This is a genomic window from Pseudomonas haemolytica, from assembly GCF_009659625.1.
Taxonomy (GTDB): Bacteria; Pseudomonadota; Gammaproteobacteria; order Pseudomonadales; family Pseudomonadaceae; genus Aquipseudomonas; species Aquipseudomonas haemolytica.
This window is the reverse complement of record NZ_VOIW01000007.1, coordinates 56,244-111,739: the sequence shown is the minus strand read 5'-3', so window position 1 is coordinate 111,739 and position 55,496 is coordinate 56,244. Positions and strand designations below refer to the sequence as shown.

59 protein-coding genes, 1 tRNA gene and 1 pseudogene (2 of these 61 cut by a window edge) are annotated in these 55,496 nt (G+C 58.4%); 28 read left to right on the top strand and 33 right to left on the bottom strand.

Features of this window, described 5'->3' with window-relative positions:
- A protein-coding gene (trmJ, locus tag FRT59_RS22265) for a tRNA (cytosine(32)/uridine(32)-2'-O)-methyltransferase TrmJ (protein ID WP_153839141.1) crosses the window boundary here: on the bottom strand, positions 1-274 show its 5' end (the start). Its footprint begins 497 nt before the window's first position; 274 of the gene's 771 nt are visible here — the first part of the coding sequence; its start codon is at positions 272-274; its stop codon lies off the left edge, out of view.
- Positions 275-419: 145 nt separating this feature from the next.
- On the opposite strand from trmJ, the gene suhB reads away from it, so the two are divergent.
- On the top strand, positions 420-1,235 hold the full coding sequence (gene suhB, locus FRT59_RS22260; protein WP_005791195.1) for a type III secretion system regulator SuhB: 816 nt from the start codon (positions 420-422) through the stop codon (positions 1,233-1,235).
- Between the two features lie 145 nt (positions 1,236-1,380).
- Here suhB and FRT59_RS22255 read toward each other — a convergent pair whose 3' ends face one another.
- From FRT59_RS22255 to queA, 6 genes are all read right to left on the bottom strand, one after another.
- Positions 1,381-1,923 (bottom strand): glycine zipper 2TM domain-containing protein, encoded by a 543-nt coding sequence (locus FRT59_RS22255; protein WP_034115899.1) that lies wholly within the window; start codon positions 1,921-1,923, stop codon positions 1,381-1,383.
- Between the two features lie 123 nt (positions 1,924-2,046).
- On the bottom strand, positions 2,047-2,961 hold the full coding sequence (gene secF, locus FRT59_RS22250) for a protein translocase subunit SecF (protein WP_034115900.1): 915 nt from the start codon (positions 2,959-2,961) through the stop codon (positions 2,047-2,049).
- Between the two features lie 9 nt (positions 2,962-2,970).
- On the bottom strand, positions 2,971-4,839 hold the full coding sequence (gene secD, locus FRT59_RS22245; protein ID WP_034115901.1) for a protein translocase subunit SecD: 1,869 nt from the start codon (positions 4,837-4,839) through the stop codon (positions 2,971-2,973).
- 62 nt (positions 4,840-4,901) lie between these two features.
- Complete coding sequence (gene yajC, locus FRT59_RS22240) at positions 4,902-5,240, bottom strand: preprotein translocase subunit YajC (RefSeq protein ID WP_003175975.1); 339 nt, start codon at positions 5,238-5,240, stop codon at positions 4,902-4,904.
- Between the two features lie 43 nt (positions 5,241-5,283).
- The gene (gene tgt / locus FRT59_RS22235) at positions 5,284-6,399 is read right to left on the bottom strand and encodes a tRNA guanosine(34) transglycosylase Tgt (protein WP_003175976.1); all 1,116 of its coding nucleotides are present in this window, start codon (positions 6,397-6,399) and stop codon (positions 5,284-5,286) included.
- A 5-nt stretch (positions 6,400-6,404) separates the two neighbouring features.
- On the bottom strand, positions 6,405-7,454 hold the full coding sequence (queA, locus tag FRT59_RS22230) for a tRNA preQ1(34) S-adenosylmethionine ribosyltransferase-isomerase QueA (RefSeq protein ID WP_153839144.1): 1,050 nt from the start codon (positions 7,452-7,454) through the stop codon (positions 6,405-6,407).
- A gap of 108 nt (positions 7,455-7,562) precedes the next feature.
- On the opposite strand from queA, the gene FRT59_RS22225 reads away from it, so the two are divergent.
- Positions 7,563-7,647, top strand: a tRNA-Leu gene (locus FRT59_RS22225).
- Between the two features lie 115 nt (positions 7,648-7,762).
- Here the strand turns inward: FRT59_RS22225 and FRT59_RS22220 are convergent.
- From FRT59_RS22220 to FRT59_RS22210, 3 genes are all read right to left on the bottom strand, one after another.
- Positions 7,763-10,225 carry a TonB-dependent siderophore receptor gene (locus FRT59_RS22220; RefSeq protein ID WP_153872426.1) on the bottom strand — a complete coding sequence of 821 codons (2,463 nt, stop codon included), beginning with the start codon at positions 10,223-10,225 and terminating at the stop codon, positions 7,763-7,765.
- A 95-nt stretch (positions 10,226-10,320) separates the two neighbouring features.
- Positions 10,321-11,301, bottom strand: coding sequence for a FecR domain-containing protein (locus tag FRT59_RS22215; RefSeq protein WP_153872425.1), 981 nt, complete (start codon positions 11,299-11,301; stop codon positions 10,321-10,323).
- Entirely contained in the window at positions 11,298-11,843 is a 546-nt protein-coding gene (locus FRT59_RS22210) for a sigma-70 family RNA polymerase sigma factor (protein WP_153872424.1), read from the bottom strand. The genes FRT59_RS22215 and FRT59_RS22210 overlap by 4 nt, the downstream gene beginning before the upstream one ends.
- 203 nt (positions 11,844-12,046) lie before the next feature.
- On the opposite strand from FRT59_RS22210, the gene FRT59_RS22205 reads away from it, so the two are divergent.
- Positions 12,047-12,376 (top strand): hypothetical protein, encoded by a 330-nt coding sequence (locus FRT59_RS22205; RefSeq protein ID WP_153872423.1) that lies wholly within the window; start codon positions 12,047-12,049, stop codon positions 12,374-12,376.
- 7 nt (positions 12,377-12,383) lie between these two features.
- Here the strand turns inward: FRT59_RS22205 and FRT59_RS22200 are convergent, their stop codons facing one another.
- Positions 12,384-13,019, bottom strand: coding sequence for a LysE family translocator (locus FRT59_RS22200; protein ID WP_153872422.1), 636 nt, complete (start codon positions 13,017-13,019; stop codon positions 12,384-12,386).
- Positions 13,020-13,176: 157 nt separating this feature from the next.
- On the opposite strand from FRT59_RS22200, the gene FRT59_RS22195 reads away from it, so the two are divergent.
- On the top strand, positions 13,177-13,548 hold the full coding sequence (locus FRT59_RS22195; protein ID WP_153872421.1) for a PH domain-containing protein: 372 nt from the start codon (positions 13,177-13,179) through the stop codon (positions 13,546-13,548).
- A gap of 355 nt (positions 13,549-13,903) precedes the next feature.
- Here the strand turns inward: FRT59_RS22195 and FRT59_RS22190 are convergent, their stop codons facing one another.
- Positions 13,904-14,416, bottom strand: a complete 513-nt coding sequence (locus FRT59_RS22190; RefSeq protein WP_153872420.1) for a type VI secretion system amidase effector protein Tae4 — start codon at positions 14,414-14,416, stop codon at positions 13,904-13,906.
- A 242-nt stretch (positions 14,417-14,658) separates the two neighbouring features.
- Between FRT59_RS22190 and FRT59_RS22185 the strand changes: the two are divergent.
- The 4 genes and pseudogenes from FRT59_RS22185 (at position 14,659) to FRT59_RS22170 (ending at position 16,906) form a co-directional block, all read left to right on the top strand.
- Positions 14,659-15,822 (top strand): annotated as a pseudogene (locus FRT59_RS22185) (S-type pyocin domain-containing protein).
- 15 nt (positions 15,823-15,837) lie between these two features.
- Positions 15,838-16,125 carry a colicin E3-like toxin immunity protein gene (locus FRT59_RS22180; protein WP_034115909.1) on the top strand — a complete coding sequence of 96 codons (288 nt, stop codon included), beginning with the start codon at positions 15,838-15,840 and terminating at the stop codon, positions 16,123-16,125.
- A 4-nt stretch (positions 16,126-16,129) separates the two neighbouring features.
- Positions 16,130-16,591, top strand: a complete 462-nt coding sequence (locus tag FRT59_RS22175) for a hypothetical protein (RefSeq protein WP_153872419.1) — start codon at positions 16,130-16,132, stop codon at positions 16,589-16,591.
- Between the two features lie 30 nt (positions 16,592-16,621).
- Entirely contained in the window at positions 16,622-16,906 is a 285-nt protein-coding gene (locus tag FRT59_RS22170; RefSeq protein WP_153872418.1) for a barstar family protein, read from the top strand.
- A gap of 88 nt (positions 16,907-16,994) precedes the next feature.
- Here FRT59_RS22170 and FRT59_RS22165 read toward each other — a convergent pair whose 3' ends face one another.
- Positions 16,995-17,369 (bottom strand): c-type cytochrome, encoded by a 375-nt coding sequence (locus tag FRT59_RS22165; RefSeq protein WP_153872417.1) that lies wholly within the window; start codon positions 17,367-17,369, stop codon positions 16,995-16,997.
- Positions 17,370-17,562: 193 nt separating this feature from the next.
- Here FRT59_RS22165 and FRT59_RS22160 point away from each other — a divergent pair, with 193 nt between their 5' ends.
- The 7 genes from FRT59_RS22160 to FRT59_RS27400 all read left to right on the top strand — a co-directional run bounded on the left by FRT59_RS22160 (position 17,563) and on the right by FRT59_RS27400 (position 24,853).
- Positions 17,563-17,943, top strand: a complete 381-nt coding sequence (locus tag FRT59_RS22160) for a response regulator (RefSeq protein WP_153872416.1) — start codon at positions 17,563-17,565, stop codon at positions 17,941-17,943.
- 195 nt (positions 17,944-18,138) lie between these two features.
- Positions 18,139-18,753: a biliverdin-producing heme oxygenase gene (locus tag FRT59_RS22155; protein ID WP_153872415.1), complete on the top strand. Its 615-nt coding sequence runs from the start codon at positions 18,139-18,141 to the stop codon at positions 18,751-18,753.
- A complete protein-coding gene (locus FRT59_RS22150; RefSeq protein WP_198809860.1) occupies positions 18,750-20,993 on the top strand; it encodes an ATP-binding protein in 2,244 nt (747 codons plus the stop codon). Before FRT59_RS22155 ends, FRT59_RS22150 begins: the two co-directional genes overlap by 4 nt.
- Positions 20,994-21,270: 277 nt before the next feature.
- Entirely contained in the window at positions 21,271-21,480 is a 210-nt protein-coding gene (locus FRT59_RS22145; protein ID WP_034115915.1) for a hypothetical protein, read from the top strand.
- 164 nt (positions 21,481-21,644) lie between these two features.
- Positions 21,645-23,543, top strand: a complete 1,899-nt coding sequence (locus FRT59_RS22140; RefSeq protein ID WP_153872413.1) for an alkaline phosphatase D family protein — start codon at positions 21,645-21,647, stop codon at positions 23,541-23,543.
- A gap of 137 nt (positions 23,544-23,680) precedes the next feature.
- Entirely contained in the window at positions 23,681-24,694 is a 1,014-nt protein-coding gene (locus tag FRT59_RS22135) for a diguanylate cyclase domain-containing protein (protein ID WP_153839154.1), read from the top strand.
- A 33-nt stretch (positions 24,695-24,727) separates the two neighbouring features.
- Complete coding sequence (locus FRT59_RS27400) at positions 24,728-24,853, top strand: hypothetical protein (RefSeq protein WP_267911023.1); 126 nt, start codon at positions 24,728-24,730, stop codon at positions 24,851-24,853.
- Here the strand turns inward: FRT59_RS27400 and FRT59_RS22130 are convergent.
- Entirely contained in the window at positions 24,850-26,865 is a 2,016-nt protein-coding gene (locus tag FRT59_RS22130) for a c-type cytochrome (RefSeq protein WP_153872412.1), read from the bottom strand. The genes FRT59_RS27400 and FRT59_RS22130 overlap by 4 nt on opposite strands.
- 250 nt (positions 26,866-27,115) lie before the next feature.
- Here FRT59_RS22130 and FRT59_RS22125 point away from each other — a divergent pair, with 250 nt between their 5' ends.
- On the top strand, positions 27,116-27,832 hold the full coding sequence (locus FRT59_RS22125; RefSeq protein WP_153872411.1) for a hypothetical protein: 717 nt from the start codon (positions 27,116-27,118) through the stop codon (positions 27,830-27,832).
- A 46-nt stretch (positions 27,833-27,878) separates the two neighbouring features.
- Here the strand turns inward: FRT59_RS22125 and FRT59_RS22120 are convergent, their stop codons facing one another.
- The 3 genes from FRT59_RS22120 to ptaA all read right to left on the bottom strand — a co-directional run bounded on the left by FRT59_RS22120 (position 27,879) and on the right by ptaA (position 31,138).
- Complete coding sequence (locus FRT59_RS22120; protein WP_198809861.1) at positions 27,879-29,078, bottom strand: MFS transporter; 1,200 nt, start codon at positions 29,076-29,078, stop codon at positions 27,879-27,881.
- 175 nt (positions 29,079-29,253) lie between these two features.
- The gene (locus FRT59_RS22115) at positions 29,254-29,961 is read right to left on the bottom strand and encodes a helix-turn-helix transcriptional regulator (protein ID WP_325167997.1); all 708 of its coding nucleotides are present in this window, start codon (positions 29,959-29,961) and stop codon (positions 29,254-29,256) included.
- An 85-nt stretch (positions 29,962-30,046) separates the two neighbouring features.
- Positions 30,047-31,138, bottom strand: a complete 1,092-nt coding sequence (gene ptaA, locus FRT59_RS22110; protein WP_153872409.1) for a pyoverdine biosynthesis transaminase PtaA — start codon at positions 31,136-31,138, stop codon at positions 30,047-30,049.
- Between the two features lie 213 nt (positions 31,139-31,351).
- Here ptaA and FRT59_RS22105 point away from each other — a divergent pair, with 213 nt between their 5' ends.
- Together FRT59_RS22105 and FRT59_RS22100 are read left to right on the top strand one after the other, a co-directional pair.
- Positions 31,352-31,957, top strand: a complete 606-nt coding sequence (locus FRT59_RS22105) for a helix-turn-helix transcriptional regulator (RefSeq protein ID WP_080752845.1) — start codon at positions 31,352-31,354, stop codon at positions 31,955-31,957.
- Positions 31,944-32,813, top strand: a complete 870-nt coding sequence (locus FRT59_RS22100) for a queuosine precursor transporter (protein WP_153872408.1) — start codon at positions 31,944-31,946, stop codon at positions 32,811-32,813. Before FRT59_RS22105 ends, FRT59_RS22100 begins: the two co-directional genes overlap by 14 nt.
- Positions 32,814-32,928: 115 nt before the next feature.
- On the opposite strand, the gene queC is transcribed toward FRT59_RS22100, so the two are convergent.
- The 8 genes from queC to hmpA all read right to left on the bottom strand — a co-directional run bounded on the left by queC (position 32,929) and on the right by hmpA (position 41,213).
- Positions 32,929-33,627: a 7-cyano-7-deazaguanine synthase QueC gene (gene queC, locus FRT59_RS22095; RefSeq protein WP_153872407.1), complete on the bottom strand. Its 699-nt coding sequence runs from the start codon at positions 33,625-33,627 to the stop codon at positions 32,929-32,931.
- 104 nt (positions 33,628-33,731) lie between these two features.
- The gene (gene cyoE / locus FRT59_RS22090) at positions 33,732-34,619 is read right to left on the bottom strand and encodes a heme o synthase (protein ID WP_003176002.1); all 888 of its coding nucleotides are present in this window, start codon (positions 34,617-34,619) and stop codon (positions 33,732-33,734) included.
- An 11-nt stretch (positions 34,620-34,630) separates the two neighbouring features.
- Positions 34,631-34,972, bottom strand: coding sequence for a cytochrome o ubiquinol oxidase subunit IV (gene cyoD / locus FRT59_RS22085; RefSeq protein WP_034115926.1), 342 nt, complete (start codon positions 34,970-34,972; stop codon positions 34,631-34,633).
- Positions 34,972-35,598: a cytochrome o ubiquinol oxidase subunit III gene (locus tag FRT59_RS22080; protein WP_034115927.1), complete on the bottom strand. Its 627-nt coding sequence runs from the start codon at positions 35,596-35,598 to the stop codon at positions 34,972-34,974. Before FRT59_RS22080 ends, cyoD begins: the two co-directional genes overlap by 1 nt.
- Positions 35,599-35,601: 3 nt before the next feature.
- Complete coding sequence (cyoB, locus tag FRT59_RS22075; protein ID WP_034115928.1) at positions 35,602-37,620, bottom strand: cytochrome o ubiquinol oxidase subunit I; 2,019 nt, start codon at positions 37,618-37,620, stop codon at positions 35,602-35,604.
- A gap of 3 nt (positions 37,621-37,623) precedes the next feature.
- Positions 37,624-38,565, bottom strand: coding sequence for a ubiquinol oxidase subunit II (cyoA, locus tag FRT59_RS22070; protein WP_034115929.1), 942 nt, complete (start codon positions 38,563-38,565; stop codon positions 37,624-37,626).
- Positions 38,566-39,359: 794 nt separating this feature from the next.
- A complete protein-coding gene (locus FRT59_RS22065) occupies positions 39,360-39,866 on the bottom strand; it encodes a disulfide bond formation protein B (protein ID WP_153872406.1) in 507 nt (168 codons plus the stop codon).
- Positions 39,867-40,031: 165 nt separating this feature from the next.
- Complete coding sequence (gene hmpA / locus FRT59_RS22060; protein ID WP_034115931.1) at positions 40,032-41,213, bottom strand: NO-inducible flavohemoprotein; 1,182 nt, start codon at positions 41,211-41,213, stop codon at positions 40,032-40,034.
- A 147-nt stretch (positions 41,214-41,360) separates the two neighbouring features.
- Here hmpA and norR point away from each other — a divergent pair, with 147 nt between their 5' ends.
- On the top strand, positions 41,361-42,905 hold the full coding sequence (gene norR, locus FRT59_RS22055; protein ID WP_153872405.1) for a nitric oxide reductase transcriptional regulator NorR: 1,545 nt from the start codon (positions 41,361-41,363) through the stop codon (positions 42,903-42,905).
- Positions 42,906-43,001: 96 nt separating this feature from the next.
- Here the strand turns inward: norR and FRT59_RS22050 are convergent, their stop codons facing one another.
- On the bottom strand, positions 43,002-43,904 hold the full coding sequence (locus tag FRT59_RS22050; RefSeq protein WP_153872404.1) for a DMT family transporter: 903 nt from the start codon (positions 43,902-43,904) through the stop codon (positions 43,002-43,004).
- Between the two features lie 136 nt (positions 43,905-44,040).
- On the opposite strand from FRT59_RS22050, the gene FRT59_RS22045 reads away from it, so the two are divergent.
- A complete protein-coding gene (locus tag FRT59_RS22045) occupies positions 44,041-44,916 on the top strand; it encodes a helix-turn-helix domain-containing protein (RefSeq protein WP_153872534.1) in 876 nt (291 codons plus the stop codon).
- Between the two features lie 332 nt (positions 44,917-45,248).
- On the opposite strand, the gene FRT59_RS22040 is transcribed toward FRT59_RS22045, so the two are convergent.
- The 5 genes from FRT59_RS22040 to FRT59_RS22020 form a co-directional block, all read right to left on the bottom strand.
- The gene (locus FRT59_RS22040) at positions 45,249-46,160 is read right to left on the bottom strand and encodes an SDR family oxidoreductase (RefSeq protein WP_034115934.1); all 912 of its coding nucleotides are present in this window, start codon (positions 46,158-46,160) and stop codon (positions 45,249-45,251) included.
- A 120-nt stretch (positions 46,161-46,280) separates the two neighbouring features.
- Positions 46,281-47,183, bottom strand: coding sequence for an alpha/beta fold hydrolase (locus FRT59_RS22035; protein ID WP_153872403.1), 903 nt, complete (start codon positions 47,181-47,183; stop codon positions 46,281-46,283).
- Complete coding sequence (locus FRT59_RS22030) at positions 47,183-47,965, bottom strand: class II aldolase/adducin family protein (RefSeq protein ID WP_198809862.1); 783 nt, start codon at positions 47,963-47,965, stop codon at positions 47,183-47,185. The genes FRT59_RS22035 and FRT59_RS22030 overlap by 1 nt, the downstream gene beginning before the upstream one ends.
- Positions 47,966-48,103: 138 nt before the next feature.
- Positions 48,104-48,790 (bottom strand): LrgB family protein, encoded by a 687-nt coding sequence (locus FRT59_RS22025; RefSeq protein ID WP_034115937.1) that lies wholly within the window; start codon positions 48,788-48,790, stop codon positions 48,104-48,106.
- Positions 48,780-49,166 (bottom strand): CidA/LrgA family protein, encoded by a 387-nt coding sequence (locus FRT59_RS22020; protein ID WP_153872402.1) that lies wholly within the window; start codon positions 49,164-49,166, stop codon positions 48,780-48,782. Before FRT59_RS22020 ends, FRT59_RS22025 begins: the two co-directional genes overlap by 11 nt.
- A 99-nt stretch (positions 49,167-49,265) precedes the next feature.
- Between FRT59_RS22020 and FRT59_RS22015 the strand changes: the two genes are divergently transcribed.
- Positions 49,266-50,162 (top strand): LysR family transcriptional regulator, encoded by an 897-nt coding sequence (locus FRT59_RS22015; RefSeq protein ID WP_034115939.1) that lies wholly within the window; start codon positions 49,266-49,268, stop codon positions 50,160-50,162.
- Here FRT59_RS22015 and FRT59_RS22010 read toward each other — a convergent pair.
- A complete protein-coding gene (locus FRT59_RS22010; protein ID WP_034115940.1) occupies positions 50,143-50,598 on the bottom strand; it encodes a flavodoxin in 456 nt (151 codons plus the stop codon). The two genes, FRT59_RS22015 and FRT59_RS22010, sit on opposite strands and share 20 nt — an antisense overlap.
- 129 nt (positions 50,599-50,727) lie before the next feature.
- Between FRT59_RS22010 and FRT59_RS22005 the strand changes: the two genes are divergently transcribed.
- Together FRT59_RS22005 and FRT59_RS22000 are read left to right on the top strand one after the other, a co-directional pair.
- Entirely contained in the window at positions 50,728-51,195 is a 468-nt protein-coding gene (locus FRT59_RS22005; protein ID WP_153872533.1) for a PAS domain-containing protein, read from the top strand.
- Between the two features lie 58 nt (positions 51,196-51,253).
- Complete coding sequence (locus FRT59_RS22000; RefSeq protein WP_153839163.1) at positions 51,254-51,859, top strand: hypothetical protein; 606 nt, start codon at positions 51,254-51,256, stop codon at positions 51,857-51,859.
- Between the two features lie 2 nt (positions 51,860-51,861).
- On the opposite strand, the gene FRT59_RS21995 is transcribed toward FRT59_RS22000, so the two are convergent.
- Positions 51,862-52,818, bottom strand: a complete 957-nt coding sequence (locus FRT59_RS21995) for a MerR family transcriptional regulator (protein WP_153872401.1) — start codon at positions 52,816-52,818, stop codon at positions 51,862-51,864.
- A gap of 216 nt (positions 52,819-53,034) precedes the next feature.
- On the opposite strand from FRT59_RS21995, the gene FRT59_RS21990 reads away from it, so the two are divergent.
- The 5 genes in view from FRT59_RS21990 to FRT59_RS21970 are tightly spaced (at most 56 nt apart) and all read left to right on the top strand, a layout consistent with a single transcriptional unit that may run on beyond the window.
- Positions 53,035-53,592: a putative antibiotic biosynthesis monooxygenase gene (locus FRT59_RS21990; RefSeq protein WP_153839165.1), complete on the top strand. Its 558-nt coding sequence runs from the start codon at positions 53,035-53,037 to the stop codon at positions 53,590-53,592.
- A gap of 56 nt (positions 53,593-53,648) precedes the next feature.
- A complete protein-coding gene (gene folM / locus FRT59_RS21985; RefSeq protein WP_153872400.1) occupies positions 53,649-54,359 on the top strand; it encodes a dihydromonapterin reductase in 711 nt (236 codons plus the stop codon).
- A gap of 20 nt (positions 54,360-54,379) precedes the next feature.
- Positions 54,380-54,940: a GTP cyclohydrolase I FolE gene (gene folE, locus FRT59_RS21980; RefSeq protein WP_153839166.1), complete on the top strand. Its 561-nt coding sequence runs from the start codon at positions 54,380-54,382 to the stop codon at positions 54,938-54,940.
- A gap of 2 nt (positions 54,941-54,942) precedes the next feature.
- Positions 54,943-55,314 (top strand): dihydroneopterin triphosphate 2'-epimerase, encoded by a 372-nt coding sequence (folX, locus tag FRT59_RS21975; RefSeq protein ID WP_003194073.1) that lies wholly within the window; start codon positions 54,943-54,945, stop codon positions 55,312-55,314.
- Positions 55,315-55,337: 23 nt separating this feature from the next.
- Positions 55,338-55,496: the 5' portion of a DUF1244 domain-containing protein gene (locus FRT59_RS21970; RefSeq protein ID WP_032879544.1), read on the top strand. Its footprint extends 138 nt past the window's final position; 159 of the gene's 297 nt are visible here — the first part of the coding sequence; the start codon lies at positions 55,338-55,340; its stop codon lies beyond the right edge, outside the window.

Below are 55,496 nucleotides of genomic sequence, written 5' to 3'. Positions count from 1 at the left end.
CCAGCAGCGGCCAAGGGATGCGACGGTCACGGGCGCTGGTGCCGAGCACCAGATTGCAGCCGACCAGGGCGTCTTCCAGAGTGGCGACGACCTGAGCGCTTTCAAGCAAGTCATTGGCGCCGGACGCACGGGCATCGGCCTCGTGGTGCGGGAACACCCGCGGCTCTACCAGCACCAGGCGCGTCAGCCCCATGTTTTTCATGGCTCGCGCCACCCCGCCGATATTGCCGGGATGACTGGTATTGACCAAGACGACACGAATGTTTTGCAGCAAGGGAGGCGCTCTCGGACACGGGAAAGGGGAGCAAATCTTACAGAACAGCCTAAGGTTATGCCATGAAAGCTAACGTCATCCTTCACCTGAAGAAAGTTTCTGCTAGAATGCCCGGCTTTCTTTAACAACCTTAGGTGACACATCCATGCAGCCCATGCTGAATATCGCGCTGCGCGCCGCCCGCAGCGCCAGTGAATTGATCTTCCGCTCCATCGAGCGCCTGGATACCATCAAGGTCGACGAAAAAGACGCCAAGGATTATGTATCCGAGGTGGATCGCGCCGCCGAACAGAAGATCATCGATGCCCTGCGCAAGGCCTACCCTACCCACGGCATCCTCGGTGAAGAAACCGGCCTGCACAAAGGTAGCGGCGAAGGCGAAGACTACCTGTGGATCATCGACCCACTGGATGGCACCACCAACTTCCTGCGCGGCATCCCACACTTTGCCGTGAGCATCGCGTGCAAATACCGTGGCCGCCTGGAACACGCTGTCGTACTCGACCCGGTTCGCCAGGAAGAATTCACCGCCAGCCGTGGCCGTGGTGCCCAGCTGAACGGTCGCCGCCTGCGCGTCAGCGGCCGCACCAGCCTGGAAGGCGCCCTGCTGGGCACCGGTTTCCCGTTCCGTGACGACCAGATGGACAACCTGGAAAACTACCTGGGCATGTTCCGCGCCCTGGTTGGCCAGACCGCCGGCATCCGCCGCGCCGGCGCAGCCAGCCTGGACCTGGCGTATGTCGCCGCCGGTCGTTTTGATGCGTTCTGGGAGTCGGGCCTGTCCGAGTGGGACATGGCTGCAGGCGCACTGTTGATCCAGGAAGCAGGCGGCCTGGTGAGCGACTTCACCGGCGGTCATGACTTCCTTGAGAAAGGCCACGTGGTTGCCGGCAACACCAAATGCTTCAAGGCAGTACTGACGGCGATCCAGCCGCACCTGCCGGCTTCGCTGAAGCGTTAAGCGAGCGAGCACAAAAAAGCACCCCAAGGGGTGCTTTTTTTATGCCTGAGATTTAGGAAATACCCAATTCCCACTGACTCAATACAATCCAATGCGGGAGCTGGCTTGGCTGCCCCCACACTAGGATCGAAGCCAGACCTGGGGATTACTGCTGGTTCTGACCCAGGATCAGACGACCCTCTTTGTCGACTGGAATCTGGCCGCCTGGATCACGGTCCATGCGCACCGAACCTTCCTTACCATCCAGGTTGTACCGCACGTCATAGCCGACAACCTTGTCGCTGATGTCGTTGACGGTGTTACAACGAGTTTGTGTGGTGGTGTAGGTATCGCGGTTCTGCATGCCTTCCTGAACCTTGTTACCGGCATAACCGCCACCGACCGCACCGGCCACTGTGGCCAGCTTCTTACCGTTACCGCCACCGACCTGGTTACCCAACAGGCCACCTGCAAGGGCGCCAACCACGGTACCAGCGATTTGATGCTGGTCTTGCACTGGACGCTGCCGGGTTACGGTGACGTCCTTGCAGACCTCACGAGGGGTTTTAATCTGGGTTTTCACCGGCTGCACCGCCAGCACTTGCGCATACTCAGGGCCGCTTTTTACCAGGCTGTAGGTGGCAACAGCGCCCCCGGCAGTCACACCGACAGCACCCAATACCGCACCAACCAGCAACGACTTGTTCACATGAACCTCCTGACCATCACAAGCGGACCGAAACGTCCGCGCTATACCCAGCCTTGGAGCAAAAAAAAAGGCACGAGTTCAATACTCGTGCCTTCTTTGTAACAGCGCATCAACAAGCGCCCATCAAGGGCGGTCGTCGACCTCCTTGCCGGTAGCGGCAGGAGGGATCAAGTCTTCGCTGTTGAGGTTCAGCCAGATCAGCACCACGTTGGCGATGTAGATCGACGAGTAGGTACCCGCCAACACGCCGATGAACAGCGCCAGGGAGAAGCCCCACAGGTTGTCGCCACCGAAGATCATCAGCGCAGCAATCGCCAGCAAGGTGGAGATCGAGGTCGCCATGGTCCGCAGCAGGGTCTGGGTGGTGGAGATGTTGATGTTCTCGATCAACGACGCCTTGCGCAGTACGCGGAAGTTCTCACGAACCCGGTCGAATACCACGATGGTATCGTTGAGGGAGTAACCAATGATCGCCAGCACAGCCGCCAGCACGGTGAGGTCGAAGGTGATCTGGAAGTACGCCAGGATACCCACGGTCACGATCACGTCGTGTATCAGCGACACAATGGCGCCGACACCGAACTTCCACTGAAAGCGGAATGCGAGGTAGATCATGATCCCCGCCAGTGCCATCAGCATGCCGAGGCCGCCCTGATCGCGCAGCTCTTCACCGACTTGCGGGCCGACGAACTCGACGCGCTTGACCGATGCCGGGTTGTCGCCGCCGACCTTCTGCAAGGCCTCGGCTACCTGGTGACCCAGTTGCGGGTCTTCGCCAGGCATACGCACCAACAGGTCGGTGGTGGCACCAAAGCTCTGCACGATGGCTTCGTGATAGCCGGCCTTGACCAGCTCGCCACGCACCAGTGTAACGTCGGCCGGCTTCTCGTAGGTCAGCTCGATGAGCGTACCGCCGGTGAAGTCCAGACCGTAGTTCAGGCCCTTATGGAACCAGCTGAACAGCGCCAGAACGGTAAGGAGCACAGTGGCGCCGAACGCAATATTGCGAACGCCCATGAAGTTGATTGTACGTAACATGGCAGCCCCTTAAATCCACAACTTCTTGAAGTCACGCCCGCCATAGATCAGGTTGACCATTGCGCGGGTCACCATGATGGCCGTGAACATCGAGGTAAAGATACCGAGGGACATGGTCACCGCAAAACCCTTGACCGGGCCGGTGCCCATGGCAAAGAGAATCCCGCCGACCAGCAATGTGGTCAGGTTGGAGTCGAGAATCGCGGTAAATGCCCGGCCGAAGCCTTCGTTGATTGCACGCTGTACGGTCATGCCATTGGCGATCTCTTCACGAATCCGCGAGAAGATCAGCACGTTGGCGTCTACCGCCATACCCATAGTGAGTACGATACCGGCGATACCTGGCAGGGTCAGCGTGGCACCCAGCAGCGACATCAGCGCCAGCAGCATCACCATGTTGCCCGCCAGCGCGACGGTAGCGATGACGCCAAAGAAACGGTAGATGGCGATGATGAACAGCGACACGAACAACATACCCCACAGCGCCGCATCGACGCCCTTGGTGATGTTGTCGGCACCCAGGCTCGGGCCAATGGTACGTTCTTCAGCGAAGTACATCGGAGCCGCGAGGCCGCCGGCACGCAACAGCAGCGCCAGTTCGGAGGACTCGCCCTGGCCGTTCAGGCCAGTGATGCGGAATTGAGCACCCAGTGGCGACTGGATGGTCGCCAGGCTGATGATCTTCTTCTCTTCCTTGAAGGTCTGTACCGGCACGTCTTTCTCGACGCCATTGACCATTTGCTTGGTGTAGGTGGTTACGGGGCGCTGCTCGATGAAGATCACCGCCATGCTGCGACCGACGTTGCTACGCGTGGCGCGGCTCATCAGTTCGCCGCCGTGACCATCCAGACGGATGTTCACTTCAGGCGTGCCGTGCTCGCCGAAACCGGCTTTGGCATCGGTCACCTGGTCACCGGTGATGATCAGGCCACGCTCGATCAACGCTGGAGGACGGTTGCCTTCACGGAACTCGAACTCTTCGGAAGTCGCGCGGGTAGCACCCGGTTCAGCCGCCAGGCGGAACTCCAGGTTGGCCGTCTTGCCGAGAATACGCTTGGCTTCAGCCGTGTCCTGCACGCCCGGCAGCTCAACCACGATGCGGTTGGCGCCTTGGCGCTGCACGATCGGCTCGGCCACACCCAGCTCGTTGACGCGGTTACGTACCGTGGTCAAGTTCTGCTTGATGGAGTATTCGCGGATTTCCGCGATCTTGGCCGGGCTCATCGCCAGACGCAGCACCGCCTGACCATTAAGGTCCGCCGGCACGATATCGAAATCGTTGAAGTTCTTGCGGATCAGCGCACGGGCCTGTTCGCGGGACGCTTCGTCAGCAAAGCCCAGCTGGATGGCACCGTTGAGCTGCGGCAGGCTGCGATAACGCAACTTCTCTTTGCGCAGCAGGCTCTTCACGTCGCCTTCGTAGACTTTCAGCCGCGCGTCGAGGGCCTTGTCCATGTCCACTTCCAGCAGGAAGTGCACACCACCGGACAAGTCCAGACCCAGCTTCATCGGGTGCGCGCCAATGCTGCGCAGCCATTGTGGCGTGGTCTGTGCCAGGTTCAACGCGACAACGTAGTCGTCACCCATGGCCTTGCGCACGACGTCTTTGGCCGGCAATTGGTCTTCTTGCTTGGTCAGGCGCAACAAGCCGCCTTTGGAACCAGCCGCCAAGGTTGCCGCTTTAACCTGGATACCTGCGTCGTTGAGCGCTTTGCTCGCGCGGTCCAGATCAGCCTGATTGACTTGCAGCGAAGTGCTGGCGCCAGAGATCTGGATCGCAGGGTCATCAGGATAGAGATTGGGAGCGGAATAAATAAAACCGATCGCCAGCACCGCCAGGATCAGTACGTATTTCCACAGAGGGTATTTGTTCAGCATCACGCCGCCCGCTTATAACGCGGGGCGCCTTGCGCGCCCCGTCGATTGGTAAAGGTTGTTACTCAGATCGCTTTGAGCGTGCCTTTAGGCAGCGTGGCGGCGATGGCGCCCTTCTGGAACTTCATTTCGACGGTGTCGGAGACTTCCAGTACCACGAAAGCGTCGGAAACCTTGGTGATCTTGCCGGCGATGCCGCCAGTGGTCACGACTTCGTCGCCTTTCTGCAGGCTGCCCAGCAGGTTTTTCTGCTCTTTGGCGCGCTTGGCCTGTGGACGCCAGATCATCAGGTAGAAGATGACCAGGAAGCCGACCAGGAAAATCCACTCGAAACCACCGCCCATAGGGCCGGCAGCAGCAGGCGCAGCGGCGTCAGCCATGGCGTTAGAGATAAAAAAGCTCATTTAGCACTCCAGTTGCAAATAGTGAATCTTAGGGTCGGAAAACTCAGTCCAAGGGCGGCACAGGGAGCCCGCGCTTGGCATAGAAGGCATCGACGAAGGCGGCCAATGTACCCTGTTGAATAGCCTCGCGCAAACCAGCCATCAGGACTTGGTAGTGACGCAAATTGTGGATGGTATTCAACATGCTACCCAGCATTTCCCCACACTTGTCCAGATGGTGCAGATACGCACGGGAGAAGTTCTGGCAGGTGTAGCAGTCACAGGTGGGATCCAGCGGCGAATCATCATGGCGATGGAACGCGTTACGGATCTTCAGCACGCCTGTATCGATGAACAGATGCCCATTGCGGGCATTACGGGTTGGCATCACGCAATCGAACATGTCCACACCGCGGCGCACACCCTCTACGAGATCTTCCGGTTTGCCAACGCCCATAAGGTAACGAGGTTTGTCAGCGGGCATCAGGCCCGGCAGGTAATCCAGCACCTTGATCATCTCGTGCTTGGGCTCGCCCACCGACAAACCGCCGATAGCCAGGCCGTCGAAGCCGATCTTGTCCAAGCCTTCCAACGAGCGCTTGCGCAAGCTTTCATGCATGCCGCCCTGAACGATACCGAACAGCGCCGCCGTGTTGTCGCCATGAGCATTCTTCGAACGCTGGGCCCAACGCAGGGACAACTCCATGGAAATCCGCGCGACATCTTCGTCAGCCGGGTACGGCGTGCACTCGTCGAAAATCATCACAATGTCGGAGCCCAGGTCGCGCTGCACCTGCATCGACTCTTCCGGGCCCATGAACACCTTGGAACCGTCCACCGGCGAGGCAAAGGTCACGCCCTCTTCCTTGATCTTGCGCATGGCGCCCAGGCTGAACACCTGGAAACCACCGGAGTCGGTGAGGATCGGGCCTTGCCACTTCATGAAATCATGCAGGTCGCCATGCTTCTTGATCACTTCCGTGCCCGGGCGCAGCCACAGGTGGAAGGTGTTGCCGAGGATGATCTCGGCGCCGGTGGCGACGATGTCCCGCGGCAGCATGCCCTTGACGGTGCCGTAGGTGCCAACCGGCATGAACGCCGGGGTCTCCACGGTGCCGCGCGGAAAGGTCAGGCGACCACGACGGGCCTTGCCGTCGGTAGCCAGCAGTTCAAACGACATACGACTCATAAAGTTCCCTCTGGGCCGCGTGGCGCCGGGTTACGGGTGATAAACATCGCATCACCGTAGCTGAAAAAACGGTACTCGTTGGCGATGGCGGCTTGATAAGCGGCCATGGTTTCCGGGTAACCGGCAAATGCCGACACCAGCATCAACAGCGTGGATTCCGGCAGATGGAAGTTGGTGACCAGGCAATCGACCACATGGAATGGCCGGCCTGGGTAAATAAAGATATCCGTGTCGCCACTGAACGGCTTGAGCACGCCATCGCGCGCCGCACTCTCAAGCGACCGCACGCTGGTAGTGCCCACCGCCACGACCCGCCCGCCACGCGCCTTGCACGCAGCTACCGCGTCCACCACTTCCTGGCTGACCTCCAGCCATTCGCTGTGCATATGGTGGTCTTCAATGTTATCCACACGCACCGGCTGAAACGTGCCGGCCCCCACGTGCAGGGTCACATAGGCAGTCTCGACGCCCTTGGCAGCAATTGCATCCAGCAGAGGCTGGTCGAAATGCAGGCCGGCAGTCGGCGCTGCAACGGCACCGAGGCGCTGGGAGTACACCGTCTGATAGCGCTCGCGGTCCGAATCTTCGTCGGGGCGGTCTATATAAGGAGGCAACGGCATATGGCCGACACGCTCCAGCAGTGGCAACACTTCCTCGGCGAACTTGAGTTCGAACAAAGCATCGTGGCGCGCCACCATCTCGGCTTCGCCACCGCCATCGATCAGGATGGAAGAACCAGGTTTGGGCGACTTGCTGGAGCGCACATGAGCCAGCACGCGATGGCTGTCCAGCACCCGCTCCACCAGGATTTCCAGCTTGCCGCCGGAAGCTTTCTGGCCAAACAGCCGCGCCGGAATCACCCGGGTATTGTTGAAAACCATCAAATCGCCTGGGCGCAAATGCTCAAGCAAATCAGTGAATTGACGGTGTGCGAGGGCACCGCTCACCCCGTCCAGGGTCAGCAGTCGACTGGCGCGACGCTCGGCCAAAGGGTGGCGAGCGATCAGCGAATCAGGGAGCTCAAAAGTAAAGTCAGCAACGCGCATGATGGGGTTCGTCTAGCAGGGCCGGGAAGTCTAGCGGAAATAGTGAAAATTGACCATGAAACGTGATTGACCAACGGTAATCTCATCTCTATACTTCGCCGCCATTGAGCCCTGATGGCGGAATTGGTAGACGCGGCGGATTCAAAATCCGTTTTCGAAAGGAGTGGGAGTTCGAGTCTCCCTCGGGGCACCATCTTAAAGAAAGACCTTGAAATTCAAGGTCTTTTTTTTCGTCTGTAGAAAAGTGCGCGACCGACGAAGTCTCCTGCGGGGCAAGTGCCTGATAGCGCTAGCCCCACCCCCTCAAATCAGAACGTGTACTTCGCCGTAACCGTAAAGTTACGCGGGTCACCATACACATCGTACGGACTCCACGTAGAGTTACTGGCAACCCCTTGGTAATACTTTTTATCGAACAGGTTGTTGATGTTCAGTTGGGTGTCCAGGTGTTTACTGACCTGGTAGCCAGCCATCAGCCCCACCAGCGCATAGGCCTCCTGTTCGATATGGTAATTGCCAAACACGTTGCGGCCTTTATTGAAGGTACTGCTCTGGCTGTAGACGTTTGCACCGACACGCAGCTTGTTCAGATCACCCTGCAGGTGGTACGTGGTGCTGGCCTTGAACATGTGACGAGGCACGTCAGTGTCGAACAGGGTGCCTTCCTTGGAAGTGTCTGCATCCTTTTTGTACTTGGCCTGGGCGAAGGTGTAGCCGGCGCCGACCTGCCAGTTTGGCGTCAGTGCACCGTTGATCTCCAGTTCGATACCCTGGCTGCGAACTTTGCCGGCGGCTTCGTAACAGCCATAGGCGCCGACAGGGATAACCCGGCAGGTGCTGGCGTCCGCCACTTCCGCCGCGCGGTTCAGTTGGTCGATCTGGAACAGCGAAGCACTGGCGTTCAGCGCGCCGCCGAAGTATTCGCCCTTGATACCCACTTCGTAATTTTCGCCGGTGATGGGCTTGATCCCGGCCCCGTCGCTGTTCTTTTCGCTCTGGGGCTGGAAGATGTCGGTGTAGCTGGCATAGACAGAGTGGTTGTCGTCCAGGTCATAGATGAGGCCGGCATAGCGGGTGAGGTGACGGGTTTCCTTGGTTTTGCCCGAGGTGTAGTACTGGTCGTTGGTCTGATTATAAATCGAGGTCGAGTCGTACCAGTCCAGGCGCGCGCCGAGAATGACTTTCAGCGGGTCGGCGAGATCCCAGCGCGTGGTGACGTATAGGCCCTCTTGATCGACCTTGTCGTTGATGGAGTAGATATCTGGAACGAACGGCCTGGGCGTATTCGGGTTGAAATGGTTGATGTCGATATTATTGATGAAGGTCGTGCCACCCACGGCCTCGGTCTTGAGTTCGCGCTTGCTGGCGCCGACTACCAGCTCATGCTGACGCCCCATCAGAGCGAAGGGGCCGCTGGCGAAGAAATCATAGGTGGACTGGTCGTAGTCACGCCCTTGGTTGAACACTCTTTGCCGGTAGGTCGCGTCATTGTTACGTTCCAGAACCGCCCCCACCAACTTGAAGTCAGACCAGTTTTTCGAGGCCCCCAAATGCAGACGCCAGTCGTTGTCGAAACGCTGGTCGAGCTCGACAAAGAGCGTTTTGTTGTCGATGTCCTGGTGCGACCAGCTGTAGCCGAACGATTTGGAACGGGAGAAGCCCATGTGGCTACCGTTCGGGTTCACCGGTAAGCCGCCCCAGTTGATGTTGTTATTGTCGTTCTGATCGGATGCACCCACGGTCAGGGTGGTGCTGTCGGTCAGGTCAAACTCGGTAACGCCGTAGAACACGCCGCGCTCACGCCCTGCGTAATCCTGATAGCTGTCCTTGTCGTGGTAGGCACCCACAAAACGGCCACGCACGCTGCCGCTGTCAGTAACCGGGCCGGACACATCCAACTCACTGCGATAGTTGTCCCAACTGCCGGCACTGCCGGTGATACTGGCCTGGAACTCTTTGGTGGGACGCTTGCGCACCATGTTGATGGCTGCCGACGGGTTGCCGGCGCCTTGCATCATGCCGGTGGCGCCACGGACCACTTCGACTCGGTCGTAAGGCGCCAGATCGGCAGTGGCGACCCAGTCGGCGTTGTAAGTGGTCGGCAGGCCATCGAACATAATGTTGGTGATAGGAAAGCCGCGGGCGAAAAACTCGCTGTTGGCCGGGCGCGCAGCCGACATTCGCAGCCCCGGGGTGGCCTGGACGACATCATCGAGACTGCGCATGGCCTGATCATCCATGCGCTGGCGCGTAATCACCGTCACGGATTGCGGAGTCTCGCGCAGGGACAGCGGCAACTTGGTTGCGGTCTGCATGACCCCAGTGGTGTAGGAACCACTGTTCTCAGTGGCTGCCCCGAGGCTCAGGCCGCTGATGGTGGTAGCGCCCAATTCGAGTGCTTCACTGTCGCGGGTGCGCGCGACCAGCAAATAGTTGCCTCTGGCAGTCCGAATAGCCGCCAGGCCACTGTCGACGAGCAGGCGGTTGAGGCCTTCATGTACGCCATAATCACCACGCAGCGCCGGTGCGCGTTTGCCTTGCACCAACGCCGGGTCAAAGGGAAGGCTGATACCGGCAACCTGGGCAAAGCGGTTGAGCGCGTCGTCTAGCGGCCCGCCCGCCAAATCGTAATGACGGCTGTCGACGTTTTCTGCCTGCACCGCAAAACTGGCCAGGGGCAGGCTGGTCACACCGGCCAGCAAAACACTACGCAGGGTAAGCGCAAGCGCACTGCGCTGGAGCGGCTGAGGGAAAGTAAAGGCAGAGGACATGGACGCTGAGTTCCTTTCGAATGACTGAATGTATTTCCTGTCTGTCGAAGGGCTCGGAGAAACCCGTAAAGTTTTGCGATTTTTTCTCATCGCGTTTAACGGGCAACGATACGGGTCCAGAGCGGGGTAAAACGTTCAAGACGTACGGGCAACGAATCGCTCAATGCACTCAGGGCCCGGTCAATGTCATCAAGCTGGAATACGCCGGATACTTCCAGTTGCGCAATATCCGGATCACAGCGCAGCCAGCCGTGACGATAACGCGCCAGTTCGGCGGCAAGGTCGCGCAGCAGCATGCGTTTGGCCACCAACTGGCCACGTGTCCACGCACTGGCGTTAATGCTGCTTACGTCGACACGGTGACTGCCATTGGCATCGATCACATATTCTTCAGCGGCAGCGATCAAAACCTGCTCGCCTTGACCATGAATAGCCACCACACCGTCCTCGACACGCACTCGCGTGCCTTGATGGTCGTCACGCACAGCGAAAGCGGTACCGATGGCCTGCAAACGTGCGTGCGGGGTGCTGACCCAGAAGCTGCGGCGCCCGTCCGGCGCAGCGTTGTCCTTGCCGGTATCGATGAAAATTTCGCCACGGCGCAGTCCGATCAGTCGGTGCCGGGCAGTGAATTTAACGTCCACCACACTGGCAGTGTTCAATTGCAGGCGGGTGCCATCATTGAGCATGAACTGGCGTCGCTCGCCGACCCCGGTGGCATAGTCCGCTCCCCAGGGTACCCACGTGCTTTCACGCAGCGACCAACCGGCCACACCACTGACCACCAGCCCCATCCCCAGCAACTTGATCGCGTGGCGCCGGCTGTGGCGACCACTGTTCAGGTTTTGTAGCGTATCGCTCGCGACGGTGCCGGGCAGAGCGGCCAACCCGTGGAAGGTCGCGTCGCTTTGGCGCAGCGCTTGCCAGGCTGCTTCATGCAGCGCATCGGCTTGGCGCCAGCGTTGGCAGGCCTCCAGAAGCCCTGGGTTTGAGCCACCGGACTCGATTTTAACCAGCCAGCTGATGGCCTGGTCGAGCACAGAATCTGGAAGTTCGGGCAAAGAGTGAAGGCTCATCGTTGGGCCAGGTAGCAATGACGAATAGCGCTGGCCATGTACTTCTCCACCGAGCTTAGGCTGACAGCCAAGCGCTCGGCGATGTCCTTGTAGCTGAGGCCGTCAAGGCGCGACATCAGGAAAGCCATGCGCACCTTGGCAGGCAGGCCATTAAGCAATGCATCCACGCGAGACAGGGTTTCCAATAAAATCAATTGCGACTCGGGCGATGGCACCTCGGCTTCCGGAAGATGCGCAATGGCTTGCAGGTAAGCCCGTTCGATCCGCTGCCTGCGAACCCGATCAACCAATACGCCACGCGCCACGGTACTCAACCAGGCACGTGGCTGCCGCAGTTCCTGCAGTTGTTCCGGCTTGCCGAGGATCTGCACAAAGATATCGTGGGCCAGGTCGGCAGCGTGGTCGCCATGGCGCATTCGCTTGCGCAACCAACCCAGCAGCCACGCGTGATGATTGACATACAAGGTGCGAACATCGACGTGAGGCACTGGGGGAGTGGATGACGACGACACGGAAAGCCTCGGCCTGATAGATAGATGCATTTGAGAACTTATCTCATCCTAGTATCGGCGAGTTGCAGCCATCAAGTAAAGAATGCGTTTATCCCTGTCTTTCCGAGACTGCGCCAATATCAATGCCGCCGGCCCTATCCAGCCTTGTAGCCTACACCTGCACCCGGGTCTTTTTTTTCGACCACAGAACGGTGATGATCGCCCTCCCCCCAAAAAACAGAGGCACCGTAACAATGGAATTGACGCTGGAAGCGGTTGCGCTCTTTGCATTAAAACTCGCGCACGAGACGGACGGCGGCAGCCCGGTTCTGCGGGATGATCCGGTGATGGATGGGTATGAGCGGGAAGTATTTGGGTTATTGGTGCGGCAGCGGGATTTGGCCGTTATTCAATCCAAACTCGCGGAATGTGTCGATCAAGCACTTGAGGCATTGGGCGGGGCCGATACGGTGATGGGCCGCGAGCTGCAACGGTTGGCGAGTGACGTGCAAAACGCTGCTCAGTTGGATGAACTGCGCGGGCCGCTGACCAACCTGAAGGATTACCTCAACGCCATCCTGTAACGCGGACTTACCGCCGCCCCTCCACCACCATACGCACCGCCAACCCCATCAACACCGACCCCATCACCCATCGCTGCACCACCTGCCAACTCGGCCGGGTGACGAAGAACACTGCGATGGAACCCGCCATGCAGGCAATCACCGCGTTGACGCTCACGCTGATAAAAATCTGCGTGAAGCCCAGCACCAGGGATTGCATCAACACACTGCCATGACCGTTCGGGTCGATGAATTGGGGCAGCAACGACAAATACATCACTGCCACCTTGGGGTTGAGCAGGTTGGTGACTAAGCCCATGGTGAACAGCTTGCGTGGGCTGTCCTTGGGCAAATCCCGCACTTGGAACGGCGACCGTCCACCCGGCCTGACCGCCTGCCAGGCCAGATACGCCAGATACAGCGCGCCGCCGAGCCGCAACGCGTCGTAGGCAAAGGGCACCGCCATCACCACGGCGGTGATACCCAGTGCCGCACAGACCATATACACCACAAACCCCAGCGCCACCCCGCCCAGGGAGATCAACCCGGCCGTGCGCCCCTGGCAGATCGAGCGGGAAATCAGGTAAATCATATTCGGCCCGGGCGTCAGCACCATGCCAAGTGAAATCAGGCCATAGGCAAGCAAGCTGGACATATCGGGCATCGTTTCACTCCTGGATTTTTATTCTGCCAGCGTGAAATCCTTCGCCAACGCTGTAGTGTTACGCGCCATGCTAGGGCCTTGAAGGGCCGGGGCGTTAGATACAGATCCGCGAGCAAAACGTCATACACCGGCGACACCACCGACCCAGGACAGGCACATGATCGACTTCAACAACAAAGGCTTCTTCAAGCTCAAACAAAACAACGAATACGCCGAACGCGTATCGGCCCTATTGCTGGACGGCGAGGAAGTGGTCGACGCTTACAAGGCCTTGCGCGACGGCGTGGTCTTCACCACCAAGCGCATCATCGCGGTGAACGTGCAGGGCATTACCGGCAGCAAGAAGGACTTCACCTCGCTGCCGTATAAAAATATCGTCGCGTATTCGGTGGAAACTTCCGGCACGTTTGACTTGGATTCAGAGCTGGAGATTTACTTTTCGTCGTTGGGGAAGGTGAGGTTTGAATTCACTGGGAAGACCTCGATTGTGGAAATCTCACGGTTGATTTCCAAGCATTTGCTGGGCTGATCGGCGGATAAAAAAAGACCTTGCCGTTCCAAGGTCTTTTTTACTGCTTACACAATTCAACAGATGTCCCACATCAAATGCGGGGGCTGAAAAAACTTACTTCACTGGTTCGCAACTGTGAAAACTCATACCCGCCCCCTCCGTAAATATCTGCGATACCAAACCGCTCCCCCCACCATCGCAAACAGCATCACAACCCCATTCCCCACCAACCAAATCCCAAAATTCCGATTTTGCTCCGCGTCCCCGTCATAAAACGGTCCAAAGTACGCAGAAACCGCCATCACTATCCCGTTAAAAACCCCAACCGCCACCACAACCACGCAAGCGACAAACACCACGCCCTTAAAAACCTTCATATAACCTTCCAAAACCAAACCTCCCTGGACTCGTGGTAATCCGAGAACGTCCCCTCAATCGAAAAACCCAACTGGATACGCGGATAGCTCAGCCAATCCGTCAACCGCCGCCCATTCCAAAGGTCAATGTGGTCACCACTGCGATTGCCAAACGTCTCGTTCCCTCGACGCCAAAAGTCTTTGAAAAAGATAATGCCTTGCTGACCCGCCAACACATCTTCGAAATCTTCAGGTTTTACCTTCTTTACGCGCTGCAAACCGGGGATGTTCGCGTTGCTTAAAGCCTTGGCCATCTCCTCAGCTGCCAACACATGGCCTTCACTTTTGGGATGATGCCAACAATAGCGCACACCTCTCAATCTGCTCAGGTCGGCACCCGATCTGCGCAGTGCTACGCCAAGATTTATAGCGCATTGGTCACTGAAATTCTTGGCGCCGTTGGTTCTGCAAGGCGCTGCATGTCCGAAGATTTCTGGATGGTTTTTCCACAGGAAGTTGAACGTCAGCATTTAGCGTTTCCGTCGCATATTTTTCACGCGACCGTAGCAAACGCTTTGCAAATAAAGATGAGGTCAGATGGAAATCAGAACAGTCCTACTTACATGCAGGTTGTAACTGCCGGGTAAAACACACACTCCAGAGGTCACCACCATAAGCTGACTTTTCCCACGCAGGCCCTAGAACAAAGCCGATATCAGTACCTTAATCCCCCTCGTAGCCTCACTCCCTCGCACAAGGAAGTGAGCTGCTCATGTCAGAACGCTTTTATCCACCCACCGAAGCAGAGCTACTCATACAGCGCATCCTTATCCCGCAGCCGTCACGCGTGCCGTACTCGCCATCTGTTGATTTTTTCGAGCCATCCCCTACTCCAGCTCCTACGCAAGCCAAACCTCCCGGCTGCGTTTTCATCAAGCCCTGCCAACTGCCGGACGGCATCACCCATTACTTCAACCCGGCCGGGTATGTCCCGTTGGAGCTCATCAAAGAGTACGGCCATTTAAGCCTGTTGGGCGGGCGCGAGGTGGATAGTCGAGGCGCGGTTGCGTTGCGCAAGATCAGTGGTAGCGCACTGCCCGCTGGCTTGGGGCAATTGGCGTTGCGCTCGGCGGTTTTGGACTAGGCGGCCACTGCCGTCGGGTCCGTCGCCGGTGGCCTGTTGACTGGGTTGGTGGCGTTGGCTTGGCCTTCGGAGCTGGGTGACAGCGCGCTTTATAGCGAGGAGCAGTTGCGCTCGATGCAGCGGGCGCGGTCGCAGATGCGTTTGCATATCGAGCAACGCGAGGACGGCACGCTCACGGGGTATGGGTTTTACACGGGTAACAATGCCGAGTGGCAGATGATTGATGTGGTGCAGTTTCAACGCCGTGGCGATCAGTTCGTGGCGGATCTGGATGAGGGTGTGGAGCTGATCTGGACGCCCGCCGTTGATCGAGGTGACACCTTAGGTATACCGGCATTGGAGGCTGCGCCGCAGGCGCCGGTGATCTGGATTTATCCGCCGACGGAGAAAGCTGCGCAGATTCTGGTGAACCCGATTTATCCGCCGCAGTATCGGGATTTAATTCTGGTGTTTCCGGTGGGGTCGGGGGTTCGGCCGCTGTATGTGGTGGTGAATGAGCCACGCAAGGGCTTGAAAAACCCGGATCATGATTACTTCCCGGCACCCAGGACCGAGGAGATAACGGGCTTTCCAGGTTTGATCCCCCAAAAGCCGTTGACACCGAGACTAGGCGGGGCTGGCTTACGCGAGCGTTGGATAGATGCAAAAAGGAGAAAACTATTTGAATGGGATTCCAAGAAAGGCGAGCTGGAAGTCTATCGAAACAGCGATTTGGAACATCTAGGCGCATTTGATCCTTATACCGCCGAGCGTCGAGGACCGGCGGACCCAAAACGTCGAATTTATAGATAAAGAGGAACTCGGAAAATGGTGATGAACGTCAGATTGCGATGGTACGAAAAGCACAGCAATGACTTGAAGGCGGATGAGTATTCAGCGGATATCGAAGATTCAGACAGTGTTTTTGAAGCGCTGGGTTTAGGCGAGGAGACTGCGATATATGCCGACGTGTTCAACGTGCGCCCTAGCTGGATAAAAATTATTCAGCCATATTTCCAGCACATGATTAAACCCAATGACTTCGACTACCAAATTTCCTTCCGCTACCAAGGCGCCTGGCCCCCACCTCCAAGGCAGCCCCAGAAGGACTCTTGATGCAATGAAACCCGTACTGCAAAAGCCTTTGCTTTATCGCTCAGTCAACACCCGAACCCACGGCGTGTGCCACGGGGGTGGCAACGCCTACAGGTACGAACGACACAGCAAAAACGAAAAGCGCGCGCTATCAACCCGAGGCTCAATGCACAGCCATCAAAGACACGGTTTTGATTACACGCCGCTCTTCCGGTTTCTGCTTTCCAAGGTTGGCCAGCCATGGGATCAGGTTTACAGCGAAGCCAGCGCACGCTTGGATCGTTCAGAACCGATACTGTGGATGGTTGCGCTACATGAAAAAGACATCAATGAGTATGTGAGAGTAGATGAATCGACTTATTACAGCGGTTTATTCGTCGACGAAGCGGGCCTGCTGAAAAAGGTCAATCCACAGCTAACGCCTGGGCAAATGAAGCCTTTTTGTGACTGCTGCACTCACACCTTCAACGGTGTGGTATTTGCGTAGGCTTTACCTAACTGCATCAACGGTGAATACATGACCAGACCATCCCTCATCAAAATAGACCTGAGCAGCATCAACAACGCCGAAGAACTCCACAGCACGCTATGCAACTCACTCAATTTCCCCAATTGGTACGGCCGAAACTGGGACGCTTTCTGGGACGCCATCACCGCCTTGGTAGAACTGCCCCAAGCGCTTGAGTTCTCTGGCTGGGACGTCTTTTCAGCACGCATGCCCCACGATGCGAAGATGCTGCAGCAATGCTTGACGGAGCTTGCAAGCAAATTCCCAGATCTTGCCCCGCAGGTTCGCTATTGATGCCCCGCTCGCCTGTCCGGCTGATTGCTTATGCCGGACTCAGCTCAAATGTGGGAGCGGTGCATCAGCTCAATACCCATCCGGCAACTCACTTGGCTTGAAAGGTCTCCAGATACGCCAGGATATTCTCAATCTTCTCCTGATCACTGATGCCCCAGAAAATCATCCGCGTCCCACTCACCACCTTCTTCGGCGCTTCGATATAAGCGGCAAGCTTGTCCCGCGTCCACACTACCCCGGAGTTCTTCATCGCATCCGAATACTGATAGTCCGTGGTGGTGCCGGCCGGTCGGCCGATGATGCCGTTAAGCTGCGGGCCGAAACCACCGCGAGCGCCCTCGCCGATGCTGTGGCAACCGCCGCAGGTCTTGGTGAAGAGTTTGCCGCCCGCTTCAGCGTCACCGGCGGCGAAGGCCGGACTGGTGGTGAGCGTCAGGGCGAGGGTGAACAAGGCGTACTTCATCGAGGGCTCCACTTCGGCTATTACCGACAATTATGCCTGTTTAAGCCGGCGTACCCCCAGCGGTTCAATCAGGCGCATCCGATACCCCTAACCTGTGAGTACACGACCACCCATCGCCTAAAAAACATCCAATCGAACCTCTGCGCGCCCCTCCCACTCCACCTTACTGAACCCTGATGGTGGAGTAAGGATCATGGCTCAGCCATCGATTTTGGTATTGGAAGACGACGAGATCATTCGCTCGTTATTGGTTGAGGTACTGGAGGAATTCGGGGCGCATGTGACTTCGTTTCCGTCGGCAGATGCCGGGATGATTTTCCTGGAGCGCGATGATGAGCAGGTGGACCTGATCGTCAGCGATATCCAAATGCCCGGCCTATTGAACGGCTATGACTTGAGCCGCGTGGTGGCGCATCGTTGGCCGTCCATACCGGTGTTGTTGACCTCAGGCAACACGGCGCTGGCTTCGCAACTGGGAGGGAACGTTAGGTTTCTACCCAAGCCGTGGAGCACCGAGCGCCTGCTTAAATGCGTACAGTCGGCGTTGAAACACCAAGGCGCGCCGATGCATTGATAGCGCTGCGACATCATTCAAACCGAACTTCAACTCCGGCGACGCGGTCATTAACCAGGCAGGCAGCGATATTTCTGATCCACCGGTCAGACTTTTCGCTTTGAGCGCTCAGCCGACGGCCATGAGTTGTGTAGAATTGTCGCCGACTTTTTCGCGTCATGCATGGCTGAGAAGCCCACAATTCGAGCTCATTGAATGCTTTCACAGGCCCATGACATTGGTGTGCCCTCATTGCTGGAAGCCTTGCGCACAGGCACAGGGTCGCTGCACGTAGCACTGGAAAAGCGCCTGCCGTTTTTCTCCGTACGCCTGGATGCGGATTGGTACCGACGCTTGCTTGAAGCGTATTACGGGTTTTACGCGCCGATAGAAGCGGCGCTTTACGGCAATGGCTTGATCCCCAATGGCTTCGACTGCCTATTGCGTGCGAAAACCCCGACATTGATCAGAGACCTCAACGCCTTCGGCCTGGATGATCACGCTATAAACGCCCTACCGCGTTGCACCCGACTCCCAACCTTTGATAGCCCCGCTGCCTGCCTGGGAGCCCTGTATGTACTGGAAGGCGCCACCCTCGGGGGCCAGGTGTTGCGCAGGGAAATGGCTACACGCCTGGCGCTAGATAGCGACAACGGCGCTTCCTTTCTCAATGTATACGGTGCCGAGACCGGTCGGCGCTGGAAAGAATTTCTCGATTACCTGGGCAGCCTATCGCTGGACATGCCCGCCAAACAGCGCGCGGTGATGGCTGCCCGCTCGACATTCAGCGGCTTTGAGCAATGGCTCGACAGCCAGGAGGTACTGCTGTGAAACCCGAAGATTTTGAAGAGCTGCTTGCCAACTGCGCCGATGAGCCCATCCGCTTTCCGGGGGCGATCCAGCCCCACGGTGTGCTGCTGACCCTGTCGGAACCGGAACTGAAGATCATCCAGGTCAGCGCCAACGTCGGCACACTGTTCGGCCACGCGCCGGAAGCTTTATTGAATCAGCCGCTGCATAAACTGGTCGGCGCCGAGCATGCCCAGGCTGTGCAAGCCATGGCCGAGGACAATACCTTTTTCGACGCGCCATCCCTGCATGTCACCTTCAAAGGTGCGCAATTCGAGGGCCTGCTGCATCGCCATCAGGATGTGTTGGTGCTGGAGTTCGAGCCACGGCTAGAGGATTTCAAACCCAGGGCGCGCAATGGCCGCACCAGTGACCTGGGCAAGATGCTGCAACGCTTGCAGTCAGCCAAGACCCTGCAGGCGCTGTACGCCATCAGCGTGAATGAAATCCAGGCCATGACCGGTTATGACCGGGTACTGATCTATCGCTTCGAAGAAGAAGGCCATGGCCAGGTGATCGCCGAAGCGTCGGCACCGTTCATGGAGCTGTTCAACGGCCTGTTCTTCCCGGCGTCCGACATCCCTGAACAAGCCCGCGAGTTGTATCGCACCAACTGGCTACGCATCATCCCGAATGCTTCCTACGAACCGGTGCCGCTGCTGCCTAAATTGCGCCCGGACACCGGCCAACCCCTGGACTTGAGCTTTGCCACACTGCGCAGTGTGTCGCCGATTCACTGCCAGTACATGCAGAACATGGGCGTGTTGTCGTCGATGAGTATTTCGCTGATGAAGGGCGACAAACTCTGGGGCCTGATCAGTTGCGGCAATCGTGAGCCGCTGCTGGTGCCTAACGATTTGCGCATGGCCTGCCAGACCATCGGCCAGGTCCTGTCGCTGCAGATCAGTGCCATGGAAGCCTTGGACCTGAGCCGTCAACGCGAAGAAAAAGTCGAAGCGCTGGCGCTGCTCGACCATGCGATGAAAGCCGCTGAGGACAATGTGTTCGACGGCCTGGCCCAGCAAGGTCAGCTGTTGATGGACCTGACCCTGTCCGGCGGCGTGGCAATCATTGAAGACAAACAAATGCACCGCTACGGCAACTGCCCGGAACCGGCGCAAATCCGCGCGCTGCACAAGTGGCTGCAGGACAGCGGCCAACCGGTATTTTCCAGCCATAACCTGGCCTCGGCTTACCCGCCTGCCGCCGAGTATCAAGCCGTGGCCAGTGGTGTACTCGCCATGAGCCTGCCTAAGCCTGTGGATAACGGGGTGCTATGGTTCCGCCCGGAAGTGAAGGAGAACATCAACTGGAGCGGTGACCCGAACAAGCCGTTGAACCTGGAGACCTCCGACGCCGGCCTGCGCCTTCGCCCACGTACGTCGTTTGAAATCTGGAAAGTGGAAATGGCCGGCATTTCCACCCAGTGGAGCCATGGCGACCTGTTTGCCGCTAACGACTTGCGCCGCTCGGCGCTGGAGAACGACCTGTCCCGCCAAGTGCTGCGCGAACGACAAGCGGTGCGTGCGCGGGATGAATTGGTTGCCGTGGTTTCCCACGATCTGCGTAACCCAATGACCGTCATCTCCATGCTCTGCGGCATGATGCAAAAAGCGTTCAGTTCCGACGGCCCACACACTTCACGACGGATCTCCTCGGCTATCGACACCATGCAACAGGCCGCCGGGCGTATGAATGTACTGCTGGAGGACTTGCTCGACACCTCGAAAATCGAGGCCGGGCGCTATGTGGTCAAGCCGGTGGCGCTGGACGTCAGCCAGTTATTTGAAGAGGCGTATTCACTGCTGGTACCGCTGGCCACGGAAAAAGGTATCGACCTGTCGTTCAATGCCGAGCCTGGCCTGCAGATCAATGCCGACCCGGAGCGTTTGTTCCAGGTGCTGTCGAACCTGATCGGCAACGCGATCAAGTTCACCCCGCGCCAGGGGAACATCGGTATCAGCGCCATGAGCAACGGCGAAGAGATCGTGTTTTCGGTACGCGATTCCGGTGAAGGCATTGCGCCTGACCAGTTGCCCCATGTATTTGATCGCTATTGGACCCAGGCTGAAAACAACCCCACGGGCAGCGGGCTGGGGCTGTATATCACTCAAGGCATCGTTAAGGCGCATGGCGGCAGGATCGATGCACAGAGCCAGTTGGGTCAGGGCAGTGAGTTTCGCTTTACCGTACCGAAGGTGACGGTCGTGGCGAACAGCTGATCCATTGGCCGGCAGGGGCATCCATACGGCCCCTGCTTGTTCATAACCGATAACAGACAACAACCAAATAAACATCAACTAATACACTACTGCATTCCTTTAACCTAGCCTTAACTATTAATCAGCTGGAAAAGTCAATAAGAAACCCTTCCACTCATTACAAGCAGAAACATAGAACGCCTCGCCAAAAATACTAAACCTCACTAACTTAGACTTCGCACTGTTACAGGGAAGAACATGCCATGTAAAACCCAATTATTAATAGTGAGGCATCACCATGTTCAGTCCAATCAGTTTTAACCCCGCCCCCACCTACAGCCCTCTCCTCGATAGCCAAGCCAGCGAGCAGGTCAACTCCCGCTCGAAACGTAGTCTTGATGACATCGCCCCCGATAATTCGATCATTGATAGTGAGCACGGCGCAGACAGTGATCGTAAGCGTAATCGCGGTGGAGTGGACGGTCTCGGCGGCGGCTATCTTCTTTAAATAACCTCTCCCCTTGCATAACTAATAAAGAAGAAGCAGCACTCCGTGCGCTGCTTCTTTCTTATTAACAACATGATTTTTTTGCCACCTTAACTCCGTTGACGAAACGCCAACATTCTCTGCGTTATCCTAGGCGCTCGTCTTTATCTTGAGCCGCCTGTTTTATGCCTGAACTGCAGTCACTTCCCCCCGTACTCGCCGGCCCTTTGCTGCGCCGCCTGGAACCCAAGCGTCTGGTGCTCTGGCTGATGGCGAGCCGGGAACTGAAGCTGACAATAAGGCTGCAGCCAGCCCAGGCACAGGCGCTGGATGTCCGCCTGGATGCACATTGTCAGATCGTCCCCGTCGGGCGCCATGCATTTATTCACTTGATCGATGTGCCCCTGACTGACGCCCTGCCTCTGGATGTAAACATCCACTATGACGTGCTTATCGACGGCGACGGGATAGCCCAATGGGCACCCCATCTGCTGTACCCAGGCGCCACGCTGCCCGATTTCGTCGTGCATGGACGCATCCATCAACTGGTCCACGGTTCCTGCCGCAAGCCTCACCATCGCGCTGACGACGGGTTGCTGTGCATTGATCGTCTGTTGGCGCAAGCCCCGACCGTGGCAGAACGCCCTGCCTTGCTGATGATGAGCGGCGACCAGGTCTACGCGGACGATGTCGCGGGGCCGATGCTGCGCGCGATTCATGGGCTGATCGCGCGCCTGGGCCTGTTCGACGAATACCTGGAAGGTGCCGTTGTGGATGACAGCGCCACCCTCTACGGCCATCACGCCAGTTACTACCACCGGGCAGACCTGCTGCCCGCGCTGGACAGTAACAAGACCTTGCGCGAACGCTTTTTCGGCGGCGTGAAGAAACCAATCTTTACCAGCAGCACCGCCGACAATCACCTGGTGACCTTTGCCGAAGTGATCGCGATGTATCTGCTGGCCTGGTCGCCCACGCCGTGGACGCTGATCACTCCACAACCACCGCAACTGAGCGCGCAGGAACAGCAACGTTATGCCCGCGAGCAGGTGCAGATCGATCAATTTCGCAACGGGCTGCCTGGAGTCGCCCGGGTGTTCGCCCACCTGTCGACGCTGATGATCTTCGACGATCACGACATCACGGACGACTGGAACCTCAGCGCCCAATGGGAAGAAACCGCCTACGGCCATCCCTTCTCCAAACGCATCATCGGCAATGCGTTGCTGGCGTATCTGCTATGCCAAGGCTGGGGCAACCAGCCGCAGGTGTTTGGTGAACTGGTGAGCCAGACCCAAGCACTTGCCAGTCAGGTACAAGACAACCATCTGGAGGCGACAACGCAAGATGAATTACTCGCCACGCTGCTGAAATTCCAGCACTGGCATTATGTATTGCCTACCACCCCCGCCCTGGTGGTTCTCGACACCCGTACCCGGCGCTGGCGCAGCGAGTTCACCCTCAAACAACCCTCCGGCCTGCTGGACTGGGAAGCCTTGAGCGAACTGCAACACGAGCTGCTCGACCACCCGTCGGCCATCATCGTCTCGCCCGCACCGATTTTTGGCGTGAAATTGATCGAGACAGTGCAAAAAGTCTTCAGCTGGTGCGGCTTCCCCCTACTGGTCGACGCCGAAAACTGGATGGCTCATCGCGGCAGCGCCCAAGTGATCCTGAATATCTTCCGCCACTCGCGCACGCCGGGTAACTACGTGATCCTCTCCGGCGACGTGCATTACTCGTTCGTCTACCAGGTACTGATCCGCCATCGCAACGGCGGCCCCAGGATCTGGCAAATCACCAGCAGCGGCATCAAGAACGAGTTCCCGCCGCGCCTGCTGGAGTGGTTCGATCGCCTCAACCGCTGGCTCTATTCCCCGCGCTCGCCGCTCAACTGGTTTACCCGTCGTCGCCCCATGCAAGTAGTGCCCTATATTCCAGAACATGCCGAGGCGGGTGAACGGCTGTGGAATTCGGCGGGGATCGGCCAGGTGTTTTTCAATGAGCAGGGCCAACCGGAGGCGATTTACCAGCACAACGCAGATGGCAAGCCGCGGACAAAGATGCTGGCGCCCGATAAATAGCCTATTGCCACTATCCTAAAGCAGCACACCTGCCCTATTCAAAGCACGCGAGCCGCGTTGTACAGTAGCGCCAGCCACGGAGTATCGGCGTCAACAATGACTGGCCATAGAAGCCAGCACTCGCAGGAAGCGCGCTGATGGACGATACATCGGGCAACGAACCACTCCGCAATGACTTTTCCGACCTCAACGCCGACCTGTTGCACGCCATCATGGAACTGGTCAGTGACGGGATCTGGGACTGGAACGCCAATACCGGTTACGTCTACCGTAATCCCGGCTGGTACGAGATGCTCGGTTACACCCGCCACTCCCTGGAAAACAGCGTGTTCACCTGGGAGAACGTGATCCACCCCGAGGACTATCAACACGTGATGGCGCTGTTTGATGACTACATCTGCCAGCGCTCGCCCTATTATCGGGCCGAGTACCGCTGCCGAAAAGAAGACGGCACCTACCTCTGGATCGAAGACCGCGGTTACGTCATTGCCCGTAACCCTGATAATTCCGTGGCGCGCATGGTGGGCGCACACCGCAATATTCATACGCGCAAATGCTCCTTCGAACAGTTACAACGGCGTAACCAGTCCCTTGAGGCCCTGGTCGCGGAACGGACCCTGGAGTTGTCGCGGGTCAATCAACAGTTGCAATTGCAGCTGGACGAAAACCGCTCCCTGGCCGAGAGGGACGCCCTGACGCGCGTCGCCAATCGTTATCGACTGGAGAAGGTGTTGCTGGAGGAGTGCGACCGCGCCGAACGCTTCCGCCTGCCCCTGGCCCTGGTGGCTATGGATATCGATGATTTCAAACCGATTAATGACCGACACGGCCACGGCATCGGCGACCAGACGCTAATACGCGTGGTGGAAAGCCTGGAAGCCTGCGTGCGCACCAGTGACCTGCTTGCGCGCTGGGGTGGTGATGAGTTCATGGTGGTGCTACCCAAAAGCACCTTGGGGACGGCGAAAGAACTGGCCGAACGGATTCGCCAAAAAATCAAGGAAGCGCCCGCGCCAGGCGACTTCACCATTACCCTGAGCCTGGGTGTGGTGGAGCGGCGCATGGGTGAGTCCCCCGCTGCCCTGATGGCGCGGGCCGATGAAGCGTTGTATCGGTCCAAGGCGGCGGGAAAGGATTTTGTGTCGGAATAGGTAGGGCTCTACAAGTAACAAGGGCAGAGCTCCTTGCGATTTGAAATTGAATTGGCCCATGCCGATGGCACGCCTGCCGCCAAACAACTGACCATTGAACCTGCGGTGTGGGAGCAAGGCCTGGATATTCTCCAGGCCTGCCTCACACAGCTGGACTAGTAGCGCGCATCCGCCGGTTTGCCACCGTTGGGCCAGTCTTTGATCTTGTCCGGGAAATCCGGGCGAGGTTGCTGGGAAAAATACGCTGCCACGTCCACCGCTTCCTGGTCCGAAAGCCCGCCCTGCCCCAGCGGGAATTGCTCGTGGAAGCCAATTGGCATATTGCGTTTGACGAACGCCGCCGCCGTGTACGTACGGGCCATGCCCGCGCCGACGTTGAACGATTGTTCGCCCCACAATGGCGGGTAAACCAGCTCGCCGCTGGCTCCTGCCAGGCCCTGGCCATTGTCGCCATGGCACACCGCGCATTGCTTGGCATACACCTGCTTGCCGTTGTCCAGGTCCGGCTTGATCGCAGGATCGACCTTACCCACGCCGCGCCCGGCGACTTTGTCTTCTGGACGCGTGTTGTTTTTCATCCAGTCAAAGTAGGCCACCATCGCCTGCATGTCGGCGGATTGCGGCGGCAATGGCGTGCCGTTCATCGAGCGACGGAAACAGCCGTTGATGCGTTCTTCCAGGGTCACCACCTTGCCGGCACGTGGCGCGTAACTGGGGAAGAATGCCGATACGCCCACAAACGGCGAACCGTCTGCCACGGTACCGGCGTTGAGATGACAACTGGTGCAGTTCAGCGCGTTACCGACATTGTCAGGCAATAGCGCCTTGGTTTGCAGGTGCAGGCGCATCCCGCGTACCACTTGGTCGGCGTTGGGCGCGGCGAGCAGGTCGGCCAGGCGCGGGGTTTCAAAGGCTGACGAATCCGTGGTGACCGGGTTGAGTTGGTCACGCAGTTTCTTCACTTGGGCGGCGCTGATCGGCGTGCCCTCATTGCCCCAGCGGGTGCGTACGAAGCTAAGGATCTCGGCGATTTCCTGATCCGCCAGGCGGGCGAAGCCGGGCATGGTGTAGACCCGTGGGTGGGTTGCGGTTTGTGCAGTCTCCCAGCCGGTGAGTGTGATGTGCAGCAACGACGTCGGGTTGCTGGAGGCAATGCTCGGGTTACCCGCCAGGGGCGGGAACAGGCCTTTGACCCCGCCGCCATCGCTGCGGTGGCAGTCGCTGCAAAACTGCATATAGCCCAGGCCGCCACGACTGGTGAACAGGTCGGCAGGTGGCGCGGCGGGTGCAAGGGCCGCAGACGGCATCGGCAGATCGTCTTTACCGGGTGGCAGGGCTTTCAGGTAGCTGGCGATGGCCGTCAGGTCGTCGTCACTGAAATGCTGGGTGCTGTGGTGAATCACATCGGCCATATTGCCGGCCACCATGGCGAAGCGGTTCTGCCCGGTCTTGAGCAATTGCACAGTATCCTCAACCGTCCATAAGTTGCGCAGGCTCAAGGCGCGCCAGTGCTCGACGGTTTCTCCGGCCAGGTAATGCTGACCGCTGTGGCCCTCATCGCTCATGGCTTTTTCCTGAAAGGCGATACCCCGCGGGGTATGGCAAGAGCCGCAGTGGCCCAGGCCCTGGACCAGGTACGCACCACGGTTAAGTATCTCGTTACGCTCCGGGTCCGCCTGGAACGGACGTTTGTCGAGAAAGGCAAAATTCCACAGCGCCAGGCCCCAGCGTTGATTGAACGGAAAGCCCATGTCCGCGTCCAGGTTGGCTTGCTGCACGGGCTCCACACCTTGCATCAGGTAGGCGTACAAGGCACGCATGTCCTCCGCGCTCATCTTGGCGTAGGACGGATACGGCATCGCCGGGTACAGGTTCATTCCCGCAGGCGTCACGCCTTCACGCATCACCCGGTCGAACTGTTCGAAGGTGTAGGCGCCGATGCCGGTGCCCCGGTCGGGCGTGATATTGCTCGAATAGATCGTGCCCATTGGCGTGCTCAGTTCCAGGCCACCGGCCATGACTTTGCCTTGCTTGGCAGTGTGGCAGGCAATGCAGTCGCCGAGTTGGGCGACGTATTTGCCATGTTCGATATCAGTTGGAGTGGCGTGCAGGGGTAGCGCCAGACAAAGCGTCGCCCCCAGCGAGGCCAGGCGGGACAAGCGAAGAATCATCGCAGCATTCCTTTAATAACCTGGCCTGGAGCGGTCTCCTCGGCGCAGGTCTGCAATTGTTTTTATGCGTCATCAGGCAGATAACGAGGGCACGGTCGTCCCCAGCTTTGTTGTAGCCGAATTGGCGGGGGCTCTCGTTGATATGGATCAGCACAGCCCGTGGGCAGAGTGCCGCCTTGACCTGATCCACCTGCCCGCTGAAAATGCCCGACGTTTTTTGTCTCCTCCGTTTACTACGCAGTGAAATTTAATGCCTGATTCCTACACCGCAGAATCCGCCGAAGAATCCGTAGTCGCCTTGCAATCCAAAGCCGAATACGAAAACGCCATCAATCTTTCACAGCATGTGCCAGCGGCCAAGATCATCAGCGAGATGGTGCTGGATGCGTTTCACACGTCTAAGGAAAGCGACCAGATCCGCGAGTTGCGCATTGCCATCCGCCAGGCCCACGACGCGTTCGACGATGACAAAGCCTATGACCTGATGGGCCAGCTCAAGCAATTGAAGGACGCCGAAGCCGCCGATAATGCCGCCCTGGAAAACCTGAGCAGCCAGTTCTCGATCAGCCGCATCCTGTCCAGCTTCAAGGACGACCCCGAGTTCCAGGAACTGGTGTACGGCCTGGCCCTCAAGGTGTTGAACCAGTCGCACCAGGCCATCAGCAACCCAAGCGCCGGCAAGGGCAAGGCTGCGCGCGCCAAGAAAGAAGCCGAAGTGTTTGTGATCAGCAAGGGTGGCATCAGCGTCACCCTGCCGCTGCGCACGCCGCGCTCCAAACTCAATGTGGACCGCGAAGCGCTGGAGTTCCTGGGCTTTACCTTTGTGGGTGAAGGCAGCGAGGCGGAGTTGGAGAGTGAAACCTTCGTCGACAACAGCGGCGTGGAACAGCCGGTCACGCGCAAGAGCATCGTGACCGCACTGCAACAGCAAAGCGCCTTCGACGGTTACGCCATCGCCGCCCAGTAAATCGCAAGCAATATGGCGTGCGCGCAATGCGTGCGCCTGTTGCCCGCTACGCCTGCTCGTTCCACAACAGCGCCGAGCGTTTCATCACGCCCACGGCGATCGCGAACAGCAACAACACACACCCTGCCAGCAACCAGGGCGATGGCAGGGCTGGCCGCGACACCAACATGAACGCCAACGAGGGCGCGACCATCACACCGATGTTGACGCCCGCCGAGTAATAGCCAAGGTTTCGGGCCACGCTATCACGGCTGGAAATGCTGCTGACGTAGTGGGTGATACCGGGGAACACGATCATCTCGCCCAGGCTCCACAGCACGGTAGCCAACAGCAACAATGCGCCGACCTGGCCAAAGCCCATCAGGAAGAAACCGCTGCCTGCCAGCAAGAAGCCGACGATCAGCGAGCGACTGCTCGACAGGTGCGCCATGCGCAGGTTGATCGGCACCTCAAACACAATCACCAGCAGGGCATTGATGAAGAAGATGATGCCGACGTAATAGGCCGGTAGCTCGGTGTAGTTGATGATGTACGCCGACAGAAAGGTCGGCGGCAATGCATAGGCCACATGCACCGGCAGCGCCGCCAGCAGGATTACCAGCAGTCGCGAACGCTCATGGGGAGCCTGCTCGGGCAAGCCCTCGTCTTTACCGGCGACAGCCGCGCCAGGGGTTACCGGTAGCGAACGTGCGAACCGCAGGCAAGTGGCGAAGGCCAGCAGGGACAACAGCGCGTTGATATAGAACACCGCGTCGGCATTGCGCAGGAATATCAAGCTGCCCAGCAACGGCCCGATGGCCATGCCGATATTGATCGCCAGGCGGTTGCAGGAAAATGCCACTTTGCGCGTTTCAAGGCTGCTGTGGGCAACCGTCTCAGAAAACGTCGCAGGTGTGAAGGCTTCGTAACAGGCGCCCCAGAGAAACGACAACAGCAAGAGTGCTAGCGTGTTGTCGACCGAGGGGATGACCAGCAGCAACGCAGCATTGAGCAGCAATGAACCGAGAATGACCCGGTTAGCCGAAAAGCGCTTGATCACGCCCCCGATGATCAGGTCGGTGCACAGGGCGCCCGCGCCATACACCCCGACCAACAGGCCGGCAGTACCTGGCGCTATGGCATGTTGATGAATCAGGTAGGCCGCGTAAAAAGGAAACGCCAGGGTGCCCGTGCGGAACACCAGGGTGATCATGAACAAGGCTTGCAACCGAGCGTTGAGGCCGCGCAAGGCATGAAGAGTGCCCATCAGTGCGACACGCGGGTACAGGTTGGGAGCAAGGCTACAGAGCGATTCATCAGGCTATCCCTTCGCAATGGCGACGCCGGTGTATCCGACGTCGAACTCAATAGCTGGGGAACGTAATGCAGGACCCGGCGGCGAACAAGCTACCCATTTGGACAGGTAGGCAGTGACTGCGACGTTATGCCGGGAGCCGGATATAGCCCAGTTGCAGGGCCTTGCGGATCGCCGACTTGCCGTTGGTGACCTGCAATTTGCCGAAGACATTCTTCATATGAAACTTGACCGTGTGGGAGGTCATTGCGGTCAGGAGCGCCACTTCTTTATAGGTCTTGCCCACGCTGACCCAGGACAGGACTTCGGTCTCCCGCGGCGTCAGCACCGTGTTCGGGTGGATGGGCACCGCGTGATTTTCCAGGGACTCGTCGTATAGCGAGACCAGCAACATCTGCAGTTCGCTTTGATGGGCCAGCACCGTCTCGCGAAACTGCGCCTCCTCACCGAAGCTGCACAGGTTGAGAACCGAGTAGAACCCGTGGTTGCCATGCACGATAAAACTGGCGCCTTCGCCAACCGGCTTATAGGGGCCCGGCACCGGCACGCTCTCAGCGTCCACGGCCAGCAATTGCTCATCGCTCCAGAAAAACGGTTTGATCCGTTTGCGCGTCAGTGAAACCAGCTCGCCACGCCGGTAGAAATCGTCGGCCGTGTCGGAGGGTTCCATGGCCTCGGGGTAATTGGAAACAATCTGCGCCTGGTCCAGCGTCGGGCCGCACTGGTAGACCTCGAAGTGCCCCAGGCCACGGCGGCTCAGCTCGGCATCGAGCAAGCGCCGCATGTCGTCGGGCAGCATGGGCGCGGTTTTATCGCAATGGTCATTACGTCGCACGGCTATCGTCCTTGATCGTTCAACCTGCACGAGAATGAAGCATGCCCGGCAGGCCTGTCCAGACGGCGAGTGAAAGACCCGGTACTCAGGCGTGCGTTACCTGCGCTGCGAAGACCTGACAAAAGCGCTCCATTTCCTGCTGGTTGCCCACTGTCACCCGCACCCATTGCGGCCAGTTCTGCCACACCCGCCCAACCAGCACATTCTGTGCAGCCAGCCGCTCAACCACCTGCTTTGCCGGTTGCTTCACGTCGATCATGAAGCAGTTGCTCTGAGACGCCGTGCAGGTAAAGCCTTGCTCGCGCAGCCAAGTGATCGTTTCGTCCCGCAACCTGGCATTGAGCGCCTTGCGCTGTGCCAGTAACAGCGCGTCCTGCAAGCTGACACGGGCGCCCAGCAAGCTTGGGCCAGCCGGTACATTGTCGCCGCCAAATACGGCCAGCCGCTCCAGCAGCGCAGGATGGCCGATTGCCAGCCCCAGTCGCGCGCCCGCCATGCCGTAGATTTTCGAGAAGGTACGTAGCACCAGCAGGTCGTCGTGATCCTTGATCCAACTCACGCAACTAGGGGCATCACAGAAGTCGATATAAGCCTCGTCCACTACCAGCACGCTGCCCTTGGGCTTGTTCGCCAGGGCCTGGCGAATAGCCTCGGTCGGGGTCAGGGTGCCGGTCGGGTTGTTGGGGTTGCACAGGTACAGCATGCCGGCCTGTGGATCTGCCGCGAGCATGGCCGGCACATCATGGGCATGGCGCATGTCGAGGTCCACTTCACGCACCGCCACCTTGTTCGACTCGGCGGCCTGACGCGGGACTTCGTAGGACGGGGTCGCCATCACCAAGCCGCGTGTTTGGCTGGTGAACGCCAGTACCGCATAACGCAGGGCAGCCATCGAGCCAGCAAACACTCCTACGTTTTCTTCGGCAATCCCCTGTTGCTGGGCGAACAGCGCCGCCAGTGCGTACATATCCGGGTAGGGATAACGCCCTGACGCTGCAATCGCGCGCTGCATCGCCTCGCGGGCCGCGGCTGAAGGGCCGTAGGGGCTTTCGTTGTAATTGAGCAGCACCTTGTCAGATTGGGTCGGCGGCGGGCTGGCGAGCGCCCAATTCACCTGCCCCAATACGGGCAAGGCCGCCCCCAGGGCGAGAAGGGATCGACGGCTGACACTGACCATGGTGACTACTCCTTGTAGAGGCGCGAGGCATTTGCACGGGTCGTACACAAGAGTATGACGAGACAGCGCTTGCCTGATTTAACCAACTGGTCGTCTCCCTGCACTCAGCGCTTTATTGTTATGACGGGCACATGCAACACTTCCAATGTGTGAACCTGGAAAGTCTTGGTTCCGCCGAAAATGGACTAATGGCTAAATGGAAGTGGTGAGCACTTGATACACAGACGTGAAAAAACCGAGCACTTGAAGAGCAACATCAAGTACTTGATCAAGAGCCGTGGCGAAACCCAGCTTTCGTTGAGCAGTGCCGCCGGCCTGACCAGGACGACCATCTACAACATCCTGGGAGGCAAGGTCGCCAACGTACAACAGTCGACCATTCGCAAGATCTCGGACTTCTTCGGCGTCTCCTACGAAGAAATCGAGACCATCAACTTTGAGGCCAGGGAAGTCATCGAGAACAATGTTTCCCCGCTGGGCAACAAGAACCCCGCAGCGGTTCCGGTGCTCAAGGAAAGCCTGCTCATGCAGAACCTGGGCAAGCGCATCGGCGAACTGGCCACGCTCTATCCACTGACGTTTTACTTCGGCAATTCCTGCAACTTGATTGGCGTGCGCCTGGAGCACGCGATTCCCGGCCTGAATGAGCCGGGGGACTTGCTGATCGTGCAAAAAGGCTCTTCGAGCGACGATAAAGAAAAGCTGGTGTACGACCGCGCCACCAAAAAACTGTTCATCACCCTTGAGCCCTGTGCGAACTCAGACCGCTTGTGTGTCATCGGCGACATTCTTGAGGAGCGCTTCAATGACCACGTCTGAAGGGCCCGTTGAAAACAGTAAATACAAGTTGCTGGGCTTTGAAAATGACAAGCGCCTGGCGGTGATCATGGTGATCGCCACGGGCAAGGTCATCAAGATCAAACTGAGTGAAGTGCTCAACAGCGAAATAATGGACAATTTCAATAAAATGGAAGTCAAGAACGTCTACAAGAAGTTTTATTCGCAGGGTGGCACGCTCACCGCCTATGACATAAACGACCGCAATGAAAACTCCTGGATGATCTACATCATCCTGAACTTGCTGTTGTTCACGTTCTATATCTTCACCAGCATTGCTGCGACCAAGCCGATTTACCTGGAGTCCATGGGCATCATCGTGACGCCGGGCACGTTCCTGTACCCGCTGACCTTTCTGATCGTGGACTTGTTGAACGAAAACTTCGGTTTGCGCCTGGCGCGGCGGGCCATTCTGTTTGCGTTTGCCAGTAACGCGATGATCATCGTCCTGCTGTATGGCTCGACCTTCCTGCCGGGGCTACCGGGCTGGAAACTCGACGGGCCGTATACCGACGTGATCCTGCAAGTGTCGTCGGTGCTGGTGGCCTCTTCGGTGTCGTTCCTGGTTTCGGAGAATATGAACTCCTACCTGCTGTGCAAGATCAAGGAACTGACCAACTCCAAATACCTGTACCTGCGGATTTTCCTCAGTACATTCTTTGCGGTCATTATCGACAGCTTCCTGTTTTGCTTTATTGCCTTCTACGGCGCCATGCAGACCAGCGACATCCTGAGCATGATCTATGTGCAGATCGCGATCAAAGTCGGCTTTGCGTTCTTCAATATCCTGCCTGCCTACGGGGCACGCTCGTTGTTCAAGCGTTACCTGGCGACTTGAACCCATTGCCGTGTAGGAGCGAGCTTGCTCGCGAAAAACGTCAACGATAACGCAGCGCTCCTGGTTGAACGCGGCGCTCTCGGGATTTTCGCGAGCAAGCTCGCTGCTACAAGAGTTATTTCAACTGCAACTTGTGCTTCAGGCTGTGCATGACATCCGCCTTGTTCTGCAGGTATTCATTCAAGCCCCGCGCACGCAGGTTGCACGCGTCGCAATTGCCGCAACCTGTGCCGATGATGCCGTTGTAGCAGGTCAGCGTCTGCTCGCGCACCAGCTCCAGTTGGTTGTGGTAATCCGCCAGTGCCCAGGTTTCGGCTTTGTTCAGCCACATCAACGGAGTGTACAGGCGCAGCTTGTATTCCATGCCCAGTTCAAGGGCCTTGTTCAGCGCTTTGACAAACTCGTCCCGGCAATCGGGGTAGCCCGAGAAGTCGGTTTCGCACACGCCGGTAATGACGGTCTCGGCTTTCACCTGATAGGCGTAGATCGACGCCAGGGTCAGGAACAGGATATTGCGCCCCGGCACAAAGGTACTCGGCAGGCTTTCGCCTGAGCTGCTTACGGTCGGCACGGGAATGTTGTCACGGGTGAGGCTGCTGATGGCCAGCTCATTGAGCAGGGACACATCCATCACTTTGTGCACCGTGGCCCCCAGTTGCTTGGCGAGCTTCTGGGCCACTTCGATTTCTGCCACATGGCGCTGGCCATAATCAAACGTGATGCAGTGCACTTCGTCATACAGCGGCAGTGCCTGGATCAGGCAGGTCGTCGAATCCTGCCCGCCACTGAACACCATAACGGCTTTTTTACTCATTGCTTTGCTTCCTGCATTCATAGAATTGGGGAATAGTTTAAAGGGCATGCCATAAAAAACCCCGCGCTTCTTGCGAAGGCGGGGTTTTTTACTGCTCATACGACTCAGTGGGCGTAGGTCAGCAACAGCTCTTTCGGCACTTGGAAATCCAGGGACATCATCACGCTGAGCGCGGTGATGGTGAAGATCGAGAACACGAACAGCTTGCGCGCCCATACGGTGTCATCCACCGCCTTGTAGCCGGTCCAGGCCATGTACAACCAGTACATGCCCATGGCGGCGGCCACGGCGAGGTAGCTCATGCCGGCGTAGCCACTGAAGGTCAACATCAAGGTCGCCACGAGGAAGGCCAGGATGTAGAGCAGGATGTGTTTCTTGGCCACCTGGATGCCACGCTTGACCGGCAATACCGGAATCGACGCAGCCAGGTAGTCATTGAAGCGGAAAATCGCGATGGCGTAGGAATGCGGCATCTGCCACAGGCTGAACATCACCAGCAGCACCAGCGCGGCCATGTCGAAGCTATTGGTTACAGCCACATAACCAATCACCGGCGGCATCGCCCCCGACAGACTGCCCACCAGCGTGCCGTGCACCGACTTGCGCTTGAGGTATAGGCTGTAGAGGCCGACGTAGATGACAAAACCGATCACGGCAAACAACGCCGCCAACGGGTTGGCCACCTTGTACAACAGCACCACACCGGCAACACCCAGGACGGTCGCAAAGATCAGTGCCAGTTTCAGGGAGATAAGCCCCTGGACCAGCACACGATTCTTGGTGCGTTCCATCTTGATATCGATGTCACGGTCGATGCAGTTGTTGAACACGCAACCGGAAGCAACCACCAGGGACGTACCGATCATTGCAGCCAGGAAGATGGCCAGATCGACATGTCCCTTGGAGGCCAGGAAGAAACCGCCCGCCACAGAAAGCACGTTACCGAAAATGATCCCCGGTTTGGTGATTTGGATAAAGTGCTTAAGCGACATCGGGTCTTACCTCACTTCGCCATCATGAACGTATGGATGCTGAACATGATCCATATCGACAGGCCAACCAGCAGCAGGATTACTAAGCCTGCGAACACGAACGCAATCACGTTTTCGCGCTGCTCTTTGGAACGATCCAGGTGCAGGAAGTACACCAGGTGAACCAGCACCTGAATCACCGCGAACGCCAGGACAATCATCAAGGTGATCGACTTCGGCAGGGTCGGGTACATCACCAGACCGAACGGGATGAGCGTCAGGATTACCGACAGGATGAAGCCGATAGCGTAAGACTTAACGCTGCCGTGGCTCGCATCATGGCTGTCATGGTCATGGGAGTGTGCATTAGCCATTACAGAGTCCCCATCAGGTAAACAACGGTGAAGACGCAGATCCAGACCACGTCCAGGAAGTGCCAGAACAGGCTCAGGCAAGTCAGGCGAGTCTTGTTGGTGTTGGTCAGGCCGTGCTTATTGACCTGATACATCATCACCGCCATCCACAGCAGGCCGGCAGTTACGTGCAGACCGTGGGTGCCGACCAGCGTGAAAAACGCCGACAGGAAACCGGAACGGTGCGGGCCGTAGCCTTCGGAGATCAGCAGGTGGAACTCGTTGACCTCCATGCCGATGAAGCCCAGGCCGAGCAGGAAGGTCAGGCCCAGCCAGGTCAGCACGCCTTTTTTGTTGCCCTTGTAGAAGGCCAACATGGCGAAGCCGTAGGTGATCGAACTGAACAACAGCAAGGCGGTTTCGCCGAGCACGTAAGGCAGTTCGAAGATGTCGTGGCCCGACGGGCCACCCGCTACGTTGTTTACCAGTACCGCGTACACCGCAAAGATCGACGCAAACAAGATGCAGTCGGTCATCAGGTAGAGCCAGAAACCGAAGACGGTTATTGGCCCCGAGTCGTGGTGATGGTCATCGTGCCCATGGTCATCGACATGGGCGTGTCCAGCATTGGTCACTAAGTTCGACATGGTTTAAGCCTGTTCCAACGAGGTTTCTACACGGTTGGCCGGAATCTTCTTCTCGGCTACCAGGCGAGCGTGCTGCTCGGCTTCGATGCGTTCGATCGTTTCGACCGGCACCATGTAGCCTTGATCATCACGGGCAGCGTGAATGATGAAGTAACCGATGGTGCCCACCAGGCTCGCGATTGCAAGCCACCAGATGTGCCAGATCATCGCGAAACCGAACACGGTCAACAGTGCGCCCATCACCACGCCAGTGGCGGTGTTGTTTGGCATGTGGATCGGTTCGTAGTGCTTAGGACGCTGGTACGCAGTACCGTCTTCCTTGGCTTCGGTGAACGCATCGATGGTGTTCGCAGTAGGGATCACGGCGAAGTTGTAGAACGGTGGTGGCGACGAGGTCGACCATTCCAGGGTGTGGCCATTCCATGGGTCGCCGGATTCGCAAGCGTTCTGCTTACGGTCACGGATGCTCACGTACAGCTGGATCAACTGGCAGGCGATACCCACAGCGATCATCACCGCACCGAACATGGCAACGTACAGGTACGGTACCCACTCAGGGTTGGTGGTGGCGTTCAGACGACGGGTCATGCCCATGAAGCCCAGTGCATAGAGCGGCATGAATGCGACGAAGAAGCCGGAGATCCAGAACCAGAATGCAGCCTTGCCCCAGCCTTCGTGCAGCTTGAAGCCGAACGCTTTCGGGAAGTAGAAGGCGAAACCAGCGATGTAACCGAATACAGCACCACCGATGATCACGTTGTGGAAGTGCGCGATCACGAACAGGCTGTTGTGCAGTACGAAGTCAGCACCTGGAATGGCCAGCAGTACGCCGGTCATGCCGCCGATGGCGAAGGTCACCATGAAGCCAAGGGTCCACAGGACCTGGCTGGTCATGCGCAGACGACCGTGGTAGATGGTGAACAGCCAGTTGAATAGCTTCACCCCCGTCGGGATCGAAATCAGCATCGTCGCCAGGCCGAAGAAGGCGTTGACGCTGGCCCCCGAACCCATGGTGAAGAAGTGGTGCAGCCAAACCATGAAGCCCAGTACGGAGATTGCGCCCGATGCGTAGACCATCGAGTGGTGACCGAACAGGCGCTTGCCGGTAAAGGTCGAGATCACTTCGGAGAAGATACCGAACGCTGGCAGGATCAGGATGTACACCTCAGGGTGACCCCATGCCCAGAACAGGTTCACGTACATCATTGGATTGCCACCAAGTTCATTGGTGAAAATGTGGAAATCCAGGTAACGGTCAAGCGACAGCAGCGCCATGGTAGCGGCCAGGATCGGGAACGAAGCCACGATCAGCACGTTTGCCCAGGTGCAGGTCCAGGTGAAGATCGGCATGTCCATCAGTTTCATGCCAGGGGCGCGCATTTTCAGGACGGTGGCCAGGAAGTTGACCCCCGTCAATGTCGTCCCGAGTCCTGATAACTGTAGCGCCCAAATGTAGTAGTCCACACCCACGCCCGGACTGTACTGCAAGCCCGACAATGGCGGATACGCAACCCAACCGGTCTTGGCGAATTCGCCGACGCCCAGGGACACGTTGATCAGCACCACGCCGGAAACCAGCAGCCAGAAGCTCAGGGAGTTCAGGAACGGGTAGGCAACGTCACGCGCACCGATCTGCAGCGGCAAGGCCAGGTTCATCAAGCCGGTGAAGAATGGCATCGCCATGAAGATGATCATGATCACACCGTGGGCGGTGAAGATCTGGTCATAGTGTTCAGGAGGCAGGTAGCCAGGCGAACCCTCGGTGGCCATGGCCAACTGGGTACGCATCATGATGGCGTCGGCAAAACCACGCAGCAGCATGACCATGGCAACGATGACGTACATGACGCCGATTTTCTTGTGGTCGACCGACGTCAGCCACTCGGTCCACAGGTAGGTCCACTTCTTGAAATAAGTGATTGCTGCAAACAGTGCCAGACCACCCAGCGCGATCATGGCGATGGTAATCATCACAATCGGCTCGTGGAACGGGACCGCATCCCAACTTAATTTACCAAACATCGTTTACTCCTCTGCCCCAGCAGTTGAATGCGAGCCCGTGTCAGAACCTTCAACCACGGCCACTTCTTTCTTCTCGTGCTTGACCGGCTTGCCTGGCTTCATACCTTCGTACTTGTCGACGATTTTCTGAAACAGGTTCGGCTCATACGTGGAGTACAGGGCGACTGGGTTGTTTTGGCTTGGTTTGGTCAGGGCGTCGTATTCAGCTTGATCAAGCTGTTTAGGTGCGGCCTTGACTTCGGCTACCCAGGCGTTGAAATCTTCCTGGCTCGTCGAGATCGCTTTGAATTTCATGCCGGTGAAGCCAGCGCCGCTGTAGTTCGCGGAGATGCCTTCCATTACAGCTTTTTCGTTGGCGATCAGGTGCAGTCGGGTCTGCATGCCTGCCATCGCATAGATCTGACCGCCCAGGGCTGGGATGAAGAACGAGTTCATCACGGCGTCGGAGGTGATCCGGAAGTTAAGCGGGGTGTTTTCCGGGAACTGGATCTCGTTGACCGTGGCGATACCCAGGTCCGGGTAGATGAACAGCCACTTCCAGTCCAGCGCGACCACTTCAATATTGATCGGCTTGACGTCGGACTCCAGCGGACGGTAAGGGTCCAGCTCGTGGGTCGACTTATAGGTGATGTAACCCAGGGCGATGATGATGAGGATCGGCACCAGCCACACCGCAATTTCAATCTTGGTGGAGTGCGACCACTTGGGCGCGTAGGTCGCCTTGGTGTTCGACGCGCGGTATTTCCAGGCGAAGGCGAACGTCATGATGATCACAGGCACCACGACCAACAGCATCAGCAGGGTGGCAGTGATGATCAGGTTTCGTTGATCCAGACCGATCTGTCCTTTTGGGTCCATCAAGGTCCACTTGCAGCCTCCCAGCATTAACATCATGCCAAGCAGCGGCAAAAAGCCTAGTAATCGGGGGTACCTGTTTTTACTCATCTCACGACCTCTAAAGCAGCTTGCGCAATGCAGTTGGGTTTTGATCGCCAACACTTCACCCTGCCAAGGGTTGGCATTTCTCTTCGATTGAATAAGAGCCTGCCCGACACGTCATAACGGTACGTTTCACGGACCTGCAGTGAGTTCTTATTCGATTTCGTGGCTAAAGGCCTTGTTACAGACCAATTCCATTTGGTGCGGATAGTTGAAAGGCTGCCGGAACCTGGGGTCGCACAGAGCCTTCCATCTGCTCCTCGACCGCTCCAATGCTCAAAGATTGAACAGCACCGGACATTCAGTGCGGGCGATTGTAGTTAGCTAGCGATGTATAAACCATGTCTTATAAAGAAATAATTTTTATCGATTCCAGCAACAATCCTTCACCAAACTTGCAAAGATTCGCGATCTTATCGCGTTCAATTCTCAACAAAAACCACAAAAATTGCCGTGTTATTGGGCAGATTGCCACTTCCCTTACAGCTTGTAAGGGCTTGGTAAAGCTATCCAAGTCCCCATAAAACAAGGCATTCACAGATCCCACGGGCGCTCAGGCCTTACACGCTGCGCGGCGCCACCCGCACCACGAACTGACAGCACAATTTGTGCGCGGGGTGCAAATTTATGGGCCGATTTGGCGGGTCAGAAACGTCCTGCGACAGCGTCCGTGTGACAACATGTCGCACGCTGTGCACACCTAAAGTTGCCCCTCGTCACGGTGCTTTCACAAATCCCTACAAACAAAAACGCTCCGGCCTTCAAACAAGAAGGAACGGAGCGTTTTGCAGGCGCGAGACTCAGGCTTTGGGGTGACGATTACGATAGATGCACAAAGGCACCAGGATCACTGTCAGCACGAACGCCACCAACGCCCATTGGGCCAGGGACAGGCCGAGGATCGGCGGATAGGGGGTACTGCAGAAACCGTCGACCTGGAAACCCAGGGGGAATACCTTGGCCAGGGGCAGGTCGTCGACGATCGGTTGCAAGACATCGATGCCGCAACTGACCTGGGGAAAGAACTGGGTGTACACATGATGGCCAGCGGCAGCCACCCCACCCAAGGCACTGAGCACTACCAGCCCCTCGAAGAAAGTCACCGCCCTCTCGCTGCGCATAGCGGCGCCGATGAAGGCGAAGAGTGCGATCAGCAACAAGGCGTAGCGTTGCAGGATGCACAAGGGGCACGGTGCCTCGCCCAGCACCACTTGCATGTACAACGCCCCGCCAATCAGCGCCAGGCAGATGATGCCCAGCAACACCAGAAAGCGCCGCTCCCTGCCTAAACGAATGTCGTCAATCATCCCCGTTTCCCTTTACCTGATTATGGTTGTGCCTGATGGCAACAATTTTACACACAGGCAGTGGTTTAAACAGAGAGGGGTTAACGTGGGATTAATCAGCAGAAATACAGGACAAATGTGGGAGCAAGCCCCCTCCCACATTTTGTACAGCGTGGTGACTGAGGGTTACTCCAAGGCCGCAGCCGGGCCGAAGAACTCATAGCGCGCCTGCTTCTGCGGTACACCCAACGCGTTGAGATAGCGCTTGATCGCCGCCATGAAACCCTTGGGCCCCAGGAAGTACGCATCAATGTCACGCTCCTCGGGCAACCAGGCCGCCAGTTGCTCCTGGCTCAGTATCCCGACCTTGTCCGCCGCCGGGCTGATACCGTCCTCCTCCGCATAGCAATAGAAGCGCTTGAGCTGCGGATGCTGGGCCGCCAGGGTGTCCACCCAGTCACGGAACGCATGCACCCCGCCATTGCGGGCGCAGTGGATAAAGTGCACCGGGCGTTTGGTCGCCAGCGCCGCTTCGAGCATCGGCAGGGTAGGCGTAATGCCCACCCCGCCACTGATCAGCACCAGCGGTTTATCACTGGCTTGCAGGATGAACTCGCCCGAAGGTGGAAACAGGTCGACAGTGGCGCCGACGTGCATCTGGTCATGCAGGTAGTTGGACACCCGCCCACCGGCTTCGCGCTTTACGCTGATGCGGTACATGCCGGTATCGGTGAGGGCCGACAAGGAATAGTTGCGACGCACTTCTTCGCCATCGAGCTCCAGCTTCAGGCCGATGTACTGGCCAGGCTGGGCGGCAAGGATCGGGCCGTTATCCACTGGGGCGAAATAGAAGGAGATGATTTCGTCGCTCTCCTCCACGCGCTTGACCAGCAGGAACGGCCGCGCACCGCGCCAGCCGCCAGGTGCCTGGGCTTTTTCTTCGTAGATGGCCGCTTCGGCACCGATCAAAATATCCGCCAGTTGGCCGTATGCCTTGCCCCAGGCACTGATCACCTCTGGAGTGGCAATCTCGCTGCCCAACACTTCGGAAATAGCCCGTAGCAGGCAGGCACCAACGATAGGGTAATGCTCGGGAAGTATCTGCAAGGCCACATGCTTATTGATGATCTTGGCCACCAGGTCGCCCAATTGATCCAACTGGTCGATATGCCGCGCGTACATCAGCACCCCGTTGGCCAAAGCGCGGGGCTGGTCGCCACTGGACTGGTGAGCCTGATTGAATAGCGGACGTACTTCGGGATATTCAGAAAGCATCATGCGATAGAAATGGGTGATCAACGCTTCGCCGCCGCTTTCCAGCAGGGGCACAGTGGATTTGACGATTGCACGGTCTTGGGCACTTAGCATGGGAGACTCCAGGGTCTTTTTACTGATTACCTTTGAGTACTCAGCAATCGTGCCAACTTATAAATTCTTATATTTCAATGACTTAAATATAAAGTAGTCAGTATGACTCCCTACACTTTATAGTCACAAGGACTACAAGGAGTCATTATGACTGCAAAACCACTGCTCACTACCTTGCTGCCGCTGGTCGCCGACCTGTCCCGGGAATTGCCCGAAGGCGAGCGCTACCGACGCCTGCTGCAAGCCATGCGCGCCCTGCTGCCCTGTGACGCCGCCGCGTTACTGCGCCTGGAGGGTGAGTGGCTGGTGCCGCTGGCCGTGGATGGTTTGAGCCCCGACACCTTGGGCCGACGCTTCAAGGTCAGCGAACATCCGCGCTTTGAAATACTGCTGAGCAGCCCCGGCCCTACCCGCTTCGACAGCGACAGCCAATTGCCTGACCCCTATGACGGCCTGGTCGCAGGTTTGCACGGCCATCTGGAAGTCCACGACTGCATGGGCTGCCCGCTGTTTATCGACGATCAACCCTGGGGGCTGTTGACCCTGGATGCCCTCGACACCGAGCGCTTTGAACGGGTGGAACTGGACGCCCTGCAAGCCTTTGCCAGCCTCGCCGCAGCCACCGTCAATGTGGCTGAGCGCATCGAACGCCTTGCCTTGCGGGCTGAAGATGAGCATCAACGCGCCGAAATCTATCGTCAGGCCAGCGGCCAGCAGCACAAGGAAATGATCGGCCAGAGCAAGGCACACAAGCGCCTGGTTGACGAAATCAAACTGGTGGGTGGCAGCGACCTCACCGTGCTGATCACCGGCGAAACCGGGGTCGGCAAGGAACTGGTGGCCCAGGCGATCCACGCGGCGTCCTCCCGCGCCGACAAACCGATGATCAGCCTCAACTGCGCCGCACTGCCCGAAACCCTGGTGGAAAGCGAGCTCTTCGGCCATGTGCGCGGTGCCTTTACCGGCGCGCTGAACGAGCGTCGCGGCAAGTTCGAATTGGCCAATGGCGGCACTTTGTTCTTGGATGAAGTGGGTGAGTTGTCGTTGACCGTGCAGGCCAAGCTGCTGCGCGTGCTGCAAAGCGGCCAGTTGCAGAGACTGGGCTCGGACAAGGAGCACCAGGTGGACGTGCGCCTGATCGCCGCGACCAACCGCGACTTGGCCGAAGAGGTGCGCAATGGCCGCTATCGTGCCGACTTCTACCACCGTTTGAGCGTGTACCCGCTGCAAGTGCCAGCTCTGCGGGAGCGCGGGCGTGATGTGCTGCTATTGGCAGGCTTCTTCCTCGAACAGAACCGTTCGCGCATGGGCCTGGGCAGCCTGCGCCTGACCGGCGACGCCCAGGCGGCGTTGTTGGCCTACAACTGGCCGGGCAACGTGCGCGAGCTGGAACATCTAATCGGCCGCAGTGCATTGAAGGCACTGGGTAACTGTCGCGAACGCCCGAAGATTCTGAGCCTGAGCGCCCACGACCTGGACTTGCCCGACGTCACAGCAGCGGTGATCGAAGTACCGGTCGAAACGGTGCCCATGGCCACTGGCGACCTGCGCCAGGCCACCGAGCACTATCAGCGCCAGGTCATCAGCGCCTGCCTGGAACGCCATCAGCACAACTGGGCCGGCGCTGCCCGCGAACTGGGCCTGGACCGCGCCAACCTTGGGCGCATGGCCAAGCGCTTGGGCCTGAAATAGGTCAAATGTGGGAGGGGGCTTGCTCCCGATGGCGGCGGCCCAGCAAACATTGAGGTTGACTGACCCACCGCCATCGGGAGCAAGCCCCCTTCCACATTAGATTTGTTTCGCATGGAACACAGGGGTTACCGGCTTGGGCCTACGAAACACCAAGACATTCCCCAACATCACCAGCACCAGCCCCACCAACGCCGGCGCAGTCCACTGGTAGCCCTCGGCGAACGCCGACACATTCAACGCCACCACGGGGAACAAGACGGTGCAATATGCTGCCTTTTCCGGCCCCATGCGGCCGACCAAGGTGAGGTACGCAGTAAAACCAATCACCGAGCCCGGGATCACCAGGTACCACAGCGCACCGATATACCGCGCACTCCAATCCATCTCGAACGGAATACCGCGCACGGCGCAATAGGTCGCCAACATCGCCGCGCCATAGGCCATGCCCCAGGCATTGGTGGTCAACGGCTTGAGCCCGGCCTTTTGTTGCAGGCTCGAGAGCATATTGCCCGCCGAGAAGCACAGGGTTCCCAGCAACGCCAGGCCCAGGCCCAACAACGTCTGCGGGCTGGCGGTATGCCCAACCAGTTCCGGCCAGAACAAAAAGCCCAGGCCCAGCAGCCCAAGTGCGCCGCCCATCAACACGTTACGTGCAACCCGCTGGCCGAAGAACACACGGGCATTCAGTGCGTTCCACAAAGTCGCCGTGGAGAACACCACCGCCACCAAGCCGCTGGGAATCCACTGGCTGGCGGTGAGAAAACACATGAAGTTGACGCAGAACAGGCACAGGCCCTGAGCCAGGCAAATCAGATGTCCGCGTCGGTTCATCACCTGTAACTTGCGGCTCAGCAGCAACAACAAGAACAGCACCAGCGCAGCCAAGCCGAAGCGATACACAATCGACACCGGAATTTCTACCACGCCCAACTGCCATTTGAGCGCGATCCAGGTGGTGCCCCAAATCAGCACCGTGAGTAAATACAGGAAAAGGTTCATAGCGGGCTCCATCGATTGAGCCACAGTGTTGCCTTCAACCCTTGAAAGGTTCTTGCATATTCTTGCGCTTTTGTCCCGCGATGGGCTCACAGCGCGAGCCTCGGAGAGTAGGATGCAAGGCGTCGGAGAACACACCATGCCCGAGCTGGAATCCCTGCAAGTCTTTCAATCCCTCAACCGTTCGCCCCACGCACGCCTGGAAGCCTGCGCCGAGCTCGGTGACGGCTTGTCTGCGGCCGTGTGGAGCAACCACCACGACGCCCAGGATTACCAGGCGCCCAGCCATCACACGTTGTCGTGCTATATCGGCGGCGGCACCGGCACCTTTCGCCGTGATCAACCGGGCACCAAGGGCGGCCCCGACAAGCTGTGCATCCTGCCAGCCGAGCATCAGTCGGCCTGGGTGATCAATGGCGAGATTCGCCTGGCCCACGTGTATTTCAGCCCGGAACAATTTGCCCTCGGCTGTATCACCCTGCTCGACCGCGAGCCGCGGGAACTGCAATTGCGCGAGAGCACCTTCCTCGAAGACGCCCGTCAGGCCCGGCGTTTTCACCAATTGGTCGGCCTCAACTGGCACGAGCCCGGCGAGCGCCTGCTGACTAGCAGCCTGGCCCATGAAATGCTCAGCCATACTTTGCTCAGCCAAGTCGGCGCCCGCGAAGGCTTGCGCTTGAAAGGCGGGTTGGCGGCGCACCAGCGGCGGTTGCTCGTGGAGTACATCGACCATCACCTGGAAGACCCCATCAGCCTCGGCCAGTTGGCCGCGATGTGCGCCCTGTCGGAATACCATTTTGCCCGGATGTTCCGGCAAAGCTTCGGCGTGCCGCCCCATCAATACCTGTTGGCACGGCGGCTGGCACGCGCGCAAAGCCTGCTGCGCGGCAGCGCACTGCCGATGGGCGAAGTGGCCTTGATGTGCGGCTTTTCCAGCGCCAGCCATTTCAACCAGCGCTTTCGCCAAGCCATGGGCGCCACGCCTGGCGAATACCGCCAGGCGTTCTACGCCTGACGGGCACTCTGCCCTGAGCAAAAGGCGCGCACCCGACTATTGTCAATTCTGCAACAGTCCTTGTCCTGAATTGCTATTACTCATTTTGTTACAACCGACTATTCTTACCTGGCTTTCAGGGCAAACGGCCCGCTCCCCTTTCGGGAGAAAAGCTGAATTTCAACAGATTGATCCTGTATTCATTCTGTTCCCGGTGTTCACTGACGTTGATTTGTTGCTCCTTGATCCAACGTCTTACTTCGGCCGCTGCCTATGCAGCGGCCTTTTTTATGCCGGCATAAAAACGGAGCGTCATTGTCGCCCCGCGGGATTCACTGTTTTTCTGGCAATGATCAGAGGCTGAACTTCTGCAAGTTGGCCATCATTTCCTTCAATGCCTCGATATTGTCCTTGGGGTGCGCGGCCCCTTCGAAATCGCAGATCTGCTGCCAATGCGCGGCCACATCATCAGGTGAGAAGCCGGCTTCGGGATCAAAACCCACGCCCAGGCTGCGCTCCCAACGGGTCTTGCCGATCCAGCCACCCCCGACTTCAAACAACCCCGATGTTTCCTGGCAAGCATCGCTGCCCAGGTACACCACCAATGGGCTGACCAGTTCCGGCTTGAGCCGCTCGAACACCTGCGGCGGGATCAGCCCTTCGGTCATGCGCGTGCCGCCCGTGGGCGCAATGGCGTTGACCAGGATGTTGTTCTTGCGCCCTTCCAGCGCCAGGGTGCGGGTCAAACCATACAGGCCCAACTTGGCCATGCCGTAGTTGGACTGACCGAAATTGCCGTAGATGCCCGAGGTGGACGCGGTGAAGATCACCCGGCCGTAACCCTGCTCGCGCAGATGGGGCCAGGCGGCGCGGGTTACTTTGTAGGCGCCTTCGACATGCACCCGGTAAACCAGGTCCCAGTCACTGTCGTCCATCTTGTGGAAGGTCTTGTCGCGCAGGATTCCGGCGTTGTTGACGACCACGTCGATGCGGCCGAATGCGTCCAGGGCGTTCTGTACAATCTTGTCGCCGTCGGTGACCGAATCATGATTGGCTTCGGCAAGGCCGCCCGCCGCTCTAATCTCTGCTACCACCCGGTCGGCCGCCGAGGCATTGGCGCCCTCGCCTTGGGTTGAGCCGCCAAGATCATTAACCAATACTTTGGCGCCGTGCTTGGCGAACAGCAGCGCATGGGCCCGGCCCAAGCCACCACCGGCACCGGTGACGATCACGACCTTATCCTGGAACTGCACTGACTCACTCATACCGAACTCCGCTGGCGACTATGGGAATGGGCAGAGTGTCACGCACAGGGCCTTTGGTCACAATAAAGACGGCCAGGGCTGAATGGTGCTCGATAAGGCATCAGGATGATGCCCTGACGCTCAGGAATAGGCCGCCCGCGGGAACGGATGACCGATACGATCACGAAACGCCTGGTAATGCTTGAGCACCTGTACCGGCGCTTCGATCTGCGGGTAATGGCCGATATTAGCCAGCAATACGGTGTCCGCGTGAGGCACCAACTGGCGATAGCGCTCGACCATATGAGCACCCGAAATCGGGTCCACCTCGCCGTCGATCACCCGCAACGGCACATCGGTGCGTTGCATGGCCGCCACCCAGCGCTCACGCAGGCGACGCCGTTGGGGAATGTAAGCGATCAGCTTATGCAGGATGCGCGGGCCGTCATTGCCACTGATCAAGCTCCAGAAATCATCCAGGGCACTTTCACTGGCGCGCGTCTGGGGGCCGAAAATCTGGTTGAAACTGCTGGCCAAGGCACTGCGCCCGAAGGCCCGACCGATCATCCAGCCCACGGGGCTGAGCAACAATTTTTGCACCAGCGTCGGGCGATGGGTTTCCGGGAACAGCCCGCCGTTAAGGAACACGCAGCTGGCCATCTGGAACCGGCCCTCGTAATGCCGGGCCAGTAATTCCTGGGCCACGCTGTCGCCGTAGTCATGGGCCAATACGTGCACCGGCCGCTCCACACGCAGGTGCTCAAGCAGCGCCTGTTGCAGGTCGGCTTGCTCCAGCAGGCAATAGTCATGATTCAGGGGCTTGGCCGAGTCACCAAAACCGAGCATGTCGCAGGCGATCACCAAGTTGCGCTGAGCCAAGGGTTGCCACAGGTAATGCCAATCCCAGCTGGCGGTGGGGAAACCATGGATCAACAGCAAAGGCTCGCCCTGCCCGGCTACCCAATAGCGCAGGGCATGGCCACGGAAGACGAAGTCCTGGCCGCGTTTGCGCCAGGCTCTGAGCGGTATCTCGGCGAGTGGCATCAGTTTTTATACCCGGGATCCTGGTTGTCCAGTTTGCGTAGCAGCGCCGGCCAGGCCAGCGCGCCCCCCATACCTTGGGCGCTCTTTGTGACAGCAGCCACCATTGCCTTGGCGCCGGACAGGATGTGCGGATGGATGGCAATCAACTCGGTTGCGCCGTTCTGTGCCAGTACCTGGATATCACAGGCGCGCTGGAAGGTGAACATCATCAGGAAGGTGTCGGCGATGCTATTGGCGCAGGTCAGCAGCCCGTGGTTATGCAGCATCAGGAAGTTGTTCTCGCCCAAGTCGGCCTGCAGGCGGGCCTTTTCCTCGTGGTTCAGCGCTACGCCTTCATAGGCGTGATAGCCAAGACTGGACAGCACAAACAGCGATTGCTGGCTGATGGGCAACACACCCTGTTTTTGCGCAGAAACCGCCACACCCGCAGCGGTATGGGTGTGCAGCACACACGTCACGTCATGGCGTACTTCGTGGATGGCGCTGTGGATGGTATAGCCCGCAGGGTTGATCTCGTAGGGGCTGTCCATCTGTTTGTTGCCAGCCTGGTCGACCTTGACCAGGCTCGAGGCGGTGATCTCGTGGAACATCAGCCCATAGGGGTTGATCAGGAAATCCTCAGTCCCCGGTACCTTGGCGGAAATATGCGTGAAGATCAGGTCGTCCCAACCGTGCATCGCCACCAGGCGATAACAGGCCGCCAGGTCGACGCGGGTCTGCCATTCGGCAGCACTGACCTGGGCTTTGACATTCTGTGGCGATAAAGCGGGGGCTAGGCTCACGGCAATGACCTCCTGGGCGCACTTCTTATAGTGTCGAAAGTGAGAGCCAGTCTAGTCAGACGCCGAGGCGGAAGTAGTTGCCTTCGCAGCCAGCTTGATGACTGAGCGAGTCAGCCATGAGGATAGTACAAATTCGTGTCAGAGAAGTGCAGTCAATAATGGCGCAGCGAACAGGTTGAGCAGCCCCGTCAGTACCATCACCAAGCCTGCCACCGACCCCTCCTCACCGCCCACTTCCCGCGCCCGGCTGACGCCCGCCCCATGGGCACCCACGCCAAACAAGGCGCCGCGCGCCAAGGGTGTACGCAGCGGCAACCATTTAAGTAGCACGCCGCCGAGCATGGCGCCGAACACCCCGGTGAACATCACGAATACGGCGGTGAGTTCCGGTACGCCTCCCAGGTCGGATGACACCGGCATGGCAAACGGTGTTGTGATCGAGCGCGGCACCAGCGACAGGGTTACCGAACTGTCCAGCGCCAGCGCCTTGGCCAGGCCGAACGAGGTGCCTATGGACGCCACGCTACCCGCCACCATGCCCAGCACTAATGCCGACCAATGACGCGCCAGCAAGCGCCGCTGTTGCCAGATCGGCACGGCAAATGCCACGGTGACCGGCCCCAGCACCAGCATCAGCCAGTGGGTATCGGCGGCGTATTCGGCGTAGGCAGTGTTCATTGGTACCGCCACCGCCAACAGCAGCGCCGGTACCAGGATCAATGGCGACAACAGATAGCGCCCAGTACGCGCATAGACCCAGCGGCTGAAGAGGTAAGCGCCCAGTGTCAGCACGAGCCAGAACACCGGCATCAGCTCAAGCTTCATGTCGCACCCTCCAGCGGCAGACCATTTCCACAGTGAATGCGGTCACTAGCATCACCGAAAGCGTGCTCAAGCCAATCACCAGCAAGATGCGCCAGCCGTCATTGCGCATCAGGCCGCCGTAATCGAGCAGGCTCATCAAGGCCGGGATAAAGAACAGCAGCATCTCGGCCATCAACACCCCGGCGCCTAATTGCAGGGCGGCCGGCTTGACCAGCCCGCTGGCAAACGCTGCCAGCAACAGGCCCAGGCCCACCACGCCACCGGGGATCGGCCAGGCGAACCCTACCGCCAATTGGCAACCAAGTTGATAGATGGCCAGTAGCACGAGCAGTTCGGCCAGCAGGCGGGCCACGTGTTTGAAGGTGAAGTGTTTCATGGGCTTTGGTTCCTCCGCAGGCACTCATTTTAAAGAGGCCGACCCCATCCCCCCAGCGAATTGTTAGACTGCAAGCCATTCCAGACTGGAATCATGGATATGGAATTCAAACAGCTGCGCAGCTTCGTCGAGGTCATTCACCGCGGTGGTTTTACCCAAGCCGGTAAAACCTTGCACATCAGCCAATCTGCGGTCAGTAAACAGGTGGCGCAGCTGGAGCAGAGCCTCGGCACCCCACTGCTTGAGCGCACCGGATCACAGGTACGCCTGACCGCTGCCGGCGCAGTGGTGCTGCAGCGTGCCGAGGCCATGCTGCGTCTGCAGGGCGAACTGCTCAGCGAGCTGGATGATATGCAGCACCTGGCCCGTGGCGAACTGCGCCTGGGCTTGCCGCTACTGGCAGGCGATACCTTGTTCGCCGGGCTGTTTGCCGAGTACCGCAGGCGCTACCCAAAGGTTACGATCCAGTTGCTCGAAGGCGGCAGTCGCACGATCGAGCAGGCGATTCTCAATGGCGAACTGGACGTGGGTGGCAGCCTGATGCCCAGCGACCCGGCCTTTGCCTGGCAAGCGTTCTGCGATGAACCGCTGGATGCGTTGCTACCGATGGACCATCCCCTGGCGGAAAATGCCCAAGTACGCCTGGAGGAATTGGCCGACACGCCGTTCCTGATGTACCAACGCAGCTTTGTATTGAACGACCGGCTATTGCAAGCCTGTCAGCAAGTGGGCTTCACCCCGAAGGAAATCGGGCGCAGCGGCCAGGCGGACTTTCTCGTCGCCCTGGTGGCCGCCGGCCAGGGCGTGGTGCTGTTGCCCAGCGTCGTCGCCCGGGGGCTGGTGCGACCGGGCGTGGTGCGCCTGACGCTCAAGGCGCCGGACTACCTACGCTGGGACATAGCCTTTATCTGGCGCCAGGGCGCCTATCTGTCGAAGGCCGCTCAGGCCTGGCTGGCGTTACTGCGGGAGTTTCCGGTCAACCGCGCAGTGCAGTGACCAACTCGGCCAGCCACGGCTCGGCGTCGGTTTCCGGGGTCACGCTTTCGCTAGCATCCAGGCGCAGCATCGGCAGCACTTCGCGTACGCCCAACTCAGCGAACAACTCGCGCATCTGCTCGCCACCGCCGCAGAACGTATCGCCGTAGCTGGCGTCGCCCAGGCCGATCACCGCCCCGGGCAGGCCGCGCCAGGCGGCAGGCAGTTGGTCGCGAATGTTCGAGTACAGCGCTTGCAGATTGTCGGGCAGTTCGCCCATGCCGGTGGTCGAGGTCACCGCCAGGAAAGCATCAGGGGCAAACGCCTGCACGTCCGCCAAACTGGCGCGAGCGTTATGCCAGGCGTCAAAACCGGCTTCTTTTAGAATTTTTTCAGCGTGGCGAGCGACTTCTTCAGCCGTGCCGTAGACCGAGCCGGAAAGGATGGCGACTTTCATCAATCTGATCCTGTAGTTGAGTGAAAGCCTGGGATATTAGCAGCCTGTGCCAATATTTCAGTGTGCACCGCGCAATATTCAAGACATGCCATAAACTTGCGACATGAAAGAAACGCCATGGACCGCTCAATGATTAACGCCAAGCTGCTGCAAATGGTCGTCAATGCTTCCAACGATGGGATCGTCGTTGCCGAACGCGAAGGCAAGGACAAACCGCTGATCTACGTTAACCCGGCCTTCGAACGGCTGACCGGCTACACCCTGGACGAGATCCTGTATCAGGACTGCCGTTTCCTGCAATCAGGCGATCGCGACCAGCCGGCCCTGATGGCCATTCGTGAAGCCCTCGACAGCGGTGGCACGTGCCAGGAGATCCTGCGCAACTATCGCAAGGACGGCACACCCTTCTGGAACGAGCTATCGCTTTCGACGGTGTACAACGAGGCCGACAAGCAGACGTATTTCGTCGCAGTGCAAAAAGACGTCACCACCCAAGTCAAGGCGCAGCAGCGCGTCGCACAGCTGGAAGCCCAATTAGCCGAGCTTAAAGCCGAACTCGCTGTACTCAAGGCGACGAGTGGAATCAACAAACTGTAAAAAGCGCGGTCTTTAGAGCGATAATGGCTTTTTAATGCCTAAGCCTTGAGCCAGATCAATGCACCGCGACACGCTATTGACGCAGGACGAACTGGATTTTATCCAGGACATGCAGCACAACCCGCAGCTCAATCTGCGGGATGCATGGTCGAGCCTGACGGTTAATGGCGGTGCGCAGATTCGCGATTTGCTCACGCGGCTGGCCGCTCACGACCAGGTCACCATTCAGGCGCAGTTCGACAACCAGCAACTCACTTTCCCCCTGCGCTTGGTGGAAGATGAGTTTCATGCCGTGCATTTGCGCCTGGGCGTGCCGAGCATTTTCGAAGACGGGCCGATGATCCGCCCGTGGCGCCTGGCCCTGGAAACACCGGTTGCGCTGGAAAACGTCAAGGGCTATCCCAGCGCATTATGGGTACACGAAGTGTCATTCAAAGGTGTGCTGATAGAAGTGCGTGGTCGGGCCAAACCGCCGAAGACCTTTTCCTTGTGGTTCAGCCCTTCGGGCTACGAACGCATTGCGCTGCGCGGCGCGCTGGAGCGGGAAACCGCTCGAGGCCTGTTCGCCTATCGCCTGAGCCAGAGTGATGCCGATGAGATCGAGCGCCTGCGCCAGTTCATCCTGCACCAGCACCGCCTGGTCCATCCCAACGTACATGCCTGAAATCAGGTATCCAGGCCGCCGCTGAGAAACTGCTGCAAGCGGCGTGGCATCAACCGTCCATCATTGCCCAGGCATCCAATCGACGAGCCCGACAGGCTTTGTTCTGCCAGGTCCGATGCATCTCCAGCCAGCAGCAACGGGCAATTGAGCGTGAATGCCAGGCGGTTGAGCCGTGACGGCAGTTCTGCGCCGGGGGAGTGGTTGGAAAACAGGACCAGAGCCTGCGGCCGGGTCCGCTCGCAGATCAGCGTCAATTCATCGAGCGGTTGACCAATACCCAGAACCTTTACTGCGAGCTTGTCGCTCGACATCAATAAGCCTGCAACCAACAGCTCCAACTCGCGGCACTCTCCGGCGATGGCGACCAATAACACCCTTGGCGCCGGCGTGGCACAGGCCAGTTGCAGGCAGCATGCGATGCGCGAGCGCAGGAAGCTGTCGAAGAAAAGCCACTCGCTGGCCTGGCCAAAGCTACCGTGGTGACGTAACAGTTGTTGCCATAGCGGCATCAAAATGTCTTGAAATACCACTGTCGTTGAATAGACGCTAAAGATCTGGCCGTAAAGTTGGTCCAGCTCCCGATCATCAAAAGCGCTGATAGCCAGCCGCAATTGCGCCTGCCATTGGCGCCATTCCAGCTCGGTATCGCTGCGTGATGGCGTGGCCGGTTCGCTGGGCAGTTGATCGCGCGCCAGGATCTTGCCCACTTTGCTCACTGCCACCCCGCGTTCGATCCAGTCGAGAATGCGATGCACGGTATCGATATCGGTGCGTGAATACAGGCGATGCCCACTTTCAGTGCGAACGGGCTGGATCAAACCGTAGCGACGCTCCCAGGCGCGTAACGTCACCGGGTTTACACCCGTGAGCCTTGCTACTTCACGAATCGGTAACAGCACCTCGGATTCAGCGTGACTGTCGAGTGTCGTTTCACGAAGCGGAGCAATGATTTCAGGCATCAGCGGTCAGAAATATCCATATAAATTTGGATCCTATTTAACGCCGATTAGACTGCATGATTCAAGATCTACGGCGATCCATCCGAAGTCTCTGGTGTATTTCGGTAAAACAGGAATAATCCTTGCCTGCTTTTTCTACGTCGCTGCAACACCCCCGCAGCTTCGTTCGTGCGCCGCTTACCCGGCCCAGCGCACCTGATTACTTGGAGATACACGATGTCTACCTCACCCGTCACCTTGATGGTTGCGCGCCGCGTGGCCAAAGGTCGTTACGAAGAACTGATGGCCTGGCTGCGCGAAGGCGAGCAATTGGCCACCGACTTTCCTGGTTACCTGGGTTCTGGCGTGTTGGCGCCGCCGCCCCATGACGATGAATTCCAGATCATCTTCCGCTTCGCCGATGAAAAAACCCTGCATGCCTGGGAGTTTTCAGCCTCGCGCAGTGCCTGGCTGAGCCGTGGCAGCGAGCTGTTTGCCGACCCATCCGAGCACCGTGTGAGCGGCATTGATGGCTGGTTTGGTGCCGTGGGTGCACGCCCGCCACGCTGGAAACAGGCAGTGGCGATCTGGCTGGCGTTTTTCCCGGTGTCATTGCTGTTCAACTTCGGCCTGGGGCCGCTGCTCAATGAGCTGGACTTGTTCAGCCGTGTACTGGTCAGTACCGCCGCCCTGACACCCTTGATGGTTTACATCTTTATTCCGCTGTCGACGCACCTGCTGGCGAACTGGCTGCACCCCTCGCCGCCTCGCAAGGTCACCGAAGCCGCCGCTTGAGCACAGGGAGCCAAGTCGCTGGTATAGTTTCAGCCTGCCAGCGACTTGAGCCTCCCATGATTGCAACCAACGCACCGATACTGATCACCGGTGCCGGCCAGCGTGTCGGCCTGCATTGCGCCGAGCGCCTGTTGGACGAGGGCCACTCGGTAATTTTCAGCTACCGCAGCGAACGCCCAGGCGTGCAGGCCCTGCGTGATCGGGGGGCCATCGGCGTGTTCGCCGACTTCTCCAGCGAAGCCGGGATTCTTGCCTTCATTGCCGAACTGCACAGCCATACCCAAAGCCTGCGCGCGATCATCCACAACGCCTCGGCCTGGGTCGCGGAAACGCCGGGTGACGAAAGCCGCGCGTTTGTCGACATGTTCAGCGTGCACATGCTTGCGCCGTACCTGATCAACCTGCATTGTTCACCCTTGCTGCAACGCTCGACACCTGCCGACATCGTGCATATCAGCGATGACGTGGTGCGCAAGGGCAGCCGCCAACACATCGCCTACTGCGCCACCAAGGCCGGGCTCGACAGCCTCACGTTGTCGTTTGCCGCGCAATTCGCGCCGCTGATCAAGGTCAACGGCATCGCCCCGGCGATGGTGATGTTCAATGCGGGCGATGACGCGGCCTATCGCGCCAAGGTGCTGGCCAAGTCGGCATTGGGCATCGAGCCCGGGCCAGAGGTGATCTACCAGAGCGTGCGTTACCTGCTGGACAACCCCTATGTCACCGGTACCACCCTGACCGTCAACGGCGGGCGGCATATCAAGTAAGCCGTTTGTGAGGATGTTGTATGACCTTATCCCTGCCCCACCACTACCGCGAAATCCTCAAGGGCCTGGGCGAAGACCCGCAGCGCGAGGGCCTGCTCGATACGCCCAAGCGCGCCGCCAAGGCCATGCAGTACCTGTGTCATGGCTACGGGCAGAACCTGGAAGAAATCGTCAACGGCGCGCTGTTCGCTTCCGATAATGACGAAATGGTGATTCTCAAGGACATCGAGCTGTACTCGCTGTGCGAGCACCACTTGCTGCCCTTTATCGGCAAGGCGCATGTAGCCTATATTCCGACCGGCAAGGTGCTGGGCCTGTCGAAACTGGCGCGCATCGTCGACATGTTCGCCCGGCGCCTGCAGATCCAGGAAAACCTCACGCGCCAGATCGCCGACGCCATCCAGGACGTCACCCAGGCTGCCGGCGTAGCCGTGGTGATCGAAGCCAGACACATGTGCATGATGATGCGCGGCGTGGAAAAACAGAATTCAACCATGAACACCTCAGTGATGCTCGGCGCCTTCCGCGACTCGAACACCACGCGCATGGAGTTCCTGCAACTGATTGGACGGAGCAAGTAACAATGCCACAACTTCAACCAGGCATGGCGCGTATCCGGGTCAAGGACCTGTGCCTGCGCACCTTTATCGGCATCAACGAGGACGAAATCCTCAACAAGCAGGATGTGCTGATCAACCTGACCATCCTGTATGCCGCCCAGGAAGCCGTGCGCGACAACGATATCGACCATGCCCTGAACTACCGCACCATCACCAAGGCGATCATCGCCCATGTGGAAGGCAACCGCTTCGCCCTGCTGGAGCGCCTTACCCAGGAATTGCTCGACCTGGTGATGAGCAACGAATCGGTGCTGTACGCCGAGGTCGAAGTGGATAAGCCCCATGCGCTGCGGTTTGCCGAGTCGGTTTCGATTACCCTGGCCGCCAGCCGCTAACCCCTGAATCTGCAGTGAGCCCTATGAACGATCAACAACGCCTCGAACTCGAAGCCGCCGCCTTCCGCCGCCTGGTAGCCCACCTGGACAGCCGCAAGGATGTGCAGAATATCGACCTGATGAATCTCGCCGGCTTTTGCCGTAACTGCTTGTCCAAGTGGTACAAGGCCGAGGCCGACGAA

Excerpts from the sequence above, each read along its gene's own strand:
- suhB (WP_005791195.1), top strand. The coding sequence starts at position 420 with ATGCAGCCCATGCTGAATATCGCGCTGCGCGCCGCCCGCAGCGCCAGT.
- secF (WP_034115900.1), bottom strand. The coding sequence starts at position 2,961 with ATGTTACGTACAATCAACTTCATGGGCGTTCGCAATATTGCGTTCGGC.
- secD (WP_034115901.1), bottom strand. The coding sequence starts at position 4,839 with ATGCTGAACAAATACCCTCTGTGGAAATACGTACTGATCCTGGCGGTG.
- yajC (WP_003175975.1), bottom strand. The coding sequence starts at position 5,240 with ATGAGCTTTTTTATCTCTAACGCCATGGCTGACGCCGCTGCGCCTGCT.
- tgt (WP_003175976.1), bottom strand. The coding sequence starts at position 6,399 with ATGTCGTTTGAACTGCTGGCTACCGACGGCAAGGCCCGTCGTGGTCGC.
- queA (WP_153839144.1), bottom strand. The coding sequence starts at position 7,454 with ATGCGCGTTGCTGACTTTACTTTTGAGCTCCCTGATTCGCTGATCGCT.
- FRT59_RS22220 (WP_153872426.1), bottom strand. The coding sequence starts at position 10,225 with ATGTCCTCTGCCTTTACTTTCCCTCAGCCGCTCCAGCGCAGTGCGCTT.
- FRT59_RS22215 (WP_153872425.1), bottom strand. The coding sequence starts at position 11,301 with ATGAGCCTTCACTCTTTGCCCGAACTTCCAGATTCTGTGCTCGACCAG.
- FRT59_RS22210 (WP_153872424.1), bottom strand. The coding sequence starts at position 11,843 with ATGCATCTATCTATCAGGCCGAGGCTTTCCGTGTCGTCGTCATCCACT.
- FRT59_RS22205 (WP_153872423.1), top strand. The coding sequence starts at position 12,047 with ATGGAATTGACGCTGGAAGCGGTTGCGCTCTTTGCATTAAAACTCGCG.
- FRT59_RS22200 (WP_153872422.1), bottom strand. The coding sequence starts at position 13,019 with ATGCCCGATATGTCCAGCTTGCTTGCCTATGGCCTGATTTCACTTGGC.
- FRT59_RS22195 (WP_153872421.1), top strand. The coding sequence starts at position 13,177 with ATGATCGACTTCAACAACAAAGGCTTCTTCAAGCTCAAACAAAACAAC.
- FRT59_RS22190 (WP_153872420.1), bottom strand. The coding sequence starts at position 14,416 with ATGCTGACGTTCAACTTCCTGTGGAAAAACCATCCAGAAATCTTCGGA.
- FRT59_RS22180 (WP_034115909.1), top strand. The coding sequence starts at position 15,838 with ATGGTGATGAACGTCAGATTGCGATGGTACGAAAAGCACAGCAATGAC.
- FRT59_RS22175 (WP_153872419.1), top strand. The coding sequence starts at position 16,130 with ATGAAACCCGTACTGCAAAAGCCTTTGCTTTATCGCTCAGTCAACACC.
- FRT59_RS22170 (WP_153872418.1), top strand. The coding sequence starts at position 16,622 with ATGACCAGACCATCCCTCATCAAAATAGACCTGAGCAGCATCAACAAC.
- FRT59_RS22165 (WP_153872417.1), bottom strand. The coding sequence starts at position 17,369 with ATGAAGTACGCCTTGTTCACCCTCGCCCTGACGCTCACCACCAGTCCG.
- FRT59_RS22160 (WP_153872416.1), top strand. The coding sequence starts at position 17,563 with ATGGCTCAGCCATCGATTTTGGTATTGGAAGACGACGAGATCATTCGC.
- FRT59_RS22155 (WP_153872415.1), top strand. The coding sequence starts at position 18,139 with ATGCTTTCACAGGCCCATGACATTGGTGTGCCCTCATTGCTGGAAGCC.
- FRT59_RS22145 (WP_034115915.1), top strand. The coding sequence starts at position 21,271 with ATGTTCAGTCCAATCAGTTTTAACCCCGCCCCCACCTACAGCCCTCTC.
- FRT59_RS22140 (WP_153872413.1), top strand. The coding sequence starts at position 21,645 with ATGCCTGAACTGCAGTCACTTCCCCCCGTACTCGCCGGCCCTTTGCTG.
- FRT59_RS22135 (WP_153839154.1), top strand. The coding sequence starts at position 23,681 with ATGGACGATACATCGGGCAACGAACCACTCCGCAATGACTTTTCCGAC.
- FRT59_RS22130 (WP_153872412.1), bottom strand. The coding sequence starts at position 26,865 with ATGATTCTTCGCTTGTCCCGCCTGGCCTCGCTGGGGGCGACGCTTTGT.
- FRT59_RS22125 (WP_153872411.1), top strand. The coding sequence starts at position 27,116 with ATGCCTGATTCCTACACCGCAGAATCCGCCGAAGAATCCGTAGTCGCC.
- FRT59_RS22120 (WP_198809861.1), bottom strand. The coding sequence starts at position 29,078 with ATGGGCACTCTTCATGCCTTGCGCGGCCTCAACGCTCGGTTGCAAGCC.
- ptaA (WP_153872409.1), bottom strand. The coding sequence starts at position 31,138 with ATGGTCAGTGTCAGCCGTCGATCCCTTCTCGCCCTGGGGGCGGCCTTG.
- FRT59_RS22100 (WP_153872408.1), top strand. The coding sequence starts at position 31,944 with ATGACCACGTCTGAAGGGCCCGTTGAAAACAGTAAATACAAGTTGCTG.
- queC (WP_153872407.1), bottom strand. The coding sequence starts at position 33,627 with ATGAGTAAAAAAGCCGTTATGGTGTTCAGTGGCGGGCAGGATTCGACG.
- cyoE (WP_003176002.1), bottom strand. The coding sequence starts at position 34,619 with ATGTCGCTTAAGCACTTTATCCAAATCACCAAACCGGGGATCATTTTC.
- cyoD (WP_034115926.1), bottom strand. The coding sequence starts at position 34,972 with ATGGCTAATGCACACTCCCATGACCATGACAGCCATGATGCGAGCCAC.
- FRT59_RS22080 (WP_034115927.1), bottom strand. The coding sequence starts at position 35,598 with ATGTCGAACTTAGTGACCAATGCTGGACACGCCCATGTCGATGACCAT.
- cyoB (WP_034115928.1), bottom strand. The coding sequence starts at position 37,620 with ATGTTTGGTAAATTAAGTTGGGATGCGGTCCCGTTCCACGAGCCGATT.
- cyoA (WP_034115929.1), bottom strand. The coding sequence starts at position 38,565 with ATGAGTAAAAACAGGTACCCCCGATTACTAGGCTTTTTGCCGCTGCTT.
- FRT59_RS22065 (WP_153872406.1), bottom strand. The coding sequence starts at position 39,866 with ATGATTGACGACATTCGTTTAGGCAGGGAGCGGCGCTTTCTGGTGTTG.
- hmpA (WP_034115931.1), bottom strand. The coding sequence starts at position 41,213 with ATGCTAAGTGCCCAAGACCGTGCAATCGTCAAATCCACTGTGCCCCTG.
- norR (WP_153872405.1), top strand. The coding sequence starts at position 41,361 with ATGACTGCAAAACCACTGCTCACTACCTTGCTGCCGCTGGTCGCCGAC.
- FRT59_RS22050 (WP_153872404.1), bottom strand. The coding sequence starts at position 43,904 with ATGAACCTTTTCCTGTATTTACTCACGGTGCTGATTTGGGGCACCACC.
- FRT59_RS22045 (WP_153872534.1), top strand. The coding sequence starts at position 44,041 with ATGCCCGAGCTGGAATCCCTGCAAGTCTTTCAATCCCTCAACCGTTCG.
- FRT59_RS22040 (WP_034115934.1), bottom strand. The coding sequence starts at position 46,160 with ATGAGTGAGTCAGTGCAGTTCCAGGATAAGGTCGTGATCGTCACCGGT.
- FRT59_RS22035 (WP_153872403.1), bottom strand. The coding sequence starts at position 47,183 with ATGCCACTCGCCGAGATACCGCTCAGAGCCTGGCGCAAACGCGGCCAG.
- FRT59_RS22025 (WP_034115937.1), bottom strand. The coding sequence starts at position 48,790 with ATGAAGCTTGAGCTGATGCCGGTGTTCTGGCTCGTGCTGACACTGGGC.
- FRT59_RS22020 (WP_153872402.1), bottom strand. The coding sequence starts at position 49,166 with ATGAAACACTTCACCTTCAAACACGTGGCCCGCCTGCTGGCCGAACTG.
- FRT59_RS22015 (WP_034115939.1), top strand. The coding sequence starts at position 49,266 with ATGGAATTCAAACAGCTGCGCAGCTTCGTCGAGGTCATTCACCGCGGT.
- FRT59_RS22010 (WP_034115940.1), bottom strand. The coding sequence starts at position 50,598 with ATGAAAGTCGCCATCCTTTCCGGCTCGGTCTACGGCACGGCTGAAGAA.
- FRT59_RS22005 (WP_153872533.1), top strand. The coding sequence starts at position 50,728 with ATGATTAACGCCAAGCTGCTGCAAATGGTCGTCAATGCTTCCAACGAT.
- FRT59_RS22000 (WP_153839163.1), top strand. The coding sequence starts at position 51,254 with ATGCACCGCGACACGCTATTGACGCAGGACGAACTGGATTTTATCCAG.
- FRT59_RS21995 (WP_153872401.1), bottom strand. The coding sequence starts at position 52,818 with ATGCCTGAAATCATTGCTCCGCTTCGTGAAACGACACTCGACAGTCAC.
- FRT59_RS21990 (WP_153839165.1), top strand. The coding sequence starts at position 53,035 with ATGTCTACCTCACCCGTCACCTTGATGGTTGCGCGCCGCGTGGCCAAA.
- folM (WP_153872400.1), top strand. The coding sequence starts at position 53,649 with ATGATTGCAACCAACGCACCGATACTGATCACCGGTGCCGGCCAGCGT.
- folE (WP_153839166.1), top strand. The coding sequence starts at position 54,380 with ATGACCTTATCCCTGCCCCACCACTACCGCGAAATCCTCAAGGGCCTG.
- folX (WP_003194073.1), top strand. The coding sequence starts at position 54,943 with ATGCCACAACTTCAACCAGGCATGGCGCGTATCCGGGTCAAGGACCTG.